The sequence below is a fragment of the Levilactobacillus humaensis genome (genome assembly GCF_024345185.1).
GTDB lineage: Bacteria > Bacillota > Bacilli > Lactobacillales > Lactobacillaceae > Levilactobacillus > Levilactobacillus humaensis.
In genome coordinates, this window is record NZ_BROB01000021.1 from 1 (window position 1) to 45,712 (window position 45,712).

At 49.2% G+C, this 45,712-nt stretch carries 35 protein-coding genes and 1 riboswitch; of the genes, 16 read left to right on the plus strand and 19 right to left on the minus strand.

All coding sequences use genetic code 11. From position 1 onward, the window contains the following. Window positions 1-102: 102 nt before the first annotated feature. The 3 genes from apf (OCU14_RS07805) to adhE form a co-directional block, all read right to left on the minus strand. A complete protein-coding gene (apf, locus tag OCU14_RS07805) occupies window positions 103-744 on the minus strand; it encodes an aggregation-promoting factor (protein WP_261810535.1) in 642 nt (213 codons plus the stop codon). A gap of 626 nt (window positions 745-1,370) precedes the next feature. After that, window positions 1,371-1,967, minus strand: a complete 597-nt coding sequence (gene apf / locus OCU14_RS07810; RefSeq protein WP_261810536.1) for an aggregation-promoting factor — start codon at window positions 1,965-1,967, stop codon at window positions 1,371-1,373. A gap of 898 nt (window positions 1,968-2,865) precedes the next feature. Further along, a complete protein-coding gene (adhE, locus tag OCU14_RS07815) occupies window positions 2,866-5,484 on the minus strand; it encodes a bifunctional acetaldehyde-CoA/alcohol dehydrogenase (RefSeq protein ID WP_261810537.1) in 2,619 nt (872 codons plus the stop codon). A gap of 389 nt (window positions 5,485-5,873) precedes the next feature. Between adhE and OCU14_RS07820 the strand changes: the two genes are divergently transcribed. After that, complete coding sequence (locus tag OCU14_RS07820) at window positions 5,874-7,667, plus strand: glycerophosphoryl diester phosphodiesterase membrane domain-containing protein (RefSeq protein ID WP_261810538.1); 1,794 nt, start codon at window positions 5,874-5,876, stop codon at window positions 7,665-7,667. A gap of 61 nt (window positions 7,668-7,728) precedes the next feature. Here the strand turns inward: OCU14_RS07820 and OCU14_RS07825 are convergent, their stop codons facing one another. Together OCU14_RS07825 and OCU14_RS07830 are read right to left on the minus strand one after the other, a co-directional pair. Beyond that, window positions 7,729-8,253 (minus strand): DUF1836 domain-containing protein, encoded by a 525-nt coding sequence (locus tag OCU14_RS07825; protein ID WP_057878967.1) that lies wholly within the window; start codon window positions 8,251-8,253, stop codon window positions 7,729-7,731. A 91-nt stretch (window positions 8,254-8,344) separates the two neighbouring features. Then, window positions 8,345-10,687, minus strand: a complete 2,343-nt coding sequence (locus OCU14_RS07830; RefSeq protein ID WP_261810539.1) for a cation-translocating P-type ATPase — start codon at window positions 10,685-10,687, stop codon at window positions 8,345-8,347. 526 nt (window positions 10,688-11,213) lie between these two features. Here OCU14_RS07830 and OCU14_RS07835 point away from each other — a divergent pair. Both OCU14_RS07835 and OCU14_RS07840 read left to right on the plus strand, forming a co-directional pair. Then, window positions 11,214-11,375 (plus strand): hypothetical protein, encoded by a 162-nt coding sequence (locus OCU14_RS07835; protein WP_164479005.1) that lies wholly within the window; start codon window positions 11,214-11,216, stop codon window positions 11,373-11,375. A gap of 18 nt (window positions 11,376-11,393) precedes the next feature. Further along, entirely contained in the window at window positions 11,394-12,242 is an 849-nt protein-coding gene (locus OCU14_RS07840) for an aldo/keto reductase (protein ID WP_261810540.1), read from the plus strand. A 138-nt stretch (window positions 12,243-12,380) separates the two neighbouring features. On the opposite strand, the gene OCU14_RS07845 is transcribed toward OCU14_RS07840, so the two are convergent. From OCU14_RS07845 to OCU14_RS07860, 4 genes are all read right to left on the minus strand, one after another. After that, complete coding sequence (locus tag OCU14_RS07845) at window positions 12,381-12,806, minus strand: Hsp20/alpha crystallin family protein (RefSeq protein ID WP_261810541.1); 426 nt, start codon at window positions 12,804-12,806, stop codon at window positions 12,381-12,383. A 244-nt stretch (window positions 12,807-13,050) separates the two neighbouring features. Beyond that, window positions 13,051-15,564 (minus strand): AAA family ATPase, encoded by a 2,514-nt coding sequence (locus OCU14_RS07850; protein ID WP_261810542.1) that lies wholly within the window; start codon window positions 15,562-15,564, stop codon window positions 13,051-13,053. 25 nt (window positions 15,565-15,589) lie between these two features. Continuing rightward, window positions 15,590-16,180, minus strand: coding sequence for a hypothetical protein (locus tag OCU14_RS07855; protein ID WP_261810543.1), 591 nt, complete (start codon window positions 16,178-16,180; stop codon window positions 15,590-15,592). A 721-nt stretch (window positions 16,181-16,901) separates the two neighbouring features. Further along, window positions 16,902-17,270 (minus strand): hypothetical protein, encoded by a 369-nt coding sequence (locus tag OCU14_RS07860; RefSeq protein ID WP_261810544.1) that lies wholly within the window; start codon window positions 17,268-17,270, stop codon window positions 16,902-16,904. A gap of 215 nt (window positions 17,271-17,485) precedes the next feature. On the opposite strand from OCU14_RS07860, the gene OCU14_RS07865 reads away from it, so the two are divergent. Then, window positions 17,486-18,856 (plus strand): hemolysin family protein, encoded by a 1,371-nt coding sequence (locus OCU14_RS07865; protein WP_261810545.1) that lies wholly within the window; start codon window positions 17,486-17,488, stop codon window positions 18,854-18,856. 156 nt (window positions 18,857-19,012) lie between these two features. Continuing rightward, window positions 19,013-19,930 carry an AEC family transporter gene (locus OCU14_RS07870; protein ID WP_261810546.1) on the plus strand — a complete coding sequence of 306 codons (918 nt, stop codon included), beginning with the start codon at window positions 19,013-19,015 and terminating at the stop codon, window positions 19,928-19,930. A gap of 62 nt (window positions 19,931-19,992) precedes the next feature. On the opposite strand, the gene OCU14_RS07875 is transcribed toward OCU14_RS07870, so the two are convergent. From OCU14_RS07875 to OCU14_RS07885, 3 genes are all read right to left on the minus strand, one after another. Beyond that, a complete protein-coding gene (locus OCU14_RS07875; RefSeq protein WP_261810547.1) occupies window positions 19,993-20,931 on the minus strand; it encodes a hypothetical protein in 939 nt (312 codons plus the stop codon). Window positions 20,932-21,130: 199 nt separating this feature from the next. Then, the gene (locus OCU14_RS07880) at window positions 21,131-22,555 is read right to left on the minus strand and encodes a DHA2 family efflux MFS transporter permease subunit (protein ID WP_261810548.1); all 1,425 of its coding nucleotides are present in this window, start codon (window positions 22,553-22,555) and stop codon (window positions 21,131-21,133) included. Between the two features lie 134 nt (window positions 22,556-22,689). Next, window positions 22,690-24,204 (minus strand): ABC-F family ATP-binding cassette domain-containing protein, encoded by a 1,515-nt coding sequence (locus OCU14_RS07885; protein WP_261810549.1) that lies wholly within the window; start codon window positions 24,202-24,204, stop codon window positions 22,690-22,692. Between the two features lie 369 nt (window positions 24,205-24,573). Here OCU14_RS07885 and nrdI point away from each other — a divergent pair, with 369 nt between their 5' ends. Next, on the plus strand, window positions 24,574-25,047 hold the full coding sequence (gene nrdI, locus OCU14_RS07890; protein ID WP_261810550.1) for a class Ib ribonucleoside-diphosphate reductase assembly flavoprotein NrdI: 474 nt from the start codon (window positions 24,574-24,576) through the stop codon (window positions 25,045-25,047). After that, window positions 25,040-25,801 (plus strand): nitroreductase family protein, encoded by a 762-nt coding sequence (locus OCU14_RS07895; protein ID WP_261810551.1) that lies wholly within the window; start codon window positions 25,040-25,042, stop codon window positions 25,799-25,801. The genes nrdI and OCU14_RS07895 overlap by 8 nt, the downstream gene beginning before the upstream one ends. 111 nt (window positions 25,802-25,912) lie before the next feature. Here OCU14_RS07895 and OCU14_RS07900 read toward each other — a convergent pair whose 3' ends face one another. Next, window positions 25,913-27,091 (minus strand): MDR family MFS transporter, encoded by a 1,179-nt coding sequence (locus OCU14_RS07900; RefSeq protein ID WP_261810552.1) that lies wholly within the window; start codon window positions 27,089-27,091, stop codon window positions 25,913-25,915. 237 nt (window positions 27,092-27,328) lie between these two features. Between OCU14_RS07900 and OCU14_RS07905 the strand changes: the two genes are divergently transcribed. Together OCU14_RS07905 and OCU14_RS07910 are read left to right on the plus strand one after the other, a co-directional pair. Continuing rightward, window positions 27,329-27,556 carry a heavy-metal-associated domain-containing protein gene (locus tag OCU14_RS07905; protein ID WP_261810553.1) on the plus strand — a complete coding sequence of 76 codons (228 nt, stop codon included), beginning with the start codon at window positions 27,329-27,331 and terminating at the stop codon, window positions 27,554-27,556. Window positions 27,557-27,585: 29 nt separating this feature from the next. After that, window positions 27,586-28,149: a Dps family protein gene (locus tag OCU14_RS07910; protein ID WP_261810554.1), complete on the plus strand. Its 564-nt coding sequence runs from the start codon at window positions 27,586-27,588 to the stop codon at window positions 28,147-28,149. A 102-nt stretch (window positions 28,150-28,251) separates the two neighbouring features. Here the strand turns inward: OCU14_RS07910 and OCU14_RS07915 are convergent, their stop codons facing one another. Then, window positions 28,252-29,229 (minus strand): LacI family DNA-binding transcriptional regulator, encoded by a 978-nt coding sequence (locus tag OCU14_RS07915; RefSeq protein ID WP_261810555.1) that lies wholly within the window; start codon window positions 29,227-29,229, stop codon window positions 28,252-28,254. Between the two features lie 182 nt (window positions 29,230-29,411). Between OCU14_RS07915 and OCU14_RS07920 the strand changes: the two genes are divergently transcribed. The 3 genes from OCU14_RS07920 to OCU14_RS07930 all read left to right on the plus strand — a co-directional run bounded on the left by OCU14_RS07920 (window position 29,412) and on the right by OCU14_RS07930 (window position 35,912). After that, window positions 29,412-30,842, plus strand: a complete 1,431-nt coding sequence (locus OCU14_RS07920; RefSeq protein WP_261810556.1) for an SLC45 family MFS transporter — start codon at window positions 29,412-29,414, stop codon at window positions 30,840-30,842. Between the two features lie 31 nt (window positions 30,843-30,873). Next, window positions 30,874-33,183 (plus strand): glycoside hydrolase family 31 protein, encoded by a 2,310-nt coding sequence (locus tag OCU14_RS07925; RefSeq protein ID WP_261810557.1) that lies wholly within the window; start codon window positions 30,874-30,876, stop codon window positions 33,181-33,183. 827 nt (window positions 33,184-34,010) lie between these two features. Further along, on the plus strand, window positions 34,011-35,912 hold the full coding sequence (locus tag OCU14_RS07930) for a heavy metal translocating P-type ATPase (RefSeq protein WP_261810558.1): 1,902 nt from the start codon (window positions 34,011-34,013) through the stop codon (window positions 35,910-35,912). An 84-nt stretch (window positions 35,913-35,996) separates the two neighbouring features. Here the strand turns inward: OCU14_RS07930 and OCU14_RS07935 are convergent, their stop codons facing one another. Further along, window positions 35,997-36,803, minus strand: a complete 807-nt coding sequence (locus OCU14_RS07935) for an Ig-like domain-containing protein (protein WP_261810559.1) — start codon at window positions 36,801-36,803, stop codon at window positions 35,997-35,999. Between the two features lie 572 nt (window positions 36,804-37,375). Here OCU14_RS07935 and zwf point away from each other — a divergent pair. Beyond that, window positions 37,376-38,863 carry a glucose-6-phosphate dehydrogenase gene (gene zwf / locus OCU14_RS07940; protein WP_261810560.1) on the plus strand — a complete coding sequence of 496 codons (1,488 nt, stop codon included), beginning with the start codon at window positions 37,376-37,378 and terminating at the stop codon, window positions 38,861-38,863. Window positions 38,864-38,904: 41 nt separating this feature from the next. Here the strand turns inward: zwf and OCU14_RS07945 are convergent, their stop codons facing one another. After that, on the minus strand, window positions 38,905-39,354 hold the full coding sequence (locus OCU14_RS07945) for a GNAT family N-acetyltransferase (RefSeq protein ID WP_261810561.1): 450 nt from the start codon (window positions 39,352-39,354) through the stop codon (window positions 38,905-38,907). A gap of 80 nt (window positions 39,355-39,434) precedes the next feature. On the opposite strand from OCU14_RS07945, the gene OCU14_RS07950 reads away from it, so the two are divergent. Both OCU14_RS07950 and gnd read left to right on the plus strand, forming a co-directional pair. Beyond that, window positions 39,435-39,860 (plus strand): MarR family winged helix-turn-helix transcriptional regulator, encoded by a 426-nt coding sequence (locus OCU14_RS07950; protein WP_261810562.1) that lies wholly within the window; start codon window positions 39,435-39,437, stop codon window positions 39,858-39,860. 152 nt (window positions 39,861-40,012) lie between these two features. After that, on the plus strand, window positions 40,013-41,452 hold the full coding sequence (gene gnd / locus OCU14_RS07955; protein ID WP_261810563.1) for an NADP-dependent phosphogluconate dehydrogenase: 1,440 nt from the start codon (window positions 40,013-40,015) through the stop codon (window positions 41,450-41,452). A 70-nt stretch (window positions 41,453-41,522) separates the two neighbouring features. On the opposite strand, the gene OCU14_RS07960 is transcribed toward gnd, so the two are convergent. Further along, window positions 41,523-41,786, minus strand: a complete 264-nt coding sequence (locus OCU14_RS07960; protein ID WP_261810564.1) for a hypothetical protein — start codon at window positions 41,784-41,786, stop codon at window positions 41,523-41,525. 255 nt (window positions 41,787-42,041) lie between these two features. Between OCU14_RS07960 and OCU14_RS07965 the strand changes: the two genes are divergently transcribed. After that, a complete protein-coding gene (locus OCU14_RS07965; protein ID WP_057878942.1) occupies window positions 42,042-42,389 on the plus strand; it encodes a hypothetical protein in 348 nt (115 codons plus the stop codon). Window positions 42,390-42,477: 88 nt separating this feature from the next. Here OCU14_RS07965 and OCU14_RS07970 read toward each other — a convergent pair whose 3' ends face one another. Together OCU14_RS07970 and OCU14_RS07975 are read right to left on the minus strand one after the other, a co-directional pair. Continuing rightward, complete coding sequence (locus OCU14_RS07970; protein WP_261810565.1) at window positions 42,478-43,041, minus strand: peroxiredoxin; 564 nt, start codon at window positions 43,039-43,041, stop codon at window positions 42,478-42,480. A 201-nt stretch (window positions 43,042-43,242) separates the two neighbouring features. Next, a riboswitch (M-box (ykoK) riboswitch) is annotated at window positions 43,243-43,411 on the plus strand. 739 nt (window positions 43,412-44,150) lie between these two features. Beyond that, window positions 44,151-45,437, minus strand: coding sequence for a dicarboxylate/amino acid:cation symporter (locus OCU14_RS07975; protein WP_261810566.1), 1,287 nt, complete (start codon window positions 45,435-45,437; stop codon window positions 44,151-44,153). Window positions 45,438-45,712 lie beyond the last annotated feature (275 nt).

Consider the following 45,712-nt stretch of genomic DNA (forward strand, 5'->3'; position numbering starts at 1 on the left):
TTGGCGTACACCATTAGAGGTCTTCTGGGAACAGATGAGGTTCTAATAAGTGTTCGGATAATTCTTGCAATCTCCCACTTCAATTAATTAAGTCGGCTAATTTTAGTACCAGCCGTTTGCTTGCCAGAATGACTTGGCAGCGGACCATGAACCGTAACGGGAGGTTACGTAGTTGTTGGCAACCTTTTCTTGGTTAGCAGCAGAGTAATCCCCATTTAACAGCGACTTCGTCAATTGGTACTTACCGTAGTAATTCCCGTTTGAAGCCGTGTAAGAGCCGCCGGATTCCTTGTTGGCAATCCAAGACTTAGCGGATGAACTGTTACCAGAAGTTGACGTAGACGTCGTTGAAGCAGAGCTGGTCGTCCCAGTAGAAGTGGATTGACTGCTGTAGTTGCTAGTGCCACTGTAGTTGGCAGAATTGTTTGTGTTAGTCGTGGTGGTAGAAGTCGTGGTTTGGCTAGGCGTTGAAGCTTGGCTGCTAGTCGTAGTCGTGCTGGTTGAAGCTGCTGATGGCACAACCAGAGATTCACCCACGTAGATGACGTTAACATTCTTTAAGTTGTTAGCTTTTTCGATTGATGACACGCTGGAGTTGTATTGGTTAGCAATCTTGGAAACCGTGTCTCCGGACTTAACCGACACCCGGACGTCGGCGTTAGCGGAAGTGGTGCTGGCAAAGAACCCGGCACCTAAAACTGCGGCAGTACCTAATGTAGAAACTAAAGCTTTTTTGATATTCATAAAATGAATGTCCTCCTTTGATTAGTGAAGCGGTCTGTGTCTCAATTACTTAACGAGACCTATCATAACCTGTGGACGTTACACGGTGGTTGATACTGAGTTACACACTGGTTAAGAAAAATTGCCTTACATGACAAACCGTAACATGGTTAACCACACCGCAACATACGGGGGTATTCCGGGGCTTATGTTGCTGCGGTGTGACGGTTTGGCGAGAAAAAGTGGGGATCCGGCGGTCATCTTCGATGTTGTTTTCCGCAACATTCCGCGATCTTTCGCCAAAAAATTGGGAATTTTGGTGCTTTTTGACCATTTCGCAGAACGTTTCTTCCTAATATAGGTAAAAATCAGTGTGCCAAGTCAGTCCTGGCGAAAGAAAAATGGCCGCCATCCGGTCTTTTCAGGGATAAGCTTTCGCCAATCTATCAGGTACGTTAGCTACAAGATCACTTATCTCGAAAAGTTATTAGCGATGGCCCATTTTCACGCAACGTTCTGTGTTCAACTCTATTGGCTTTCAAAAAGCTATCCCATCTCTATCTATGGTATTTTCAGCGCACCAAAAAAGCACAGCGGACCTGCATCCACTGTGCTTACTTGAATTTAAACGTTAAATGAGCTGAGTTTTAGTACCAGCCGTTTGCTTGCCAGAATGATTGGGCAGCAGACCATGAACCGTAACGGGAAGCAACGTAGCTGTTGGCAACCTTTTCTTGGTTAGCAGCAGAGTAGTCACCGTTCAAGTAAGAAGCACTCAATTGGTACTTCCCAACGTATTGACCGTTACGTGCTGAGTAAGAACCGCCAGATTCTTTACCAGCAATCCAAGCCTTGGCACTGGCTTCTGAACCAGACACACCAGTAGAAGCAGACGTGTTGCTGCTAGTCGTGGTTTGTTGTTGGGTAGAAGTCGTGTTTTGCGTTTGGCTAGCGGTGTTGTAGTTTTGGCTAGCAACGTTAGCTGAACTAGTCGAAGTCGTTTGCGTGCTGTTTGGCACGTTCAACTTTTGGCCAACAAAGATCAAGCTGCTGTTAGCCAGGCTGTTTGCCTTTTCGATAGCATTTACAGATGAGTCATACTTGTTAGCTAATGACCAAACAGAATCCCCCTGCTTGACCGTAACCTTAACATCGGCATTTGCCGTGTCGCTAGTGGCGAAGAAACCGGCACCGACAACGGCAACCGTTCCAAGAGTCGTAACTAAAGCTTTTTTGATATTCATAATAAATGAATGTCCTCCTTTGTTTGCTTAACGGCTATTAGAATAACTGATGGTTATGTCAGTGAGATTGGTGTTAGGTTACACCAGCGTTAAGAAAAATATTACAGTATGACATTCCGTAATATTTGTTACTCTGTTGTCACATAAACCGCTTTAATCGCCCAATTTTTACCCATTTTAGCCAAAAAGGTCCCCTTTTTCCCGTGTCTTTTGCACCGAAAAATCGAAAAAAATTGTCATTTTTCATGATAATTTGATGAAATTCTGACTCTTTCGCGCCAATTTCACTCAAAATCACTCAAATTTCACGTTCAATCACCCCTATTTTTGTCAAAATTAGGGGGGCGGAGCCCTCGTTTTTTTATAAAATTGCTTGTTTTTAAGCCGTCATCCCCAAAATAAGCCCTCCGCAACAAACTCCGAACAGCGACTCACCCATTCATTGGGATGTTAACTTCTAGCGGTTATTAATATAGTAGAAAACCGATCCATTTGGGGACAATATCACTTAGAAAACGGCTATCCTGTCGACATCTAGCAACAATTTCCATTAACCCTCTCGGCATGTTGACTACAAACCTCATCCCAACCATCGGCTACCGCTACACTATTTCATGGCAACCCACGACCGTAGCCGGAGGAGGCCAAGGGTGGAGCCAGCCGTGGCGGTGGTGTTAGACCGAGTGGGCTTCTCGGCCTTACATCACGGGCGACTTTGAAGACCCGCGTTTCTTAGCGGGGCTTCAAATCGAGCGAGAAGCCTGGTCCCCAGGCTGAAGCGTCCCCACAGCAGGCGTAACCCCTGGCAGCCGCAGGCGGCCCTTTTGGGCCTATTTCCAAATCAAAAGGAAAGCATAGAAAAAGGCGGTACCCTCGCTGGAGTACCGCCCGGTGTTGCCTATTCTTCGACGTTCTTGCCGTCGTATTCATCAATCATAATTTGCTTCAGTTCAGACACGAGTGGTTCCCGTGGGTTGGCCGTCGTACATTGGTCCTGGAAGGCCAATTCAGCTAATTTGTCCACGGTCCGGTCGAAGTGTGCCTTGTCCACGCCGTTAGCCTTCAAGCTCAAGGTCACGTCAACTGAGTGTGCCAAGTCAATGACTTTGGCGACGAGGGCTTCCTTCAATTCTTCCTTAGTCGTCCCAGCTAACCCGAGGTAACGAGCAATCTGAGCGTAGTCTTCATCGGCTCTGAAGGTTTCGTACTTAGGCCACATTGCCAGCTTCGTTGGTTCCTGGAAGTTGTACCGGATAACGTGTGGCAAAGTGATAGCGATAGCCAAACCATGAGGTAAGCCGAATTCCCCACCTAATTTGTGGGCAATCGAGTGGTCAACCCCGAGGAAGGCGTTGGCAAAGGCCATCCCGGCTAACGTTGAGGCATTGTGCATTTCCTCTTTGGCCGTGACATCCCCATTGTAGGAAGCCGTCAGATTTTCCATCACCAACTTGATGGCTTGCAGCGACCATGGTCGCGTGTAATCGGAAGCCATGGCGGAAACGTAGGATTCGATGGCGTGGGTTAACACGTCTAATCCGGAGTAAGCCACCGTCTTCTTGGGCACCGTTTGGATAAACTGTGAATCCACAATGGCCACGTCAGGCGTCAAAGCATAGTCGGCCAGTGGGTACTTCACGTGCGTCTTGGAATCGGTAATGACGGAGAATGGCGTCACTTCTGAACCAGTCCCAGACGTCGTTGGAATGGCCACGAATTGGGCCTTGTGTGGCTTGTGGAACTTGTAAGTCCGCTTCCGAATGTCCAAGAACTTCTGCTTAGCCCCGAAGAAGCTAGCGTTAGGGTCTTCGTAGAATAACCACATGTTCTTAGCGGCATCGATTGGTGACCCCCCACCTAAGGCGATAATGGTATCTGGCTTAAAGGTCCGCATCTGCGCAACCCCACGTTCAACCGTATCGGTGGTTGGGTCGGGTTCCACGTCAGAGAACAGGGAGTATTCGATCCCATTTGGTTGACGCTTCAATTCATTTAAGACGGTGTCGATGTAACCCAGTTCAACCATTGATGGGCTGGTAACCAGGAAGACCCGCTTGATGCCAGGCATGTCGTCGAGGTAACGAACGGACGTCTTTTCAAAGTAAACGCGAGGTAATTTAATCCACTGCATGTTATTTCGCCGCTTTGCAATAGTTTTGATGTTCAACAGGTCAAATGAGGAAACGTTATGAGATACGGAGTTCTTACCCCATGAACCGGTTCCCAACGTCAATGAAGGAATCATTTCATTATAGAGGTTTCCAATCCCACCGATAGCGGAAGGCGTGTTGACGAGGACCCGGCTGGCCTTCATCTTAATCCCAAATTCCGTGGCGAGCTCGTCGTTGGTCGTGTGGATACCAGCCGTGTGACCCAACCCACCGAAGTGAAGGAGGTCATCACAGATTTGGAAGGCATCCGCTTTGTCTTTCGCCTTGTAAACGGAAATCACTGGCGATAACTTTTCTTGAGAGAGTGGGAACTTAGGTCCGACACCCTTCAATTCAGCTGCCAAGACCTTGGTGTTAGCGGGAACTTCAATCCCAGCCAATGCCGCAATCTTAACCGCAGCCATCCCGGCGATTGGGCCCTTGACGCCACCCTCTGGTCGGAACATCGCATCAGCCAGAGCCTTTTCGTCGGCCTTCTTAATGAAGAAGACACCACGATCTTGCATCTCTTGTTTAACAGTGGCATAGATTTCTTGGTCAATGACGGCACTGTTTTCAGAAGCACAGACCATCCCGTTATCAAACGTCTTGGAAAGCACGATGTCATAGACGGCCCGCTTGATCTTCGCCGTTTTTTCAATGTAAGCTGGACCATTACCAGGACCAACCCCTAAGGCTGGCTTCCCAGTCGAGTAAGCCGCTTTAACCATGCCGGGACCACCGGTGGCCAAGACACTGGCAACCATTGGGTGATTCATCAGTGCCGTCGTGGCATCCAGACTAGGCTTATCGATCCACTGGATCACGCCTTCTGGCGCACCGGCAGCGATCGCAGCATCGCGAACAACCTTAGCAGCCATCACGGAAGACTTCTGGGCCTGTGGGTGAAAGGCAAAGATGATGGGGTTCCGGGTCTTCACGGCAATCAATGACTTGAAGAGCGTCGTTGACGTTGGGTTCGTTACAGGCGTAACCCCGGCCAAAATCCCTAAAGGTTCGGCAACGGTAATCAATTGACGTTCACGGTCATCCTTGATGATGCCGACGGTCTTGTCATGCTTGATTGAATGCCAAATTTCTTCGGTAGCAAACATGTTCTTAATGGCCTTGTCTTCCATGACCCCACGGCCAGTTTCTTCGAAGGCCGCCTTGGCCAACGTCATGTTTTGGTCGAGACCGGCAATCGCCATCTGGTGGACGATGTGGTCGACCTTTTCTTGCGTAAAGTCGTCCATGGCACACAGGGCGTCGTGGGCTTTAGCCGTTAACCGGTCGATCATCTGGTCAACGGTTTCGGTTTTTTCAGTTGATTTTAATTTTGGATTTTCTTTCACGTTCTTTAACATGCTTATGCCTCCGTTTTTGAAAACAGTCTTGTTAAGTTCTTCACGAGTTATATCTTAGCACGTCTCAAAAATTCTGCAAGACCATATGTTAAAAAAATCACAAAAAAGTTTTGGAACTTATCAAACGTTGATTTATCAAGATCCGCCTCACAAGCACATGTAAGCGCATACATATAAACCATCTCATCTGATTAATTTTATTTGTGTGAATGTCATCACTTTCAGGCTGTTACATTTTCACATGCTGTTTCGTTTCTTTTCAATAGCCTTGGCGTGGCTTCATTTTTTCTAAGATATTTCAGTGATCCCCCTAATTCTTCAAATATTCCGAGAGACTCTATGCTAAAGTAAAGATATCAAAACAATTTTAGGGGAGAAGGATTGATCCCATGCGACCTTGGGCCTTTTGGCGGGAAGCCACCCACCACTTTTTCAATCACTGGGGCAGCTATGTCACCCTGGTCTTCATGACAAATGTTGTCGTGAGTTATCTCGCTGTTCCAGCCTTTACCTGGCTGACGGCCGAGCTCATGCGCTGGCAACACGTGCCATATATTTCTTATACCAATATCGGATCACTCGTCATTAGTCACCCACTGGCCCTCGTTGGCCTGGCTTTGATTCTACTGGCGATTATCACGCTGGTTTACTGGCAATTTGCCTACCTGCTACTCGGGGTCACCAACATTCGCCATGGGCGGCCACAGAGCTCCCTAGCGGTCTTAGGCGACACCGTCCGCAGCATTGCCGGCGCCTCACCCAGCACCTTTCTTTTCTTTATTGGCTACTTCATCGTGATTATTCCCTTTGGAAGTGAACTCTTCTCGACACCCCTCCTCAGCAAAGCCAAGATCCCGGCATTTATTGTCAGTTATCTCATGGAAAAGCCGATCATGGCCGTGGCCTTAGGACTCTTCTATGTTGGGGCCGCCTACCTCGGCATTCGCCTGATCAGCGTGTTGCCTTTGATGATTCTCGACCAGCAGCACAGCCGTCAGGCCATCCGGCTAAGTTGGCAACGCACTCGCGGCCACTTCTGGACCTATCTTAGCCGCATCCTGATTACCTTAGTGTTAGTGACCGCCACCGTCTGGGTCATCTATGCCGCGATCTATCTCGCCCAGTTGGGGGCTGACCGTACACACTTCGGGCTAGCTGCGGCCACGATTAACCTGCTCATCATGGAAATTATCACGGAGTTTATTGTCTGCTATAGCACGGTGATCTTCATGATGGTGATTCTCAGTAGCCATGAGGGTCAGCGTCTGACGCCCACGACCCTCCTGCGGTTCCACGAGCCCGCCAAAACCAAGCTGCGGACGCGACTGCTCATTACGGGTGGGGTCATCTTCATTTCCGGCTTACTGGTAACCTTCAACCTGGTTTACCTCAACGGCTTTGCCATGAGTCGTCCCCTGACGATTGCCCACCGGGGAGTCGACCATGGCAACGGGGTTCAGAACACCATTCCCGCCATGGTCAAGACCAGTCGGGAACATCCCGATTACGTCGAAATGGATATTCGCGAAACCAAGGATCATCAGTTTGTGGTCATGCATGACGGTAATCTCAAGGCCTTAGCCGGCTTAAACCGCAACGTTTCCAAGATGACGTTGAAACAACTCACCGCAGTGACCGTCACCGAGAATGGCTACCAGGCGAAGATTCCCAGCTTCGAGGCCTACCTCAATTCAGCGATCAAGCACAAACAAAAACTCCTGATTGAGATCAAAACCAGTCGCCGGGACTCCAAGAATTTGCCGGCACTGTTCTATCGCCAATTTGGGCAACGAATCATGGCCAATCATGATGAGGTCCATACGTTGAGCTACGGGGTCATGAATACCTTGAAGACGGACTATCCGAAACTCTTCGTTAGCTACATCATGCCATATAACCTTACCTTCCCCCACACCAAGGCCAACGCCTACACGATGGAGTCAACGACACTGAACGACACCTTCATCGATCAGGCTGAGAAGCTTCATAAGCGCGTCTACGCCTGGGATATCGACGATGTCACCCAGACGGACCAGATGATGTTCTTAGGCGTCAACGGCGTCATTACCAATAACCTCAGTACCATTCAACAGGAAATCAAAGACAATACGGATCACCCGAGCTACGCCAACCTCTTGTTAACCTTCATGAACGACTTATCCTTAGAGTCACAGACCCAATAGTCAAAGAAAGGCACCGCAACGATTCCCAGTGGGAAAAGTCGCGGTGCCTTTGTGTGATCACTTATTTCTTTTCAATTTTACGAATTGGTCGTTTGATGAGGTGCAGGAGCTTCTCGGACTGAAGTCGGGAAACAACGGCATCGATGGCCACCTGCATCAGCTTCTCATTTAAATCCTTGGCGGCCGGCTGAACCTGTTCTTCACCCAAATGGTGTAGACGATCTTCCAACTGGCTAATGAAGTTGTCATAAGCCTGCTTCGGATAGTCCCCCGCCGTAATCTGGTCGATGCCAGAACGGACCGTGTCCGTCTGGAACATTGGCTTTAGGAGACTAATCATCAAGATATCCGTGAGTTGCATGGTCTGATACTTCTTCTTGACCGGAGCCAAGATCACGTGGTGTTTAACATAGTTGTTAATCATCGCTGGGGTAATGGTATCAATACCCAAGGGTCCGAGAATATCGTTAATTAACGCTGTTACCTGGTCCATGTAAAGGTCAAACTTAGGGAGATCGTCCCATCGTGGCAGTTTAACGCCGTGCATCTGGTGTTCCCACCGCGTGTATTGATTGAAGTCAGCCATGTCTCTTTCCTACCCTTCCGGTTCTTACAGGCAATTATAACATATTACCTAGTTTTAATGACTAGATAAGCATTAATTGTTTGGTTTTCAGCTAGCGCCAACGTATGCGACTCAGAATTCGTTTTCCTAAGACCTCCTGAACCACCAGGAAGATGGGTTGAACACTGATCATCAACGGAATATAAATCAAGGCCAGCTGCCAATTCAGTAAGTTAACCAGAGAGAAGATTGACCCAAAGAAGAGGAAGACAACGGCGAACAGTCCCGCCATCAACGCCACCAAAGCAATCTTGAAGCGGTTGAGGGGCCGGGCCACGCGAAGTAAGGCGTTCAGGCTGATGAGCCCCGTCATGAGGACACTCAGTGTCGAAGTCGTCGCGAAGTCGAGGTGAAACTGCGTGCCCAAGGCCAGGATAACCAGAATGTACCCCACCACACAGACCGCGGCCGGCGCCGCAATCTCCATAACCTGTTGCATAAACCGCCCCTGAATGCGGGCGTAGTTGGGTTGGAGGGCCAGGAAGAAGGTAGGAATTCCCACCATGAGCGATGAAATTGGGGTTAATTGAATGGGTTCAAACGGATAGCTTCGACTCATAAAGATAAAAATCAACGTCAGGACGACTGAGTACATGGTCTTGATCAGGTAAAGTGAAGCCACTCGCTCAATATTGTTAATGACTCGGCGTCCTTCGTTGAGAACATTGATCATGGCATCAAAATTAGAGTCCACCAGCACGAAATCCGCCAGACTCTTGGTGGCTTCACTGCCGGAGGCCATGGCGATACTACAGTCTGCCTGGCGTAGCGCCAACAGATCGTTGACCCCATCCCCGGTCATGGCCACGGTGTGCCCCGCGTCCTGATAGGCCTGAATCAGGCTCTGCTTCTGACTGGGGGTCACGCGACCAAAGACATTGTAGTCTTCAATCAACTTCGCGTAATCGGGCGTGGCACCCACCTGACTCATATCGACGAGCTGGTCAGCCCCGGCAATCCCGGCGCGTTTAGCAATACTGGCCACGGTCACAGGGTTATCTCCAGAGATGACCTTGAGGGCCACCTCCTGAGTCGCAAAATAACCAAAGGTATCCTTGGCGCGCGGCCGCAGTTCATCCGTGATACACAACAAACCAAGTGCCTGTGGTGCCGTGGGTTGTGGCGTCGTCAGCTGATCAACTTGGGCCAACACGAGCACCCGATAACCAGCCGCAGCCAAATATGTGATCCGGTGCTTGATCTCGATGGGAACCGTCGCGAAGATAAACTCTGGTGCGCCCAACACATAGGCCTGACCACTAGCTAACCGGGCCCCACTCCATTTTCTCCCGGACGAGAACGGCAAGACCTCGCTAGCGGCTACGGTTGGTGTCCCTAAGGCAGTCTTCACCGCCTGAGCGGTCTCGTTATCATCACCCGTCGCCGCGACTACCTGAGCCAGCGTCGTTTGTAAGGCTTCTACTGACTGGTCACCCACCGGTTCAATCCGATCAAATTGTAATTGGCCGTTGGTAATCGTCCCGGTCTTATCCAGACACAGCACATCGACCCGGGCCAAGGCCTCGATCGCCGGCAACTCCCGCACCAACACGTTGCGTCGACCCAAGGTAAAGGCCCCAGCTGCCAAAGCCACAGAGGTCAACAGGACCAGTCCCTCGGGAATCATCCCCACCACGGCCGCCACCGTGCCTAGAATGGCGCGGTTCTGCGCCTGTCCCCGTAAGAGCGAGGAGACGAAGAGTGCTACCCCCAACGGGATAATGGTAAACGTCAACACTTTGATAATTCGATTGATAATGGTGAGGAGTTCGCTGGCACCCCGTTTTTTTTCTTTAGCGGAATTCGCCAACTTCTTCACGAAACTCCCATGGCCAACCGTGGTAGCCTGGACGGTCGCGCGGCCCCCTAAAATGACACTCCCGGAAATGAGATCATCTCCGGTTGCCTTCATAATGGGCGTCGACTCCCCGGTAATCTGGGACTCATCGACTTCAATGCCAGTTGTCTCTCTGACGCGGCCATCCACGGGTAGCTGGTCCCCACGGCCTAAAATCATCAGGTCGTCGACCACCAAGTCATCCTGGGAATGTGCCGCCACTTGGCCGCTACGACGAACATTAATTTTACTTTCCGAAAGTAACGCCAGTTTGTCGACTTGGCGTTTCGATCTGATTTCTTGAAAAATACCGATCCCCGTATTGAAGACCACGACACCGATGAACAGGAGATTTTTATAACTCCCCGTCAGGAGCACTAGGCCCCCTAAAAGAAGGTTGATCAGGTTGAATAGCGTTAGCAGGTTATCCCGAAAGATTTGTTTGACGCTTCTGGTCAGTGGGGGTAACGGATCGTTCTGTTGGCCCGCTGCAATCCGCTGACGAACCGCCGCATCATCTAAGCCTTGATCCAGTAAAGGTAACTCACGTTCTGGCATCGCCGATTCCTCCTTTTACGGGTTCTTTAACCACCATTGTACTCGATAATCCGCTTTCAATCCTGTAATCACGCGACATTTTCAGGAACTTTAAAAATTCGGTAATAGTTCACAGGACCTCCGCAGAGTGGTTAAATGGAAGTATGGGGCTGTGGAAGGGGTCGCCTGCGGCTGCCAGGGATTACACCTGCTGTGGGGACGCTTCAGCCCCTTGGGCTTCTCGCTCGCTTTGAAGCCCCGTCAGGAACACGGGTCTTCAAAGTCGCCCGGACTGTAAGGCCGAGTAAAGCCTCTCGGTCTAACAGTCCCACCACGGCCGGCTCCATCCCTGGCCTCCTCCGGCTTAGATCGACCCTTTCCGCAATGAAACTATCGCCCCACCTTTTTTAATTTTACGAACTGAGACGTATCAAAATGACGTCTTGGTCTGCCAAATTTTCAAGTGATTTCCGACATAATCATTGTGACCGGCAACCATTTAACCGGTCATGAGTCTCATGCTTCACTACATAAAGGAGGAATCATCATGAATCACAAGTCGTCATCAGTTATTCTGTTTATCCTCTATATTGTCCTCTTCGGGTGTATGTTAGCCCATAAGGATATGTTGGCCATGTGGCTAATGACCTTCGGCATGTTAATCGAAGCCTCAATCAACCTGTACGACCAATTCAAACGACCACGCTAATCAAAGGAGACGATAGTCATGACCATTAAAAATCTTGCTTCAACCCGCCCACTGGCAGATGGTAACGCCATCCCCGGCATGGGATTTGGGACCTACTTATTGAGCGACCAGGAGACCATGGACGCCACGATTAAAACCGCTTGGGATGCCGGATATCGGCTCTTCGATACGGCAATGCTCTACCGTAACGAAGATATCCTCGGGACCACCCTACAGAACCTGCAGATACCCCGTCAGGAGCTCTTTCTGACCAGTAAGGTCGCCGAGGTGGCCCAAGGTTACGATGAAACCTTACAGGCCGTCACCGGCTCTTTAAAGCGGCTTCAGACCGATTACCTAGACCTCCTGTTGATTCACTGGCCCGTCCGCGAACATTTCTTTGATACCTGGCGCGCCCTCGAACAACTCAAGGCCAATGGTCAGGTGAAGTCAATTGGGGTGTCCAACTATACCGTGGCTCACCTAGAATTGCTGGCGACCAAGGCCAAAGAAATGCCCGTCATCAACCAAGTTGAATATCATCCCTACCTGAATCAGCAAGCCTTAAACGACTTCGATACGGCCAACCACATCATCACCGAGGCTTGGAGTCCCCTGGGTCGTCGCGTGGACTTGGCGGACCCGATGATCGCTAAGATTGCCGGGCACCATAACAAATCAGTTGCCCAAACCATTCTGCGCTGGGAACTGCAACACGACATCTTGCCAATTCCAAAATCGCAACACGCCGAACGGATTCGTCAGAACGCCGAGGTCTTTGACTTCACCCTCAGCGAAGATGAAATGACGATGATCGACCTACTGAATAAGAATCAGCGAAATGGCAATGAACCCGAGATCGTTTACGAAACCGGGAAACAGTATTAATTAGCACATCAATAAAAATAAGGCGTCGGATCTCTTATCTTGAAGATAGAGACCCGACGCCTTACTTCTTTGTTTCCTGAAGGTTTTTAAGAAACACAATCACATTTTTGAAGCCGCGAAACGAAAGACTACTCGCTGTTAGTCAATACTAATTTCGTGGTTATTGTCAACTTCGGCTTGCTTTGGCAAGGTCAGTGTCAACACACCATCCTTGAACTCGGCCTTGACCTGCTTCAAATCGATGTTTGGCAGATAGAAGGAACGGGCCACGTTTTGGCTGTGGCGTTCTTGCCGTAAGATCCGACCGTCGTCATCCTTAGTGGATTCACTGACGTCTGACTTACCGGAGATCCGCAAGGTTTCATCACGATAGTCGATGTGAATGTCATCCTTCTTGAAGCCTGGCAATTCGGCGGTAACCACATAGTCCTTGTCGTGTTCAACGACATCCGTCTTCATAGCTGCGTCGCCACTAAACATATCGTGACCTAAGTTGCCCACTTCATTGAAGAAATTCATTGGATCAAAGAAATCATAATTCCGGTTCATTAAATCATTAGCCATAATCAATTAACCCCTTTCTGCTTTGCTTGATTACATTTTCTATAATAGTCAGCATTGGTCAGAAATGCAAATAATTAGCACTCATCTTGCTAAAGTGCTAATTTCAGACGCTAAGTCCCTGCTAATACTGATCTATTAGGATGGCTATTCTAGATCGACCTGTGGCTATTTTCAATTATTTTATCTAAAGGTCAAAAAAGGTAAGTAATCCTCCACAGATTGCTTACCTTTTAGCATGACCAAATTAACGCGCCGTTTCAATCACGACGTCGTCTGGAATAGCCGTGACATCTTCCACGGTCTCCAGGTTGGCAACTAACCAATTTTTATCATTTTGAATGAGTTTGTCCGTAAAGTTCCGAGCCCAACGGCCGTTAGACTTTTCTTCGGCCGGTAAGCTGGCATACTTGTTGGCAACCAGATGTTGCAAGAGCGATTCATTGACGTGCCACTTCTTGCGAAGGGTCCGACAAACAATCTCCCCAATCTCGTCCGGCGTGTAGTCCGCGAAGTTCAACGTCAACGGAATCCGCGAACGCAGTCCAGGGTTAGCCCCCAAGAACTCGTCCATCTGGTCGGTATACCCGGCGAAGATGGCGATAAACTTATCGCGGTTATTTTCCAGTTGCGTGATCAACGCTTCGACGGCTTGCTTTCCAAAATCATTACTACCATTGCCGCTGGCAGTTAATTGATAGGCTTCATCGACGAAGAGCACCCCGCCCATGGCATCACGAACAGCGTTGGTGGTCTTCTGCTCCGTCTGACCGATGTACTGGCCAACGAGGTCGGCCCGACCAACTTCCATGACCGTCTTTTTCTCTAGAATACCGAGATTGTAGAAGAGCTGCGCGAGAATCCGCGCAACAGTGGTCTTACCCGTCCCAGGATTTCCAGCAAAGACCATGTGGTAAGTGGGTTTCTGGTCATCTGGCAAGGCGTCCTTCAACTTCCGGTCACCGGCGACGCGGTCTACCAGCTTGTGGACGAAGTCTTTGACCTCGTCCAAGCCAACCAACTGATCGATCTGCGTCAGGAGTTCCTGAACCTTGGCTTCCTTTTCTTGTTCGTCGCCACCGACGAGTTCGTTCAGGTCACTGTCTAGGATCGCCGTCACATCACGGTCGGGATCCTCGATACAATTGTTGGCAACAATCCGGACCAATTTTTCGTTAAAGTTCCGGACCCAACGGCCGTTACTGTTTTCAATATTGGTCTTGTAGGCATCTTCGATCGTCTGGGTGTAAAGGTCGCGATTAAAGGTGAATTGCTGGTCGTCCAGCAATTTCATCCCAATCTCGGCCACTTCTTCACCGGTGTAGTCCTGGAAGTCAAAGATGTTCGGCGCCCGTGAGATTAAGCCCGGGTTCATGTGCATGAAGTCCTTCATTTCCTTGGTGTACCCGGCAAAAATGATCATGAGATCGTCACGGTGGTCTTCCATAAATTTCAGAATGGTATCGACCGCTTCTTGACCCCAGTTCACCGATCCACCTTCCTGATACAGGGTGTAGGCTTCATCGATAAAGAGTACGCCGCCAAGCGCCTTCTCTAGGACTTTCTTGGTCTGAATGGCCGTGCCCCCGACGTTCTGGGAGACCAGATCTTGGCGGGAAACTTCGACGTAGTTATCTTTAGGCAAGATGCCCTCTTCAAACATAATCTTACCGACTAACCGAGCAACCGTGGTCTTCCCAGTTCCTGGGTTCCCTAAATACAGGGAGTGATAAGACTGCGCCACGCCCTTCAGACCCTGCTCCTTACGCTTTTGATTGAAGATAGCGAGTCGAATGAATTGGGTCACGGCTTCCTTAACCTTATCCAACCCAATCATCGCATTGAGTTCATCTAGCGCTGATTTTTCAGGCTCAGCTTCGGTTTCCGCAACCTTTTCCTCTGGTTTCTTGGTTTCAGCCACTGGTGCTGGCTTTTTCTCTTCCGGTTTCGGTTCTGGCTCGACAGGGGTACTGCTGACACCTTCCAGACGGACCTCTGCACCCTCAACTTCGGCTGAGGACTGTTCATCCATCGAGACGATAAGCCAAGTCAGGTCACTCAGGTTATTACTGTCAGCCTTCAAAAGCGCGTGCGTCAATGACGCGGACGTTTGTGGGTAATCAAAATTCAAGGCATCCACCACGAACTGCGATCCCGAACGCAAGGTAATCATGTTATCCCCGTCAGCAGGACCACTAAAGTAAACGTCACTCCCCTTATACTGGGAGTTGTCAACGCCACCTAAATCCCGCAGAATTTGCGTGGTCTGCAAATCAACGACTGCACCATCCCTGGCCCAAATTCCTTGGACGACGGACTTGTTGAGGAAAACATTTGCACCCTTCCTACAATTCAGACCTTCCCCGCTGTTCTGGCGAATCTCAGAGTTAGTCAGCGTCACATTACCACCCTCGGTCCACAAAGCAGGATAGCTTTCCACCGTATGACTGTCTAGGATGGCACGATTCAAAACGACCGTCCCATTTCTCTTATTAGAAATAATATTGTATTCCGATGAATAGATCGTCAGATTTTCAACTTCTAAGTAGCCATTTTCCTTCATGGAAAAATGCGAGTCAATCACCACATCTCCTGGTTGTTGGCCGTTTCCGCGTAGGCGTAAATTCCCCACGTCAAAACCGTTGGGAAAGGTGTAAGTTCCCGGATCAATGACCACAACATCCCCGACGTGAGCCGCCTTAATGCCTTCATCAAAGGCCTTTTTCCCAAAGCCTTTACCAACTGAAATTGCTTTCTTCAACTCGCCATCTCCTTACGCGACCAACTTAAATGTGCATTTTCTTCGCTTGATTGTTCATGTAGATTAGCCCAATGGCTCCCAGAATAAATCCCAGACCCCAACGGACGAAGAAGAGCACGACTTGGCTTAACCACACGACGGGTGCCATAATGCCGCCCCAACCGAGGCGCTTAAAGTCCCCTAAGAGGAAGAAGGTTACATTCCGCAGACTGCTTGGAAAATTTTCAATCGCGTTATCGGCCTCAAGCATAATCGTCGTCGCAACCGGATAGAGCACCAGGTTCAGCAACAGCCACAGCGGCTCTAACGGCACATTGATTGATGAATCCCAGACTAAGACACACGCAATAATCGAAAAAATATACTGCTTAACCCAAAATTTCGTGGGTTGTAAGGCATAAATTCGTTGAAAGAAATTAGATTCCTGCTCGGTCGTTGCCCCGGCCGCCTGCGTGCCAAATTTAGGGGCTGTCTTGGCCGTGGGCTGTTCTTCTGGTGCTGCGGCCTGAGTCCCGAACTTAGGCGCTTCACTCGCTTCTGGCTGAGTCTCAGTCGGTTGTTCTTGTTCGTCTGGTGCACTATTGACCCCAAACTTAGGCTTGTTTCCGTCATCCATGTTAATTCCTCCTAAATATAGGTCAGATTATCTGTCATCCTATCCAAATCTAGCCACTGAAAAAAGCGCTGATGCACTGGCTAACTGGTCTCAAAAACTATGTATAGCACCCAATAGCGTGCTCAAAATGATTATATCACAAGGGTTTACCCGTCAACAGGCCCAATCCCATCGCTTTTCGCCAACTTGACGACACCTGACTTCACAACCCTAAAGGTCATCCCGGACCGCCTACTTATACTAACGAAATCCGGCTAACATTTTTCGCAAGTTTTGAAAAATTAACTATTAAAATGGTAATTTATTGGCGGCAATTTCGCGAAAAAGTTGGATGGCACCAGGGTGTTTCGTGCAAACATCAGCCACTGTTACTAAATAATTGGATTGTCAAACTGCTAAATTCTCTCGACAATGACGACAAATCCGAGGACCAATATGTGTTGCGGCAACGCTCAATCCTAGCCGGAGGAGGCCAGGGATGGCGCCGGCCGTGGCGGTAGCGTTAGACCGAGTGACTTTCTCGGACTTACGCTACGGGCGACTTTGAAGACTCGTGTTCTTAGCGGGGCTTCAAATCGAGCGAGAAGGCCACGGGGCTGAAGCGTCCCCACAGCAGGCGGAATCCCTGGCAGCCGCAGGCGGCCATCTTTCACACAACATTAAACAACCTAAAAAGAGGCACCCAGAACAAGTCCGAGTGCCTCTAAATTAACTAATAATTTTAGTAAGTTTCTTGGTCTTCAACTGGCTTAGGCTTAACAATCTTTTCGCCTAAAGCATCCGCCAAGTCCTGCAATGCGGCTTCACGGGTTGGAATAACGTCCATATTGAAGATGATGGAGTCGATGTCCCCACCAGCAAAATCAAATTGTTCGAAGTAAACGTATGGGTCATGTTCGTCGTCATGATTCAAGAAATGATCTGTAACGGCTTCTGAAAGTGCGGTTGCCCAAGATAAGTCTTTCATCTTTGGTAGATCGTGCTTCGTCACATACCCCGGTTCCAACAACAATTTAGCTGCCTTATCCACGTCTTCCGTTGGAATTTGAACAGCTTCTTTTTCTGTGTCTTCCTTTGGTGTATCTGCCATAATCAAAATCTCCTTTGATGTTACTAATTTCAGTCTAATCCTTTTTCGCGGAAACGTTAAGTATGTCATTGATAAACGATAATCGAGTGTTCTTACGCTGTTCGGTTGCCAGGCGCGTGAAAAACAGGTACAATTTTGGTCAATTCACCTACTATAAAAAGGCACGGAGACGCGCTATAATAGGGGGATAGAAATAACGAAATGAGGAATGATGTGTGGATAGCGGTCAGATAGTTGTGAACTTAATTATTATTTTAATTACTTTTCTCTTTGCAGCTTTCTTTGTTGCCTGCGAGTTTGCCTTAGTTCAGACGCGGCCTAGTGCCCTCGAAGAAAAGATCGAGGCACAAGACAAACCGTCGACGAAGCTTAATCGGGCTTTGAAAATGGTCACCAATTTAAATGAATATTTATCAACAACTCAGGTTGGGGTTTCCCTAGCCGGAATCATCTTAGGGTGGATCGGGGAAACGTTCTTCGTGGACATTCTCCTCGCCGGGATTGCCCCGGCCCACATTAACAGCGCCACAGCTCACACGGTCAGTGTGATCATCGGGGTTCTCCTGTTAACCTACCTAGAAGTGGTCTTTACCGAAATTGTGCCAAAGAACATTTCCATCGATATGCCAATGCGGGTTCTGATGCTAGTCGTCACGCCTTTACACTATTGTCACGTGATCTTCTACCCCTTCGTTTGGTTGCTGAACTCCAGTGCGTCTGGTGTGGTCAAGCTGATGGGCTTGAAGGTTGCCAATGAAAGTGACGAAGTCTTCTCTCAAGCTGAAATTCTGAACCTCTCACGGAGTGCCGTGGAAGGTGGGGAACTCGAAAAAAATGACCTGGTTTACATGCAACGGGCCTTCGAACTCAACGATAAAGTTGCCAAAGATATCATGATCGACCGGACCCAATTAATCGTGATCGACATTACGTCGACGGTTAAGAGTGCCCTCAATGTTTATCTGCAAGAACGTTTTAGCCGCCTCCCCGTCGTTGCGGATGGTGACAAGGATAAGATCCTGGGTTACGTCTACAACTATGACCTGATTCGCCAACAACAGGTGGATCCTAAGGTCAGAGTCGACAAGTTGATTCGAGACATTTCTACGACGCCAGAAACGACGCCAATTACGGAAGTTCTCCAACAGATGATTAAGAAACGGACGCCAATCGTCGTCGTTGTCGATGAATACGGGGGAACCTCGGGTATTATCACCGATAAGGATATCTATGAAGAGTTATTTGGAACCGTTCGTGATGAGATCGACGATGCCAACGACCAGTACATCTTCAAACAACCAAATGGGACCTTCCAAGTTAACGGGAAGATGACCACCTACGACTTTGAACGGTACTTTAACACCGACATCAAGGGCTTCGAGACGACGGAAATCGTCACGATGGCCGGTTACATCATCGACAATTATCCAGATGTCAAAGTGAACGACGTCGTTCACTTACAGAACTTCGATTTGAAGGTCTTGGACTACGAGAACTCCTTCATTAACTGGTTTGAAGTCACGGTTAAACCGCAACTACCAGCCGTTAATCCAGATGACTCGGATGATGACGATTCAGACAAGTAAAGTGCTACTGCAAAACAGCCGTTGGGGCCAATCCCCAACGGCTGTTTTCGTGTGCAATGGGCTCCGTGAACGGGTGCGCTGCCGATTTACCGTTGACAACCTTCCCACGCCACGACCATAATGAACGGTATGCCCATTTAGAAAGGAAGCCGCGTCGTGGCTATCGCACAATTAACCAATCAAATTATCCTGATGTTTCTGCTAATGGCCGTGGGCCTGCTGATTAACAAGCTTGGTTTCATGCGCGCCCAAACCGCCAGTGACCTCACCAACATCCTGCTCTACGTGGTGTCGCCCTGCCTGATCATCAAGGCCTTCGAGCAACACTTTTCGGCGACTCGCCTGCGAAGTCTCGGGCTCGTCATGCTCGGGATCATCCTCACCTACCTGGTGATGGTGCTCATCACCCAGGTGGCCTTTCGATCGGTCAAGGATCCCAATCTCCAGCGCATCATGCGCTTCGGTGCCGTCTATTCCAACGCCGGCTTCATGGGAATTCCCTTGGCCAGCGCGCTCTTTGGCAACAATGGGGTCTTCTTCGCAGTGGCCTCATTGGCTGGCTTCAACCTTTTCTGTTGGACCCATGGTATCGCCCTCTTTCGATCCCACTCCGGTGATCGCAACTGGCGCGCGATCCTTTTGAACCCAAACATCATCGCTATCGCCTTTGGTCTACTGCTCTTCGTGAGTCCACTCCATTTACCTAGCCTATTAAACCAAACGGTCACGGCGGTCAGTTCCATTAACACCCCACTCTCCATGATCGTCATCGGGAATAGTTTGGCGGCGGTTCGGCTGAATCGTCAAGCCTTGAACTACCGATTGTTGTGGGCTCTGGTCTGTCGTAACCTGCTATTTCCAATCATCGATATTCTTTTATTACGACTCTTGGGTGTCACGGGAATTCCGTTCTACACCACCGTGCTCATGGCAGCCTGTCCGGTAGCCGGCAACGTGGTGTTGTTCACTCTTCAGGCTCACGGCGATACCACACCTGCCGTAACGTTAATGAGTGTCTCGACAATCTGTAGCCTCGTAACGATTCCATTGGTCTTTGCCTTAGGCAGCCTATAAAAATATAAAACGACCGTTCACCAGGGTATTCTTCCTGATGAACGGTCGTTTTTAGTTTAATCTCAGTTTTCTTGATCCGGTGCCACTTGCCGTCGGTTCGCGAAGAAACCACTCACCATTGGGGCGACCTTCTTGTAACCATAGGCCATCCCCAACAACAGGCAGGAAGCCAAAACCGCTGCAATTGGCAGGGTATGGAACATGCCAGCTGGTAAGACCAAGGCTAGTGGTGGAAAAGCGTAGGCTGCGGGCAACTTGATCCGTAAGAGCTGTAGGAGCAAGAAGACCAGTGGCAGGCTAATCAATGTCGTCAGTAACCACGAAGCAATCAGGACGTGCACCACGACCCCAATCGTCGCGGCCCCACTGAGCGCGATGATCTGTTTGATGGCCATTTTTCCCGCGTACTTGGGCTTCTGAATCACTTCGAAGAGGACCACGAAGACTGGGGGAATACCGGCCATCTGTGGATGCCCAGACAGCCAGACGGCCGCCACCCAAATCACTGCGGCAATGGCAAACAGCACCATGTGTTTGAGTTGAATAGGTTCTGGCGTGGGTTGGCCCTTCTGGAGACCCGCAATTAACACCCCTGCCATAAGAATCAGTGTAAAGGCAAAGATTGCCACGATAAAGGACATGTGCGTGGCATTGACGATGATTGGCAACAGCCCCGTCGCAAATGACGGTGCCAAGACCGAACGCAAGCCCTTCAGTAGCATCAGTACAAATAGTAGGGTTAATAGGATCTTTTCCGGATAGTTAATTGGCAACTGGTTCACGACGAACCCAATCACGGCCGTCCCCGATGGCGCCAAGAATATCTTCAAGGGTTGGCTAACCCAGTCGCTCTTGTGGTAAATCCACGTTCCGGTGGTCAGGGCAGCAATCTCAGGGAGAATGATTTCGTAGTCATTTAACCAGGTCGCTACGCCAACCATTGCCAACACGAAAACAAATCCTATTAGATAATCTCGACTCTCACGTTTACTCAAATGCATCACGCTCTTTGATCCTCCTAACTGTCATTCAATGGTATACAATTCGTTCATTAACAAAGTATTTTCGATTATAGCACAATAGGACGTGATATTCAGGTCAGATCACCCTTTCTGTGACACGAACGCTTGCCCAATCTTTTCTGAAAACAGCAAAAGAACCCCGGCTAATCGGCCGAGGTTCACCAAGATTAAATTTAAATTACTGCTCCTGCTTAGGTAAACGGAGTGCTAAGAGGAAACCGACAAAAGCCATGATAAACGTAAAGTAGAAGCCATAGTGTGCCCCGTTAACGAAGGCCGCAGCCCGACTACCGGCACCGTAAGCAACTTGCCCTATGCCTAACAGACTCGTGGCGATCGCCGTCGAAATGGCCCCAACAATTTGTTGGAAGGTATTCATAATTGCACTACCATCAGCCGCAAGCGGCCCCGTTAAGGCGTTCAACCCATGGGTTTGCGATGGCGACATGGCCAAGGGTGCCCCAATCATCAAGATAACGTGGGCCAAGATAATGTACCAGATGGCACTGCTGGTCGTAGTAAGGGCCAACAAGACGGCCCCAGCCATTGAGATGATGAATCCCAAACGAACTGGCATCCGTGCCCCTACCCGGTCGTACAAACGCCCAGCAGCGGCGGAGACGATGGCATTCACAATCCCACCTGGAAACATAATGATCCCGGTCAAGGCCACGGGAATCAAGACCCCTTTTTGAATGTACATAGGTAATAAATACATCGCGGAAAGAATAATTCCAAAATTAATCATAACCAGGCTAGCTCCAATTCGGAAACCAGGAATGGCAAAGGCCCGTAAGTTTAGAATCGGCTTTTCCATGTTTAATTGCCGATGCGTGTACCAGGCCAGAACAACGAGCCCAACGAGCAGACTCCCGATAACAGGTAATGAGACCCAACCGTTGTCACTGGCCAGACTAACTCCCATAACCAGGCTCCCAAATCCAATCGTGGATAACACGATTGAGAGGAAATCAACCTTGGGCCGGGTAACTGGCGCGATATTCTTCAGTGAAGTTACGGCAAAGATGAAGGCAATGACCAGAAATGGCACAAACAACCAGAAGATCCACCGCCAAGAAGCAATCCCGAGGACCAGACCAGCTAGCGTTGGCCCAACAGCGGGGGCAAACATGACAACCAGACTGACCATCCCCATGGCAGCCCCTAACTTATATGGCGGAAAGATCTGCATGGCCACCGTAAACATCAGTGGCAGGATCAACCCATTGGCGACCCCTTGAATCATCCGTCCGAAAAGTAACACGCCAAAACCCGGCGCGGAGGCCGAAATGACGGCCCCAACAGCAAAGGCCACTAACGCAAACAGGATAACCTGCCGAGTCGTGAACCATTTCGTAATAATACTGGATAGTGGCAAAACCACACCAACCATTAACATATAACCGGTAACCAACCATTGAATCGTTGCGGTGGACACGTTAAGCTGGGTCATCAGTTGGGGTAAAGCAATATTCAAGGATGTTTCAGAAAACATCCCAACAAATCCTCCAATGAGCATCCCCATCATGGCAAGCGTTGGATGCGCCACTGGCACTCGGGCCTGTTGCACCTCATTAGCTTGGCTATTTTGTACTGAATCCATTTGTTTTCACACTCTCTTTCAAATATTCACACAATGGATTACTCTACCAGAAAAAAAGAAACTTCGTAAGCGATCCCGCTCAAAAAGTTTCTAAAAAAGAATTATTCTCATTTTTTTCCTTGTAACTGCCGAAATTAGTCCCGCTTGGCTGCCGCAATCTGGTCGCGCAGTTCCCGCAACCGTTTCGTATCTAATTCCGGTGCCATCATCAACTGATCATATTCAAACTGCAGTCGGGGCAAATCCGAAACTGGAACACCCTTGGCGCTGTGCGCAGGATCCTGTAGCTCTTGATCCTGCAGAACCACCGTGCGCGTAGCCACCTTCTGGCGAAAGGCCTGGTCGTGAGCCACGAAGAGGACGGTTCCCGGATAACCCACAAGAAAGTCTTCCAGTGCTTGTAGGGCCGGTAAATCCAGATAATTCGTGGGTTCGTCTAGAACCAAGAGATTGCTGGCACTCACCAGAATTCCCAGGAGCTGTAACTTCACCCGCTCGCCGCCACTGAGATCGCCGATCGGCCGGTCATAGAACGTCGCCGTCAGACCAAACGCCCCCATGATCTGCCGAGTACGGTTACGATCGAGCGTTGTAGCCCGACTGAGAAATCCCCAGACCGTTTGATCGGCGGGTAACGCCGTCATGTCCTGATGGAAGTAACCCACCCGAGCACTGGGCGCTAGACGTGTCTGATCGGCGTGGTTCAACACCGCGGTAATCAGGGTCGTCTTGCCACTGCCGTTAGGCCCACTCAGGGCGACCCGTTCGCCGGGCTTAATCCGCAACCGAACGTGGTTAGCCAGGTCATGCTTACCATGGGTCAGATGCAGGTCATCCACGGTAATCAGGTACTTTCCGGTTACTGGTGGCAAGTCGGTCGCTAGTAATTTAATCGGTGCGGCCTCATGGGGCTTAACCGTCGTCGTTTGGCGATCGGCGCGGTCCTGTAAGGCCCGGGCACCACGCTCCATCTTGCCGGCATTCTGTTCCCGAATCGAACGCGTGTTACTCCGTTCGGCTGGCGTCAACCGACGACCGCCCTTGCGCACCCGGGCGGCCTTCTCGTGGCGCGATTGGACCGCCTGTTGGAGCTCACGGCGTTCTCGTTGTTCCCGATGATACTGCGACAGGGTATTGTCCCGTGTCTGTTGCCGGGCACTCATGAAATGGGTGTAATCCCCGTTGTATTGCGTATATTGCTGGTTTTCGAGCGACCAGATCTGCGTCGCCACCGTTGTTAATAGGTCCCGGTCATGAGAAATCACAATCAGGAGGCCCGGATAGTGTAGGAGCTGTTGTTGTAGCCAGTCCTGATGACGGTCATCCAAGTTAGCCGAAGGTTCATCCAAAATCAGAATGGCTCGGTGCTGGCTCAGCGCACGACGAACTCGATCGAGCATGCTTTGCCCCCCAGATCGGCCGACGACCGGCGCAATCTGGGGCACTAATTGAACACTCTCGCTCACGGCGCGAGTCCCCTCAAAGTCAGTATCAACGCCTGCGATGATGCGCGCCAAGGTGGTTTTCCCACCACCATTAGCCCCGATAATGCCGACGCGATCGCCAGTTTGTGCCGTTAATCGTTCTGCCGTGAAAAGCGTTTCACCAGCAACTATTTTCGTTAAATTTGTTAAGGTTATTTGTGTCAAAAGATCGTCCCCCTTTTGAAAGCAGGGATTGATGGCACCGCACAAAAAAAGTGGTCGCGTTTCCCAATTGGAAACGGCGCCCACCGGTTGCTTTGGCAACTCAGTCGGCGTAACCATCAATCCCAAATGCAGGCCCACTCCACCCCTAGACTCGTGGGATGGTGCTGACAAACAGTTGAGAATTGATTAGTTACGCATCGGCTGAATACCTCGTTCTTTCTTAAAGTAGCCCTAGAATAGCATATTGGCCGAATTTTGACAAGTTTCCTCCCAGATGTCAGGAATTAACGAGTCATTCTTAGGAGCATTTCACCCGCGATCCGAGTACACTGATAGTAATTGTAAATTTTGAAAGCGGAGGGAAATTTTATGCAGCCATTACGCGTTTTATACATTTCAATTGAGGGTAACACCCGGAACTTTGTTGAAAATCTCACGGCCTTCGCCGCCAAACAACACGAAAGCGACTCAGAATTACCAACGATTACGGCCACAGAAATCAGCGAAGCCAGTGACTTTGTCGACGAAACCCAGCCCTACTTCTGTTTCGTCCCCACCTATCTTGATGGCGGGAATGGGATCGACAACGGCGTCAAGGAACTCATGACCAATGTCATGGGGGAATATATTGCCTACGACCAGAACGCCCAGCACCTGATTGGGGTCGTGGGGAGTGGCAACCGGAACTTCAATGAGCAATACTGTCTGACCGCGAAGCGTTACGCTAAAAAATTTGACGCGCCCTTCATTGCCAACTATGAACTTCGCGGGGTTCCCCGCGACGAACAACGGGTTTACGACGCCCTCGTCACCCGCATGAAGGCGGTGGTGGCCAATGACTAATCCAACAATTGCCACCCTAATGGCGCACCGCAGTATTCGCCACTTCACCTCAGAAAAACTGACGACCACAGAGATTGCGACCCTGATTACGGCGGCTCAACACGCGGCCACCAGCACCTTTTCCCAACAGGTCAGCATTATTAGTGTGACCGATCCCGCCAAGTTGGCCGTTCTCGGTGAAATCACCGGTCACCATTGGCTCGAAAAAGCTGGCCACTACTTTCTCTTCATCGCCGACCAAGCGCGTAATGCCAAACTGGCAGGGGACTCGGCTACGACACAGACGAACCTTCACAGTACCGACAAACTGCTGGCGGGAATTTTCGACGCGACGATTGCCATCGAGGCGGTCGTCACGGCTGGTGAAAGTCTGGGACTCGGGAGCACCATCATGGGGAGTGTCCTCAACGACGTCCCGCGTCTCATCCAGACCTTCGATCTGCCCTACCTCACCTTTCCAGTGCTGGGCTTGGCCATCGGCCACCCAGCGGAACAACCTGAGCAGAAGCCACGGTTGCCCCAAAAACTCATGCATTTTACCAATACCTACCAGCCTTTAGATCCCACCGATCCACAACTAGCAGCTTATGATCGCACTATTACCAGCTACTACCAGCAACGGGGTAGCCATCAACGTGAAGAAACCTACACCCACCACATTCTCACGGAATTTTCTCGTGATCCGCAGCAACGGGCCGGCATCACGGCGGCACTCAAACAACAAGGATTTCTCACTGATGTCCCCACGGAATAAAACCCATGACGACCTGGAAGACCAATCTTCCGGGTCATTTTTGACTGCTGGACGCCAAGCCAAAAAAATCCCCCGAACTGGTTCAGCACCAATTCAGGGGAATCTATCAATTTATTTATTCTGTTCCTTACGTAACCGCATTTGATTATGCCGGTTCCGTAGCATGACGGCGGCCAATGCCACCAACATCACGACCGTTACGGAGAGGAAGAGGGAGTGGTAACTCCCATATTCGATAATCAACCCACCATATAACGGGCCGACCGCTCGGCCAAAGGAAATGGCCATGTTATAGATTCCTTGGAACTTCCCTTTTTCGTTGTCACCGGCAAGCTTGTCGATCCACGCAGGAATACCCGGGAACCCGGTCATTTCACCCAACGTTAAGACGATCATGGTGACGACGAACATCGCATAGGTCTTAGCAAATACCAGCATTAAGAACGACATGATGAAGACGAACGTGCCGACCCCAATCTGTGAACTCATCTTGAAATAAGTCCCGATTCGGTTGGCTAGTGGTTGCCCAAAGACAATGAGAATCCCATTTAACGTCCAGAGCAAACTATACTTTTCAAAGGAGATCCCGAGGCTGGTCATGTGCACGGAAATCACACTTTCCCAGAGGGAGTACCCCACGTATAGACAGAACACTAAGGCACTGATCATCCAGATCAGCTTCAACTGAGCTGGTTTGGCTGGACCCTTGGCATGTTTATGCGTCTTAGTCACGATATCCATCCGGAAGTCCGCCACGAAGATAATCAGCAACGCCGTATAACAGATGCTGGCAGCCATGAAGACCAGGGTCACCCCATGATCCATCAGGTACCCCACCATCAGCGTCCCCAATACCACCCCTAAGTTCATCCCAATATAGAGGTAATTAAAGACCCGGCGACTACCAATCGATTGAACGTTGGCCGCGTAAGAGTTCACCACGGTCATCACGATTCCGTCACCCAGGCCAATGAAGAGTAGCATAATCCCGAAGATGGGCCAGCCATGGAAAAAGATCAGCAGGAGCATCGGAACGAACGAAATCAACGTTCCCGAGAGCCCTGTCTTAAATGGGGACCAGTTATCAAACAACCAGCCACCCAGCCAATTTCCCAAAATCATACACAGCGACATTCCCAACAGCGCGATCCCTGCGAGCGTCAGAGTTTGATGTAACTCATCATGCATATACACAGTCGTTAATGGCCACATACACGCCGCAGCCGCATTAAGTAACAGGGTTGCTGAGAGGATCCCTGCTAGACTGACTTCCTTGTTGCTTTTCGACATTTACTTTCCCTCACTTATTTTGTCTCATTAATCCTATTGTCTCATACTCATAGATAAACCGAAACTACAACGCTTCAAAATCGCCTTTAAACCGCCCTTTTTCACGATTTTTGACCACTTTTAAGAGATTTTGAAATATTTGCGCAACTTGATCTGAGTCAAGTATTTTCAAATTACGGCCCTCTATACTAGGTTATGTAATCAAGACAAACGAAAAACCTAAGGAGGTTTTTATTTATGAGTAAAGTAACCATGAAATTAGACGACCTGACCTGCCCCTCTTGCATGACCAAGATCGAAGGCGCCCTTAGTAAGAAAGACGGCGTGAAGAACGTCAAGGTGCTCTTCAATGCCAGCAAGATTAAGGCTGAGTTCGATGACGCCACCGTCACCGCTGAAAGCCTAGCCGACACCGTCACCGACCTCGGCTACACCGTGAAGAGTTCTAAAGTTAAGGCACTCTAATCCCCTAAATTTGAAAGGAAGTTCATCTAATGACCACAACGACTATGAGTATTGAAGACCGCTACGCTGCCGAACAAGCCCAAACCGAACACGATCACCACGTCCCAACGGCTGGGGCCATGACCAATCACATCCTGGCTAACCTCCACATTTCCATCGTGAAATTTCACCAGGTGCGCTGGTCCGTCAAGGGACCGCTGGCACTCAGCGTTCGCCAGTTACTCAGTGACTACATTGCCACCTACCGGACACAATTCGACGCCTTAGGTGAACTCCTCTTGGATGAGGGCGAGATTGTCTCGACCACCACAAAAGAATTCCACGATTACAACATGCTGCAAGAGAGTGGCGATAAGAAGTATCTGGCCGCCGAAGACCAAGTCAGTGAACTGGTCCACGATGCCGATACCCACAACCTCTTCATTGATCGGGCTATCAAGCTCGCCGAGAAGGAAGAACGCCCAGCCTTAGCCAGCTTCCTAACCGATCTGCGTGGGACCAACAACCACATCATCCGTGAACTCCAAGCCTTGCTGGGCAACGATGCCCGCGACGGTCTGGACGAAGAAGACGATGATGATGACGAAGACTAATCTGTAAATTCTAAACAGGATCGCTTACACACTGCGAGGTGTTAGCGATCCTGTTTTTTTGACAAAAAACCTCGCAATCTTCGTTGATTGCGGGGCTTTCCTTTATTTTTCCAATTGTTTAACACTGCCACGTTTATCAATCTTAACTGGGACAAACGTCTCCACGTCGTGCCCCATGACCTGGTCGACGCTCCGACTCCCGATACGATAGAAGTCCTGCGTCACACTGGTCAGACCCGGCGTCGTGATATTACAAATGATCGTCCCGTCAATGCTCACCAACGACAGGTCTTCCGGAACCCGAATGCCTACCTCTTGGGCGGCATTCAGGATCCCTGCCGCGATCATGTCACTAGCCGTGATGATGGCGGTCACCTTGAGTGGGAGAAATTCCTGCAAGAGTTTGCGGCCGGACTCATAACTGTAGTCCCCATACTTGATGCACGAGGTCGTGATGCCATGAGCCTTCAAGCCCGCTTCATACCCGGTAATCCGTTGCGTCCCGGTGTGGTACCCATCGATCCCGGCTAAAGCAATCGCCGTGTGCCCCTGTTCGACCAGGTAGTCCACGGCTTGCGACGTGATACTTTCATTATTTGAACTGACCGATAAAATCTTTGGTTGATTTAAGTAGAGGGAAACGAAGCAAAATGGAATTCCCGAGTCCTTTAATAGGGTGAGATCCGCATCATCCGGTTCGATGGCGGTCAACAGAATCCCGGAAACAGTCCGCTCCAACGCCGTCACAATGGCCTTGTGGAGCATCTGGTCATCCCGGTTCCCCGCATACAGGATGATGACCCCCTGCCCCAATTCACTCGCCCGTTTTTGAATGCCATCGATAACCCCCGTCGAAAAGTTCGTCGGGGTTGCGTTCAAAATCACGGCGATCACTGCTGATCGTTTCTTCACTAACTCGACCGCTGCCGTATTTTTTCGGTAGCCGAGTTCTTTTGCAATTCGTAAAATTTTGGCCTGGGTCTTTTCGCTGTAAGTGCCGGTTTTCTGGCTCAGCACTCGTGAAACTGTCGCAATTGAGACGCCGGATCTGGCCGCAATATCTTTAATTGTTGGCTTCATCACAACCCCCACTTTCGTTTAGGATATGTCCATTATAGTCTAAATTTGCCAACTTTAACAGCTCATAGCGTAAACGTTTACCTTGGCGTTAATAGGGTATTGTAAACGTTTACGTAAAGTGCTACGATGATCTTGTCAAAAGGATTTCTGAAATTATACATACCAAGGGGATGCAATTATTTATGAAACAACAAACAGCACCTGCAGCTAACCCAGTAGGAGATCACAAAGTCACGGCCGATACCGGCAATAAGACCGCTTCACTTTCTAACTCACTACCGAATTTACCGTGGAAGACCCTCTTCGCCATCACATTTGGTTTCTGTGGTGTCAACATGGCCTTCTCATTACAATCGTCTCAAATGAGTCGGATTTTCCAAACCATCGGTGCCGACCCGAATAGCTTAGGCTTCTTCTTCATCTTGCCGCCATTGGCTGGATTAATCGTCCAACCACTTGTTGGGAAGTATTCCGACCGGACCTGGAACCGTTTTGGTCGGCGGATGCCTTACCTCTTGTTCAGTGCCCCTGTTGCCGCACTGGTCATGATTCTCTTGCCTAACGCCGGATCATTTGGTTTCGGTTACGGATCCATGGCCGCCTTGCTCTTCGGGGCTATCGCCATTGCCTTCATGGACCTGTCCAGCAACATCTGTATGCAACCATTCCGGATGATTATCGGGGACATGGTCAACGAAAGCCAGAAGGATAAAGCTTGGTCTTGGCAACAAGCCTTCAGTAACCTTGGTGGGGTGCTTGCCACCTTACTCCCATTCGTTTTAACCTTCTTCGGAGTTGCCAACGTTGCTAAGAAGGGTGTCGTGCCATTATCTGTACGTTTAGCCTTCTACATTGGTGCCGCTATTCTGTTAGGGATTTCTGCTTACACGATCCACACTGTTAAGGAATACGATCCTGAAACGTTTGCGATGTATCACCACATCGATCCAGAATCACACAAGAACACCAAGCCACTCTGGCAGTTAATCAAGGAAGCCCCAAAGGCTCTCTGGGAAGTTGCCGTTGTTCAAATGTTCGCTTGGATTGGGATTCAATACATGTGGACTTACACCACTGGTGCCATCGCTCAAAACGTTTGGAACACCACCAACGCCACTTCTGCCGGTTATCAAGCCGCTGGGAACTGGTACGGGATTTTAACTTTCGTTCAATCCATGGCTGCCGTTTTATACGGGTTCCTGGTCTTATCTCACACCAACCCATTCAAGCGTAAGTTCTGGTACCGTTTCGGTATTGGGAGCTTCGCCGTTGGATTAATCTGGGTCTTCTTCATTCACAACCAGTACTTATTAATCCTGCCATTCATCTTAATCGGGATTGGCTTCTTCACGGTCCACGTTGAACCCTTCAACATTTTCACTTCATCATTGGATGGGTCTAATGAAGGGTCTTACATTGGGATCTTTAACGGAACAATTTGTTTACCACAAATCATTGCGTCAGTTGCTAGTTTCTTCGTCTTCAAGTTGGTCGGCAAGTCCATGCCTGGCATGATGTTAGTCGCCGGGATCTCCATGTTAATTGCCGTATTGACGATCAGCGTTATCAAGCAAGACAAGCCACAAAAGGACTTATCTGACGACGCTGCCTAACGGATTTTTAAAGGAAGAGGAGCGAATTTCTATGTCTGAATTACCACAATATAAACAAGCTAATCAAACCGTGACCTTTGACTATCCAGAGCATCCTTTACAAGTAACGGTGCTCACCGATGCCATCGTTCGGATCTTCGAAGACCGCGGTGAAAAGGGTCAATCCTATGCCATTGAAGGCAATAAGGAAACCAAGGCGGCTTACACCGTCACAGATGCCGGTGACCACTACGAAGTCAAGACAGCGGCCCTGACCATTAAGTTAGATGCCGACCGTCACGTCGACGCCTATGACCAGGACGGTAACGCCCTCGTCACAGACTATCGTGGCAAGCGCCAATTGCTCGATAAGGGAATCGACAAGGTTCACGAACGCCTAGTTAAGGCCGAGGGTCACTCCGTTTCCAAGTCCACCGTCAGCTCTGACACTGGCTTCTTCGAACTGATCAAGTCTTTGGCTCCCGACGAACACCTCTATGGGCTCGGTGATAAGACCGGGTACCTGGACAAGCGTGGCTTCGAATACGACAACTGGAACGCCGACAATCCGCAACCACAACTGGAACACTTTAAGAACCTGTACAAGTCCATCCCAGTTATGTTGGGCTTGAAGAATGGTCACCCATTCGGTTTATTCTTCGACAACACCTACAAGGCCCACTTCGATATGGGTAAGGAAAACCCTAATTACTACTTCTACTCAGCCGTTGAAGGTAACCTAGACTACTACATCTTAGGTGGTTCTAGCTTGAAGGATGTCGTCACCAACTACACTTACTTAACTGGTCGCGTGCCTTTACCACAAAAGTGGACACTGGGTTACCAACAATCACGTTGGGGTTACAGTGCCAGCCAGAAGCAAGTTCAAGACATTGCCGATGGTTTAAAGAAGTACGACTTACCATGCGATGCCATTCACTTCGACGTCGACTACATGGATGGTTACCGGGTCTTCACTTGGGACAAGAACAAGTTCGAGGGTGACCCTAAGGCCTTCGTTGCTAAATTAAAGAAGCGTGGTATCAAGGTTATTCCAATCATCGATCCCGGTGTTAAGAAGGATCCTGACTACAAGACCTACGCCGAAGGGGTTAAGCACGATTACTTCGTCAAGACACCAGACAACAAGGTTTATATCAATAAAGTTTGGCCTGGTGACTCCGCCTTCCCTGACTTCGGTCGTCCCGAAGTTCGCAAGTGGTGGGCTAACAACAATAAGTTCTTAACTGACAACGGTGTTGGTGGTGTCTGGATCGACATGAATGAACCCGCAAGCTTCGAGGGTGACATCCCCGACGATACGGTCTTCAGTGACCAAGAAACCCCATCAACTCATAAGAAGATGCACAACGTCTATGGTCACAACATGGCCAAGGCAACCTACACTGGTTTAAAGGAACAACAAGGTCGTCGCCCTTACGTTATCACGCGGGCAGCCTATGCTGGGACTCAAAAGTATGCCACTGTTTGGACAGGTGATAACCGCAGTATCTGGCCACATATCCAAATGATGATCCCTCAAATCTGTAACTTAGGGATGAGTGGTTTCAGCTTCGTCGGCACCGATATTGGGGGCTTTGCCTCAGATACCAACGCCGAACTGTTGACACGGTGGATTGAAGCCGCTATCTTCAGTCCCCTGTTGCGAAACCACGCGGCCATGGGTACTCGGCACCAAGAACCTTGGAGCTTCGGTGAACCAACCTTGTCGATTTACCGGAAATACCTGAAGTTGCGTTACCACTTCATTCCATACCTGTACGACCTGTTCGCTCAGGAGAGTCAAAATGGTCTGCCAATCATGCGGCCATTAGTCTTGAACTACGATGACGACCCACGGACACGCGACTTAAACGACGAATTCATGGTCGGTGATGACATTCTCGTCGCCCCTATCGTTGAAAAGTCCAAGATCAAGCGGTTGGTCTACCTGCCAGCCGGCAAGTGGATTGACTTCTGGAACAACCGCGAATACGATGGCCAACAAGACATCGTCGTGGATGCCCCACTCGACAAGTTGCCACTGTTCATCAAGGCTAACACCCTCTTACCATGGGGTCCTAGCGTCGACCACATCAGTGAAGAACCTGATAAGGCCATGACGTTCAAACTCTTCGGTAACGAAGGCACCTATGAACACTACCAAGACGATGGCTTAGACTTCAATTACCAAAACGGCGAATTTAACCGTTATGAAGTGACCGTCAAGGATGGTGAAGTTGCGGTTAACCTGTTACACCACGGCTTCGAACCAGCCTACCAGACGATTACCGTCGACTTGCCTGACAGCTCTGTTACCTTACATTACGACACAGCTAGCGATGGCTACGTCCTCAAATAAGCTAACCTCATTACCCGCCACAAACCTGTTATTGGTTTGCGGCGGGTTTTATTGTGTCCTGAAGTTGGTTCATGGATTAGTTCGTGGGTTGGTCCGCCTACGGCGGGCGGGTGCTCCCAGCCTATGGGGCACGGTTGAAGCCAAAGGCCGGTCTTCAACCTCGTCCTCAAGCCCCTAGGATCGGGGTCTCGAAGACGTCCCGTGGTGTAAGGCCGGAAGCCCACCGCCCTAACACCACCGACACAGGCTTCCGCACCCGCCCGCCGAAGGCTAAGATTGTCGACCAAATTCAACTAACATCAAACATATTCAGCGCTTAATTCAATTCTCCATATAACTGAATGGCCCCTATCTGTATCTTATGGATAGGGATAGCATTCGTTTAACAGTCTCGCCTGACGAATGTTTGTCATTTCTAGCCACTGCCTAGCCTAATTCAATACAAGTTTCATTCCCCGAATGGAAAACCAGAAAGTTTGTAACAACTTTCTTAATCTCAGCCGTTGTCGCCATAGCCGGAGGTGACCAGGGGCGTAGTCCTGTGTCGGGGCTGTTTGACCGGTGAATTTCCGGTCTTACAGCCCGGGACGCCTTTAAGACTCACGGCTTTAGTGAGGCTTAAAGCGAGGGTGAAGACCGCTCTTCGGCTTCACCCGTGCCCCACAGGACGAAACTCCTGGTCACCGCAGGCGACCCAAACAAAATGATAAATTAAATTCGCCAACTTGATTCACATCAAGTTAATCATCCCCCGTCGCAGGCATAATAGAGACATAAACAAGGACGAAACAATTTAATCACTTAGTTAAAGAAAGGATCGCTCACTTATGGCATTTCAACGTTATATCTACTCTCACACGAATCCAATTACCTTCTGGTCGGCCGGGCTCATCATTCTCGGCTTCCTAAACACCTGGTTCACCCACGTCCCTTATGTAACCGATACGGCGTGGATCATTGCCTCTATCATCGCCGCAGCCCCCATTGTTCTCCGGACCATCAGTGCCCTGCGTGCCAAGGTTTTCAGCATTGAACTTCTAGTCGGCATCGCCGTTATCGGGGCCTTCGCCATCGGTGAATTTGAGGAATCGGCCATCGTGACGTTCCTCTTTCTCTTCGGGTCCTACCTCGAACAAAAGACGTTGGCCAAGACGCGTGGCGCTATCCAGTCCCTCACTGAAATGGCCCCAACCACGGCACTTCTGGTCAGTAACGACGGTGCAACTGAAGAAGTTGATGTCGATGACCTCGAGGAAGGTAACGTCGTTTTAGTTAAGGCCGGTGGCCAAGTGCCCGTCGATGGGAAAATCGTTGATGGTTCTGGCTATGTGAATGAATCCTCCATCACCGGTGAATCTCGCCCCTTAAATAAGCACAACGGGGATAGCGTCTACTCCGGCGCCATTGTTGAAAGTGGCACGTTGCAGGTCGAGGCCACCCAAGTCGGGGATGAAACAACCTTCTCTAAGATTATCGAACTGGTCGAAGAAGCCCAAGACACCAAGTCCCCTGCCGAAAAATTTATTGATAAATTTGCCCAGTACTACACGCCAGCTGTCCTGGTAATTGCCATTCTGGTCTTTGCCTTCTCCCAAAACCTCCGGCTCGCCATCACGGTGCTGGTTCTCGGATGTCCTGGTGCCTTGGTTATCGGTGCCCCCGTTTCCAACGTTGCCGGGATTGGTAACGGCGCGAAAAATGGGATCCTCATCAAGGGTGGAGACGTCGTGGACAGCCTAGCCAAGGTCGATACATTAGTCTTTGACAAAACTGGTACTCTGACAACTGGCAAGATGGACGTCGCTAGCCTCAAGCGTTACACCGATGACGACCAGCTCTTAGGTGCCGTCGCGCAGGTCGAACAGACCTCCGATCACCCCTTAGCCACCGCCATTAGCCAGCACTTAGCCGCTCACGTCGCTGCAAACGCTGGTAAGATGACCACTGAAACTATCAAGGGTCGCGGGATGGTTGGGCAGTGGCACAATACCCCCCTTTACGTCGGAAATGCTGCCCTCTTAAAGGACAACGGAATTGACTTAACTGCCGCTCAACTCACTGACCTCCATACCCTGCAAGACGACGGCCAATCAACGGTCCTCGTCGGTTACCAAGGCCAATTAGCCGCGATTCTCGGTGTCGCTGACACGGTTCGTCCAGAGGTGCCAGCCGCTCTGGCTGCCCTCAAGCGTCAGGGGATCAAGCGCCTCGTGATGTTAACCGGTGACAACCAAGCCACGGCTCAGGCCGTCGCTGAATCCCTAGGAATCGATGAAGTTCACGCCGACCTCCTGCCAAGTGACAAGGTCACCTTCGTCAAGAAGTTCCAAGATATGGGTCGTAACGTCGCCTTCGTTGGGGATGGGATTAACGACAGTCCTTCCTTAGCCACCGCCAACATCGGAATTGCCATGGGTGGTGGGACCGATGTCGCCATCGAAACAGCCGATGTGGTCCTGATGCAGTCCAGCTTCACCGCGTTGAACCATGCGATTGGCTTAGCCAAGAAGACCTCGGCCAACACCAAGGAGAACATCTTCATCGCGATTGCCACAGTGGTCTTCCTGTTAATCGGATTAGTCTATGGCTACATCTACATGGCCAGTGGAATGTTCGTTCACGAAGCCTCAATCCTCGTCGTTATCTTCAACGCCATGCGGCTGATTGGTTACCGGCCACGGTTAAACAAACCGACCCCGGAACCCGTTCAACAACTCGCCACTAACTAAAACCATGCAACTCAAAAATGACCGCTCATCATCACTGACGAGCGGTCATTTTATTATTAGCTATTTTATAAGAACGGAGGTTGTTTACTTCTTAGCAAACGTCCACTTAGCAGCTGGTGCAACGCCGGCCTTAGTGGAGATAACCTTGTTCTTAGCGTTAACGATCTTGAACTTCTTAGCAGAAGTGAACCGTAAGTAAACGGTCTTCTTGCTCTTAGAGTTCTTAGGTGCGTAAGTAATCTTCCAGAACGTTGGGGTCTTAGCAGAAACACTGTAAGTTGCGTAAGACGTTAAGGTCTTAACTTTCTTACCATTCTTGTAAAGGTATTGGTTTAAACCAGTCTTTTGGCTAAACTTCCAAACTTGAGAATACTTGTTAGCCGTGTTGGACTTCCAAGTACCCGTTGGGGTCTTAACCGTAAACTTAGCGGCACTCTTCTTAGCCGTCGTGGTCTTCTTGGCAGTCGTCTTCTTAGTCGTCGTAGTCTTCTTAGCAGTGGTCTTCTTCGTTGTGGTTGCAGCAGCCTTCTTGGCTTCAACGCGGATGATCCGGTAGAAGGACGTCTTGGACTTCGTTGCGTAGACGTAAACGTTACTGTTCTTCTTCAAAGACTTGGCTAACTTAACCGTGTACTTACCGGTCTTGCTAGAAGCCTTAGCGCTACCTAAGTTCTTCTTGGCATTCTTAGTTGCCTTGATGGTAATCTTAGAGCCCTTTGTGGCCTTCCCCGTTACCTTCTTGGAAGAACTGTAAATTGCGTTGACACTCAAACTAGGTCCAACATGTGCGGCATGTGCCGTCACAACAGAGTTAACTGCCGTAGCTGGAACAACGGCCCCTACTGTTGCCAATGTTACTAACCCAGTCAAAGCCACCATAAATTTTTTCATTGTTTTCCTGACCCCTTAGTTGTCCGACGGAAGCCCGCCAGAACAGTATTTTCTAACCGACTGTTAGTATACCAGAAATCCCTGGAAACGGTTCAGATCCGCCATCAAATTTATCGTTTTTTAATAACACTTAAAATTAACCTTATATAAAATTTTCAATAGCCAACGTTACCCCCGTTTGCGGGCCCGATTAGCGAGTCATTCTTCGTTACTTCTAATGATGATTCTGCTAAACTGTCCGTGACAGCGATTTCATTGACCGAGACCTGCGAAACCTGTTTTCATGATCAATTCGACCAAATCATTTCATTTTCATAAAATGTGAAAGCTGCTGTAAACGTTGTTTTCACTGTATTGCAACCGGTTGTCTTTATTTTAATTTCTTGCTTTAAAAACGGTCGCGTTTCACTGAAAACTAGCGTATAATGAGCTTCAGAAGTGTTCTAGACACACCGTCTGGACAAATCACGGATCCCGGCACCGGCACTGACCCGGGAGAGCAACGCGTGCACCGCCGATTTTCTTTGACAGACACACTAACGGATTTTATAAATTTAAGGAGTGACGATCTCTTGGCAACTGAACGCAAAGCTGTATTCTTATTCTTCGGGGGTACCGGTGACTTAGCTTACCGGAAACTCTATCCAAGTCTCTTTAACCTGTACCGTAAAGGTAACTTACGGTCTCATTTCGCTGTAATTGGGACTTCACGGCAAAAAATGGACGACGAAAAGTTCCGCGAAGCCATCAAAAAGTCTTTAGCGGATAGTGGTAATCGGACTGACTCCAAAGAAGCCACCGATTTCGTTTCCCACTTCTACTACCAAGACCATGATGTGACCAACGCAGCCCACTACTCCGTCTTGAAGGAACTTATCGAAAAACTCGATAAGAAGTACAAGGCAGAAGGCCACCGGATTTTCTACCTATCAATGGCCCCTCAATTCTTCGGTACGATTGCCCAAGACTTAAAGACCCAAGGCTTGTTGTCAGATGGCCCAGATGTCTTCAACCGTCTGGTCATCGAAAAGCCATTCGGCCGCGACTACGATTCCGCAAAACAATTAAACGATGCCCTGAGCCAATCCTTTGATGAAAACCAAATCTTCCGAATTGACCACTACTTGGGTAAGGAAATGATTCAAAACATCGAAGCCCTGCGCTTCGGTAACACCTTAGTTGAATCCCTCTGGAACAACCGGTACATCGACAACATCCAAGTGACGCTGTCCGAAAAGCTGGGGGTTGAAGAACGGGCCAACTACTACGACAACAGTGGGGCCTTACGTGACATGGTTCAGAACCATATCATGCAAATCGTTTCCCTGTTAGCCATGGAACAACCTGTTGCCTTCACGGATACCGATATCCGAGCTGAAAAGGTCAAGGCTTTACGGAGTCTGCGTGTTTACAACGTTGCCGACGCCGCAACCAACTTCGTTCGTGGCCAATACGGTGCCATCAACGACCAAGCCGACTACCGTCACGAAGACAACGTGCCTCACGACTCAACGACTGAAACTTTCGTTGCCGGGAAGCTCCTCTTTGACAACTACCGTTGGTCAGGGACCCCATTCTACATCCGGACTGGTAAGATGTTAGCCGACAAGTTTACCCGTGTTGACGTTGTCTTCAAGCGTCCACTCGTCGACATCTTTGCCTTCCCACAGAGTAAGAACACGCCACTGGCTGCCAACGTTTTGACGATCTTCGTTGAACCACACGCTGGGTTCTCCTTACAATTGAACGCCAAGACCAATGACACTGGCTTCTCTACGGAACCAATCAAGTTGGACTATCTGGTTGATGCCGAAAAGTCTAAGGAAACGCCAGAACCTTACGAGCGTCTGTTACACGACGTCTTGAAGGGTGACGGGACCAACTTCTCCAGCTGGCCAGAAGTTTCTTACGCCTGGAAGTTCGTGGACCAAATCCGTCGTGTTTGGGACTTACAAGAACCACAATTCCCTAACTACACCCCACATTCAATGGGACCAGCCGCCGCTGAAGAACTCATTCAACGCGACCACCGTGAATGGATCTACCGTTTAAATAACTAGTTTTCTAACCGACAGGATTGGCCAATTGGTCAATCCTGTTTTTATTTGCTCAAAGGCGCTTTATCCATCCGAATGTGAGGACTCCCATGAAAATCAAATACCGGTCCCTGGGCGACATAACCAAACTTCTCATAAAAACCTTGCTTGTCAATCTGGGCTTCGATCTGAATCACGTACCCAGAAAAATCATGGCGAATCTCTGCCTCAATCTGAGTCATCAATTGTCGACCAAGTCCCTGACCGCGAACTTCAGGGATTGTCAGAACTCGGCCAAAGGTCACGTGGTCACCTTCACGGAATACCCGAGCATAAGCCACCAGCCTTTCGCCCTGCATCCCCAAGATATGGTGGGCTACTGGATCAATCTCATCGATCTCTTGGTAAGGCCGGGTCTGTGCAACAACAAACGTCCTAATACGTTCATATGAAGTCTTATAAAGTTCTGAAGCCGATAACCCTTCAAGGGTAGAACCGCGCCATTTAATCATCATTTATCACCTTTTCGTGTGTTATAATATAGGGACCATCATCCCACTTTTTAATTTCATATGCAACTATATCAGGAGGAAAAATGCCAAATTCATTTCGAAGTATCGGTCTCATCGCCCGGGCAACCTCGGACGTCGGTAATCATCTTTTTCAGAAGGATGATCTGCAAAACAGCCAGTTCATCTATCTGATGCGAATCAATGAACACCCCGGGATCACACAAACCGAACTGGCCAGTCAACTCCACGTGGACCCTTCAACCTGCCTGCGCGTTGTTCGCCGGCTCATCACCCACGATTACGTTGCGCGCCAGACGGACAGTACCAATAAAAAGGCGCGTCCCCTTGTGGTCACTGCCAAGGGTCGTGCCATCTATTCGGAACTAGAAGCCTATGAACAACAAATCCTCGCCATCGGTACAGCCGGACTTTCAGACGGAGAAAAACTCATTCTAGAAGAACTTTTAGCCAAGGTTGCCCACAACATTCGGAACTATCAGACCGAGTAAGCGTTTACTAATGCTGATAAAAGAAATTTTTTTACAAAAATAAATATTTTTTGAAAAAAAGTAGTCAAAATAGTTTAATTTCCTATTGTTCAATGCTACACTAGGAGATGGAAAATTCGAATCTAATTTCAATCAGAAAAGGAAGGTTTCTAATGGCAGAAAAAGCTAACATTGGTGTTGTTGGTATGGCAGTTATGGGTAAGAACCTTGCCCTTAACATCGAAAGTCGCGGCTACACAGTCGGGATCTTCAACCGTTCCGAAAGCAAGACTAAACAAGTCATGCAAGACCACAGTGAAAAGAAATTAATCCCTAGTTACAATGTAGAAGACTTCGTTAAGTCTTTGGAAACACCTCGTCGGATTCTTTTGATGGTTAAGGCTGGTAAGCCAACCGATGCCGTCATTCAAGAACTCTTACCCCTGCTTGACAAGGGTGACGTGTTAATCGATGGTGGGAACACGAACTTCCACGACACGATTGCACGGAATGCTGAACTGGACAAGTCCGGTATCAACTTCATCGGGATGGGTGTTTCCGGTGGTGAACTGGGTGCCTTACAAGGACCTTCCTTGATGCCTGGTGGCCAAAAGGAAGCCTACGACTTAGTTGCCCCAATCTTGGAACAAATCTCTGCTAAGGCAGAACAAGATGGCAAGCCATGTGTTACCTACATCGGGCCTAACGGTGCCGGTCACTACGTAAAGATGGTCCACAACGGTATCGAATACGGTGATGAAGAGCTGATCGATGAAGCTTACAACATCATGCGTAACGTTGCTGGTATTTCAGTTGATGATATGGCTGACATCTTCAAAGACTGGAACAAGGGCGAACTTGACAGTTACTTGATCGAAATCACCGCTGACATCTTGACTCGTAAAGATGACTTAGGCGACGACAAGAGCAAGCCTATTGTTGACATGATCTTAGACCGTGGGAACAACAAGGGTACTGGTAAGTGGAGTTCAGAAGATGCTTTGAACATTCAAGTACCTCAATCTGTTATCACTGAATCCGTCTACGCTCGTTACATCTCAATGATGAAGGACGAACGTGTGAAGGCTTCTAAGGCCTTACCAGCTGCTGCAAAGCAAGGTAACGCTGACTTCGGTGACAAGACTGAATTCATCGAAAAGGTTCGTCAAGCCCTCTTCTTCGGTAAGTTGATGAGCTATGCTCAAGGTTTCGAACAACTCCGGATCGCTTCAGAATCTTACGATTGGGATCTCCAATTTGGTCAATTAGCACAAATCTGGCGTGGCGGCTGCATTATCCGGGCCCAATTCCTCCAGAACATTACGGATGCTTTTGACAAGGATCCTAAGTTGACCAACTTGCTGTTCGATGACTACTTCAAGGACATCGCCACTAAGTACCAAGAATCAATCCGCGACGTTGTCTCTGTAGCCGTTCAAGCTGGGATTCCAGTACCAGGTCTGTCTGCTTCAATTACCTACTACGACAGCTTCCGTGCTGAAGTCTTGCCAGCTAACTTGCTGCAAGCACAACGGGACTACTTCGGTGCTCACACGTACGAACGTACTGACCGCCCAGGTAACTTCCACTACTCATGGTACGAAGAACAATAAATCTTTAAACCTAAAAAAGACGCCCTCGCGACGTCTTTTTTCGTTCATTTAATTCGGCGTTAATCCCTGTTTATTGGCGCGTATGGCCCCCGTAAGTTCGACCGGTGAGTTTATCTGTTAAGGACATTTGTAGGGCGTGGAGGCTTTCCCAGTGGTCAATTTCGCTGGCTAAACCAGCTTCCCACGCTGACTTCTCACGACTCTTGGCAATGAAGTGATCCCAATTGGAATCGGCCGTATCGCGGTCTTTCATCTGCCGCCAATGAGACCACTCATTGAGGTGGTCGGCTAGCACTTGCAGGTCCTTCGGATCTAAGAGTAGTTTTTCAGTCATTGGAAGTTCCTCCTTTTTTTAGATAAAGCTAATAGTCATCAGTTGATTTTGTTTATAGATATAGTGTAACAAAGTTAACACCCTATGACAATAGTTTTCAGAAAAAAGTTGTGACTCACCAGCGAAATCCCAGCCGCACCGAAAAAATTTCACCAGTTTACTTTACCCGTGTGTAAAGTGTGCCATAATAAAGGTAGCGCACCGATCGACATGACCGATACCAATTGAAACTTAGACTTTGAGGAGGTCACCATTTTGCAAAACCCAGATTTATCAATCACTGACCTGGATGAACACGCTCAGTCAACCGCATTGACCGACTTCGTCCACTTTTACATTGCGCACTACCGCAAGAACGACTTGGAAATCTTGTCTCAGTATAAGGTGGACTACGTGATGAACGACGTTAACCAGTACCTGTACGCTAACCAGTCGTTCAGCCCAGAACAACTCGCTGCTGGGGTGTTGCAGTATAAGCAATCGTCATTCATTGAGATTTTAAAGACTATCGGTTTATCATTTACCGACAATGGTGCCCTGAAGGATAACACTTGGGAAGGCTGGTACACCCAGCAATACGCCAAGGTACAACAAGGGATCTAACTGAGAAGTCCGGTTTGTTTACCGGCCTAAATAAGGGAGGCCCACCGATTAGCGGTGAGCCTCCCTTGCTGTATACTCATGTCAAATTTTAAAGTTTACCCACGAGATCGGTCCCTGGCTTCAGGGTACTTTCACCGGGATGCCAGTTGGCGGGACAGACGCGATCGCCGTGTTCGGCTACGAATTGGGCGGCCGTCAACGTCCGGAGAATCTCCTCGGCGTTGCGACCAACCCCCATGTCATTGACGGTATAGGAACGAACACGCCCCTCCTCATCGAGGATGAAGACCCCACGGTAAGCTTGACCCGCCTGTTCGTCCAACACTTCGTAGTGTCGGGCAAGAACACCAGCTGGATCGGCAATCATCGGATAATCCACCTTACCAACCTCAGGACTCTGCGCGTGCCAAGCCTGGTGAACGAACTCCGTGTCCTCTGAAATACTGTAGATTTCAGCATTTAACTTCTGGAAGGCCGCATAATGATCGGCCAAGTCCCCCAATTCGGTCGGACAGACAAAGGAAAAGTCCGCCGGATAGAAGAACAGAACCGACCAGTGATGCTGCAGGGTTGCCGGTGTGACCGGAATCACCTCGCCTGCTTGAAACGCGTTAACTTGAAAGTCGGGTAATGCAGTGCCAATAAAGTTCATAATATTTGCTCCCCTCATTCTAAATAGTCATGGTTCACCCTCAGGATAACCGCTCACGGACAACTAGTCAAGAATCATTCTAAATTAAGTCAAATTTTATAAATATATTTTTAGTTCGTTATTATAATAATCATTCGATTTTCATTAAGCTAAAGGGTTGCAATTGCCATGAAAATCAGTTAAACTGAACTTGTAAGATAAATTAGAAGCTGTTAGGTGAGGCTCCTATACGGAAAATGCTACTGCTCAGAAACGTCGAGAAACGCCAATGAGTCAGCTGTGCAGGTCAAATTAAGGCCTGTTCTAATGTAGCTGTTATGAATCTTTAACTACGCCGTATAGTGCTAAAACTCAACGACTGGCAAATTCTGTACACAAATTGCTTTTTAATTGTGCGCTTAGCCGGTCGCGGCTAAGCGCTTTTAATTTATTACAGTTGTCACTGTCGTTTACTTTAGGAGGTGATTGAACATGACAACGCCACATATTGATGATCCTGGAGCGAGTTATTACTCGCCGGTGGGAAAGTTATTGCCAGTTCACACCTCTTGGTTGACGCTTTGAGGAGACCTGTTCTCTAGCTTTCCCGTGCCCGGACTCCGTAGCTTGATGCGGAGGTTCGACCACTAGACTTTGAACGGAATCGATTAGCTGCCTTTATTCAGCCGTCGTTGGTGTTGCAACCAACTGTATGGCGACTGGACTTCTCTGAACTCGTTTGGAGCTAATCGGATTCGGCCACTTAATGGATAACGCAAGCTAGAGTTACATCGTTTTTCTCGGCACTATTCCACTATGATGCACTGACGTGTTAGTCCGAATAGCGTTACAACAACCGTAACCTGCTCTGCCCCTGGGGGAACCCTGAGGTGAGAAGAACTTCCCGTAACTGACGCCGTTTCAACTAGGTTGGTTTTTAATCTCTGACGGTCGATACGACTAACAACCACAATTCTAAATTTATCTGATTACTAGCCGGTCGCCGTGACCCATGGGCTGATGGGAATCACCCCGCAAGCGCGGCAAGCCACTATTAATCGGTTATAGCTATTATCAATGTAAAAAATCCCCACAATTCTAGCCAGAATTGTGGGGATTTTTTTGCTTATTTATTTGGCACTAGCCTCTCGTAATTTCGCAAGATAGGCCTGGCTCTTTTCTTCGCTAAATTCGTGTTCAGATTTACCAATGATAACCGTGGCTAGTGAGTTACCGACCACGTTAACGGCCGTCCGACCCATGTCGACCAACCGGTCAATTCCGGCAATGAAGGTCAATCCGCTCATTGGCACGCCAATAGTGGAGACCGTTGCCAACAGAACCACGAAAGAGGCCCCTGGGACGCCCGCCATGCCCTTACTGGTAATCATGAGGACCACGAGGAGGGTAATCTGTTGACCAAGGCTCAGGTGGATATGATAAGCCTGAGCGAGGAAGAGTGCCGCCAGTGATTGATAGATCGCGGACCCATCCAGGTTAAACGTGTAACCGGTTGGAATCACAAACGACACAATCCCTTGACTCACCCCGAACTTGTCCATCTTGTCGATCAGACGGGGTAAGGCGGCTTCAGAACTCGCCGTCGAGAAGGCAAGAACAGCCTCATCCTTAATGACATAGAGTAAATCCTTCAGATGAAAGCCAAACATCCGAGCAGCAAGGCCCATGAAAACCACGATGAACAGTGCCATTGTGCCATACGCTAACACAATAAAGTAGCCCAGTGGCGCTAGGGCCGACAGTCCCATTTGTGCGATGGTAACCCCAATTAAGGCACACACCCCAATTGGTGCAGTATGCATGACCCAGTTAGTTACCCGGAACATGACTTGAGAAACAGCATCCAGGAAGTCGATGATGACCTGGCCCTGCTTCCCAATAGCGGCAGTCCCCAGTCCAAAGAAGACGGAGAAGAAAATAATCGGCATCATGTCACCCTCAGAGAGTGACTTGAAGAAGTTGGTGGGAATAATTCCCATCAGTGTGGCCCAGATGCCAGAATCCTTAGCTGATTTTGCCGATGAGACGTATTGACTGATATCGGTACTATGTAGTTGATGAATGTCGATAAAGTCCCCTGGGTGGAAGATATTGCCGACCAACAGCCCTAAGGCAATTGCGATGGTCGTCATAATTTCAAAGTACAGAATAGTCTTCCCACCGACCCGGCCAAGCTTCTTGATGTCGCCCATATTGGCAATTCCAACGGTTAGACAAGACACCACGATTGGTAAAACAATCATCTGGATTAACCCGATAAACATGTTCCCAATATTCTGCATGGCCGTGATAGCAATCTTATTTTGATAGAAAATTGAACCCAGCACAATGCCGAGTACCAACCCAATCAAGATCTGCCACCCCAAACTCAGGCGGTAGCTACGATACGTCTTCATAATATTTTCCACCCATTTCCAAGATAGTTTGTTTTTAGGTTCTGTTTTGTTACTAAACTAACGACAAGTACCAGCATAGCACAATGCTCTGGCCCGACCAAGGGCCCAGCATGACAACTAGAGTTAGCCCTTTACTAATTAACTCGGTCGCAAATTTAGCTTATAAAAAAAGTGGAACCCATCTCTGGATTCCACAAGTCGCGTGGCAACGTCCTATCCTCGCAGGGGGCGATCCCCCAACTACTATCAGCGTGCTGAAGCTTAACTTCCGTGTT

Coding starts and splice junctions, on each gene's coding strand:
- apf (WP_261810535.1), bottom strand. CDS start 744: ATGAATATCAAAAAAGCTTTAGTTTCTACATTAGGTACTGCCGCAGTT.
- apf (WP_261810536.1), bottom strand. CDS start 1,967: ATGAATATCAAAAAAGCTTTAGTTACGACTCTTGGAACGGTTGCCGTT.
- adhE (WP_261810537.1), bottom strand. CDS start 5,484: ATGTTAAAGAACGTGAAAGAAAATCCAAAATTAAAATCAACTGAAAAA.
- OCU14_RS07820 (WP_261810538.1), top strand. CDS start 5,874: ATGCGACCTTGGGCCTTTTGGCGGGAAGCCACCCACCACTTTTTCAAT.
- OCU14_RS07825 (WP_057878967.1), bottom strand. CDS start 8,253: ATGGCTGACTTCAATCAATACACGCGGTGGGAACACCAGATGCACGGC.
- OCU14_RS07830 (WP_261810539.1), bottom strand. CDS start 10,687: ATGCCAGAACGTGAGTTACCTTTACTGGATCAAGGCTTAGATGATGCG.
- OCU14_RS07835 (WP_164479005.1), top strand. CDS start 11,214: ATGAATCACAAGTCGTCATCAGTTATTCTGTTTATCCTCTATATTGTC.
- OCU14_RS07840 (WP_261810540.1), top strand. CDS start 11,394: ATGACCATTAAAAATCTTGCTTCAACCCGCCCACTGGCAGATGGTAAC.
- OCU14_RS07845 (WP_261810541.1), bottom strand. CDS start 12,806: ATGGCTAATGATTTAATGAACCGGAATTATGATTTCTTTGATCCAATG.
- OCU14_RS07855 (WP_261810543.1), bottom strand. CDS start 16,180: ATGGATGACGGAAACAAGCCTAAGTTTGGGGTCAATAGTGCACCAGAC.
- OCU14_RS07860 (WP_261810544.1), bottom strand. CDS start 17,270: ATGGCAGATACACCAAAGGAAGACACAGAAAAAGAAGCTGTTCAAATT.
- OCU14_RS07875 (WP_261810547.1), bottom strand. CDS start 20,931: ATGCATTTGAGTAAACGTGAGAGTCGAGATTATCTAATAGGATTTGTT.
- OCU14_RS07880 (WP_261810548.1), bottom strand. CDS start 22,555: ATGGATTCAGTACAAAATAGCCAAGCTAATGAGGTGCAACAGGCCCGA.
- nrdI (WP_261810550.1), top strand. CDS start 24,574: ATGCAGCCATTACGCGTTTTATACATTTCAATTGAGGGTAACACCCGG.
- OCU14_RS07895 (WP_261810551.1), top strand. CDS start 25,040: ATGACTAATCCAACAATTGCCACCCTAATGGCGCACCGCAGTATTCGC.
- OCU14_RS07900 (WP_261810552.1), bottom strand. CDS start 27,091: ATGTCGAAAAGCAACAAGGAAGTCAGTCTAGCAGGGATCCTCTCAGCA.
- OCU14_RS07905 (WP_261810553.1), top strand. CDS start 27,329: ATGAGTAAAGTAACCATGAAATTAGACGACCTGACCTGCCCCTCTTGC.
- OCU14_RS07910 (WP_261810554.1), top strand. CDS start 27,586: ATGACCACAACGACTATGAGTATTGAAGACCGCTACGCTGCCGAACAA.
- OCU14_RS07915 (WP_261810555.1), bottom strand. CDS start 29,229: ATGAAGCCAACAATTAAAGATATTGCGGCCAGATCCGGCGTCTCAATT.
- OCU14_RS07920 (WP_261810556.1), top strand. CDS start 29,412: ATGAAACAACAAACAGCACCTGCAGCTAACCCAGTAGGAGATCACAAA.
- OCU14_RS07925 (WP_261810557.1), top strand. CDS start 30,874: ATGTCTGAATTACCACAATATAAACAAGCTAATCAAACCGTGACCTTT.
- OCU14_RS07930 (WP_261810558.1), top strand. CDS start 34,011: ATGGCATTTCAACGTTATATCTACTCTCACACGAATCCAATTACCTTC.
- OCU14_RS07935 (WP_261810559.1), bottom strand. CDS start 36,803: ATGAAAAAATTTATGGTGGCTTTGACTGGGTTAGTAACATTGGCAACA.
- OCU14_RS07945 (WP_261810561.1), bottom strand. CDS start 39,354: ATGATGATTAAATGGCGCGGTTCTACCCTTGAAGGGTTATCGGCTTCA.
- OCU14_RS07950 (WP_261810562.1), top strand. CDS start 39,435: ATGCCAAATTCATTTCGAAGTATCGGTCTCATCGCCCGGGCAACCTCG.
- gnd (WP_261810563.1), top strand. CDS start 40,013: ATGGCAGAAAAAGCTAACATTGGTGTTGTTGGTATGGCAGTTATGGGT.
- OCU14_RS07960 (WP_261810564.1), bottom strand. CDS start 41,786: ATGACTGAAAAACTACTCTTAGATCCGAAGGACCTGCAAGTGCTAGCC.
- OCU14_RS07970 (WP_261810565.1), bottom strand. CDS start 43,041: ATGAACTTTATTGGCACTGCATTACCCGACTTTCAAGTTAACGCGTTT.
- OCU14_RS07975 (WP_261810566.1), bottom strand. CDS start 45,437: ATGAAGACGTATCGTAGCTACCGCCTGAGTTTGGGGTGGCAGATCTTG.